The 49490-nt window shown below is 46.6% G+C and carries 49 protein-coding genes; 16 read left to right on the forward strand and 33 right to left on the reverse strand.

Annotation, left to right across the window (positions count from 1 at the left end):
• Positions 1 to 204: 204 nt before the first annotated feature.
• The 4 genes from QUA02_RS23240 to QUA02_RS23255 all read right to left on the reverse strand — a co-directional run bounded on the left by QUA02_RS23240 (position 205) and on the right by QUA02_RS23255 (position 3557).
• Complete coding sequence (locus QUA02_RS23240; protein WP_333031106.1) at positions 205 to 909, reverse strand: helix-hairpin-helix domain-containing protein; 705 nt, start codon at positions 907 to 909, stop codon at positions 205 to 207.
• Between the two features lie 143 nt (positions 910 to 1052).
• A complete protein-coding gene (locus QUA02_RS23245; protein WP_333031108.1) occupies positions 1053 to 1400 on the reverse strand; it encodes an NINE protein in 348 nt (115 codons plus the stop codon).
• Positions 1401 to 1495: 95 nt separating this feature from the next.
• Positions 1496 to 1708, reverse strand: coding sequence for a hypothetical protein (locus QUA02_RS23250; RefSeq protein WP_333031110.1), 213 nt, complete (start codon positions 1706 to 1708; stop codon positions 1496 to 1498).
• Between the two features lie 259 nt (positions 1709 to 1967).
• Complete coding sequence (locus tag QUA02_RS23255) at positions 1968 to 3557, reverse strand: CPBP family intramembrane glutamic endopeptidase (protein WP_333031112.1); 1590 nt, start codon at positions 3555 to 3557, stop codon at positions 1968 to 1970.
• A gap of 242 nt (positions 3558 to 3799) precedes the next feature.
• Here QUA02_RS23255 and QUA02_RS23260 point away from each other — a divergent pair, with 242 nt between their 5' ends.
• The 3 genes from QUA02_RS23260 (at position 3800) to QUA02_RS23270 (ending at position 7796) form a co-directional block, all read left to right on the forward strand.
• Positions 3800 to 5161, forward strand: a complete 1362-nt coding sequence (locus tag QUA02_RS23260) for a histidine phosphatase family protein (protein ID WP_333031114.1) — start codon at positions 3800 to 3802, stop codon at positions 5159 to 5161.
• A 365-nt stretch (positions 5162 to 5526) separates the two neighbouring features.
• Positions 5527 to 6840, forward strand: a complete 1314-nt coding sequence (locus QUA02_RS23265) for a dihydroorotase (protein ID WP_333031215.1) — start codon at positions 5527 to 5529, stop codon at positions 6838 to 6840.
• Positions 6841 to 7040: 200 nt separating this feature from the next.
• The gene (locus QUA02_RS23270; RefSeq protein ID WP_333031116.1) at positions 7041 to 7796 is read left to right on the forward strand and encodes a 4'-phosphopantetheinyl transferase family protein; all 756 of its coding nucleotides are present in this window, start codon (positions 7041 to 7043) and stop codon (positions 7794 to 7796) included.
• A 476-nt stretch (positions 7797 to 8272) separates the two neighbouring features.
• Here the strand turns inward: QUA02_RS23270 and QUA02_RS23275 are convergent, their stop codons facing one another.
• The 5 genes from QUA02_RS23275 to QUA02_RS23295 form a co-directional block, all read right to left on the reverse strand.
• The gene (locus QUA02_RS23275; protein ID WP_333031117.1) at positions 8273 to 8401 is read right to left on the reverse strand and encodes a hypothetical protein; all 129 of its coding nucleotides are present in this window, start codon (positions 8399 to 8401) and stop codon (positions 8273 to 8275) included.
• 41 nt (positions 8402 to 8442) lie between these two features.
• A complete protein-coding gene (locus QUA02_RS23280; protein ID WP_333031119.1) occupies positions 8443 to 8835 on the reverse strand; it encodes a response regulator in 393 nt (130 codons plus the stop codon).
• Positions 8836 to 8857: 22 nt separating this feature from the next.
• Positions 8858 to 11611 (reverse strand): ATP-binding protein, encoded by a 2754-nt coding sequence (locus QUA02_RS23285; RefSeq protein WP_333031122.1) that lies wholly within the window; start codon positions 11609 to 11611, stop codon positions 8858 to 8860.
• Between the two features lie 566 nt (positions 11612 to 12177).
• Positions 12178 to 12918, reverse strand: coding sequence for a winged helix-turn-helix domain-containing protein (locus QUA02_RS23290; RefSeq protein ID WP_333031125.1), 741 nt, complete (start codon positions 12916 to 12918; stop codon positions 12178 to 12180).
• Positions 12919 to 13054: 136 nt separating this feature from the next.
• Complete coding sequence (locus QUA02_RS23295; protein WP_333031127.1) at positions 13055 to 13213, reverse strand: hypothetical protein; 159 nt, start codon at positions 13211 to 13213, stop codon at positions 13055 to 13057.
• A 264-nt stretch (positions 13214 to 13477) separates the two neighbouring features.
• On the opposite strand from QUA02_RS23295, the gene QUA02_RS23300 reads away from it, so the two are divergent.
• The gene (locus QUA02_RS23300) at positions 13478 to 14224 is read left to right on the forward strand and encodes a creatininase family protein (RefSeq protein WP_333031130.1); all 747 of its coding nucleotides are present in this window, start codon (positions 13478 to 13480) and stop codon (positions 14222 to 14224) included.
• Positions 14225 to 14481: 257 nt separating this feature from the next.
• On the opposite strand, the gene rpsF is transcribed toward QUA02_RS23300, so the two are convergent.
• Entirely contained in the window at positions 14482 to 14820 is a 339-nt protein-coding gene (rpsF, locus tag QUA02_RS23305) for a 30S ribosomal protein S6 (RefSeq protein ID WP_333031133.1), read from the reverse strand.
• 66 nt (positions 14821 to 14886) lie between these two features.
• On the opposite strand from rpsF, the gene QUA02_RS23310 reads away from it, so the two are divergent.
• Both QUA02_RS23310 and QUA02_RS23315 read left to right on the forward strand, forming a co-directional pair.
• Positions 14887 to 15753, forward strand: a complete 867-nt coding sequence (locus QUA02_RS23310) for a carbohydrate ABC transporter permease (RefSeq protein ID WP_333031137.1) — start codon at positions 14887 to 14889, stop codon at positions 15751 to 15753.
• A 237-nt stretch (positions 15754 to 15990) separates the two neighbouring features.
• Positions 15991 to 16341 (forward strand): nuclear transport factor 2 family protein, encoded by a 351-nt coding sequence (locus QUA02_RS23315; RefSeq protein ID WP_333031216.1) that lies wholly within the window; start codon positions 15991 to 15993, stop codon positions 16339 to 16341.
• 248 nt (positions 16342 to 16589) lie between these two features.
• Here the strand turns inward: QUA02_RS23315 and QUA02_RS23320 are convergent, their stop codons facing one another.
• The 5 genes from QUA02_RS23320 to QUA02_RS23340 form a co-directional block, all read right to left on the reverse strand.
• Positions 16590 to 19142 (reverse strand): HD family phosphohydrolase, encoded by a 2553-nt coding sequence (locus tag QUA02_RS23320; RefSeq protein WP_333031139.1) that lies wholly within the window; start codon positions 19140 to 19142, stop codon positions 16590 to 16592.
• Between the two features lie 402 nt (positions 19143 to 19544).
• The gene (locus QUA02_RS23325; protein ID WP_333031142.1) at positions 19545 to 20690 is read right to left on the reverse strand and encodes an ADP-ribosylglycohydrolase family protein; all 1146 of its coding nucleotides are present in this window, start codon (positions 20688 to 20690) and stop codon (positions 19545 to 19547) included.
• Between the two features lie 160 nt (positions 20691 to 20850).
• A complete protein-coding gene (gene aroQ, locus QUA02_RS23330) occupies positions 20851 to 21291 on the reverse strand; it encodes a type II 3-dehydroquinate dehydratase (RefSeq protein WP_333031143.1) in 441 nt (146 codons plus the stop codon).
• Positions 21292 to 21396: 105 nt separating this feature from the next.
• The gene (locus tag QUA02_RS23335; RefSeq protein ID WP_333031144.1) at positions 21397 to 21534 is read right to left on the reverse strand and encodes a hypothetical protein; all 138 of its coding nucleotides are present in this window, start codon (positions 21532 to 21534) and stop codon (positions 21397 to 21399) included.
• A 312-nt stretch (positions 21535 to 21846) separates the two neighbouring features.
• The gene (locus QUA02_RS23340) at positions 21847 to 23103 is read right to left on the reverse strand and encodes a competence/damage-inducible protein A (protein ID WP_333031147.1); all 1257 of its coding nucleotides are present in this window, start codon (positions 23101 to 23103) and stop codon (positions 21847 to 21849) included.
• 45 nt (positions 23104 to 23148) lie between these two features.
• Here QUA02_RS23340 and QUA02_RS23345 point away from each other — a divergent pair, with 45 nt between their 5' ends.
• The gene (locus QUA02_RS23345; protein ID WP_333031149.1) at positions 23149 to 23274 is read left to right on the forward strand and encodes a hypothetical protein; all 126 of its coding nucleotides are present in this window, start codon (positions 23149 to 23151) and stop codon (positions 23272 to 23274) included.
• Between the two features lie 49 nt (positions 23275 to 23323).
• Here the strand turns inward: QUA02_RS23345 and QUA02_RS23350 are convergent, their stop codons facing one another.
• Entirely contained in the window at positions 23324 to 24379 is a 1056-nt protein-coding gene (locus QUA02_RS23350) for a glycosyltransferase family 4 protein (protein WP_333031151.1), read from the reverse strand.
• 443 nt (positions 24380 to 24822) lie between these two features.
• A complete protein-coding gene (gene glyA, locus QUA02_RS23355) occupies positions 24823 to 26106 on the reverse strand; it encodes a serine hydroxymethyltransferase (protein ID WP_333031153.1) in 1284 nt (427 codons plus the stop codon).
• 168 nt (positions 26107 to 26274) lie between these two features.
• Between glyA and QUA02_RS23360 the strand changes: the two genes are divergently transcribed.
• Both QUA02_RS23360 and QUA02_RS23365 read left to right on the forward strand, forming a co-directional pair.
• Entirely contained in the window at positions 26275 to 26472 is a 198-nt protein-coding gene (locus QUA02_RS23360) for a hypothetical protein (protein WP_333031155.1), read from the forward strand.
• A 140-nt stretch (positions 26473 to 26612) separates the two neighbouring features.
• A complete protein-coding gene (locus QUA02_RS23365; RefSeq protein ID WP_333031159.1) occupies positions 26613 to 27086 on the forward strand; it encodes a Tic20 family protein in 474 nt (157 codons plus the stop codon).
• 108 nt (positions 27087 to 27194) lie between these two features.
• Here QUA02_RS23365 and QUA02_RS23370 read toward each other — a convergent pair whose 3' ends face one another.
• The 3 genes from QUA02_RS23370 to QUA02_RS23380 all read right to left on the reverse strand — a co-directional run bounded on the left by QUA02_RS23370 (position 27195) and on the right by QUA02_RS23380 (position 30164).
• Positions 27195 to 27974, reverse strand: a complete 780-nt coding sequence (locus QUA02_RS23370) for a fumarylacetoacetate hydrolase family protein (protein WP_333031162.1) — start codon at positions 27972 to 27974, stop codon at positions 27195 to 27197.
• Between the two features lie 99 nt (positions 27975 to 28073).
• Positions 28074 to 28673: a 5-formyltetrahydrofolate cyclo-ligase gene (locus QUA02_RS23375; protein ID WP_333031164.1), complete on the reverse strand. Its 600-nt coding sequence runs from the start codon at positions 28671 to 28673 to the stop codon at positions 28074 to 28076.
• Positions 28674 to 28769: 96 nt separating this feature from the next.
• A complete protein-coding gene (locus QUA02_RS23380; RefSeq protein ID WP_333031166.1) occupies positions 28770 to 30164 on the reverse strand; it encodes a helix-turn-helix domain-containing protein in 1395 nt (464 codons plus the stop codon).
• Between the two features lie 263 nt (positions 30165 to 30427).
• Between QUA02_RS23380 and QUA02_RS23385 the strand changes: the two genes are divergently transcribed.
• Positions 30428 to 31039 (forward strand): hypothetical protein, encoded by a 612-nt coding sequence (locus tag QUA02_RS23385; RefSeq protein ID WP_333031168.1) that lies wholly within the window; start codon positions 30428 to 30430, stop codon positions 31037 to 31039.
• A gap of 134 nt (positions 31040 to 31173) precedes the next feature.
• Complete coding sequence (locus tag QUA02_RS23390) at positions 31174 to 31491, forward strand: hypothetical protein (protein WP_333031170.1); 318 nt, start codon at positions 31174 to 31176, stop codon at positions 31489 to 31491.
• 53 nt (positions 31492 to 31544) lie between these two features.
• On the opposite strand, the gene QUA02_RS23395 is transcribed toward QUA02_RS23390, so the two are convergent.
• From QUA02_RS23395 to QUA02_RS23430, 8 genes are all read right to left on the reverse strand, one after another.
• A complete protein-coding gene (locus tag QUA02_RS23395) occupies positions 31545 to 32156 on the reverse strand; it encodes a Uma2 family endonuclease (RefSeq protein ID WP_333031171.1) in 612 nt (203 codons plus the stop codon).
• Between the two features lie 217 nt (positions 32157 to 32373).
• Positions 32374 to 33198 carry a peptidoglycan-binding protein gene (locus QUA02_RS23400; RefSeq protein ID WP_333031174.1) on the reverse strand — a complete coding sequence of 275 codons (825 nt, stop codon included), beginning with the start codon at positions 33196 to 33198 and terminating at the stop codon, positions 32374 to 32376.
• Between the two features lie 73 nt (positions 33199 to 33271).
• A complete protein-coding gene (locus QUA02_RS23405) occupies positions 33272 to 33817 on the reverse strand; it encodes a hypothetical protein (RefSeq protein WP_333031176.1) in 546 nt (181 codons plus the stop codon).
• Positions 33814 to 34395: a DUF4365 domain-containing protein gene (locus tag QUA02_RS23410; RefSeq protein WP_333031177.1), complete on the reverse strand. Its 582-nt coding sequence runs from the start codon at positions 34393 to 34395 to the stop codon at positions 33814 to 33816. The genes QUA02_RS23405 and QUA02_RS23410 overlap by 4 nt, the downstream gene beginning before the upstream one ends.
• Before the next feature lie 106 nt (positions 34396 to 34501).
• Entirely contained in the window at positions 34502 to 35446 is a 945-nt protein-coding gene (locus QUA02_RS23415; protein ID WP_333031180.1) for a GDP-L-fucose synthase family protein, read from the reverse strand.
• Positions 35447 to 35853: 407 nt separating this feature from the next.
• Positions 35854 to 36885 carry a GDP-mannose 4,6-dehydratase gene (gene gmd / locus QUA02_RS23420; RefSeq protein WP_333031183.1) on the reverse strand — a complete coding sequence of 344 codons (1032 nt, stop codon included), beginning with the start codon at positions 36883 to 36885 and terminating at the stop codon, positions 35854 to 35856.
• A 225-nt stretch (positions 36886 to 37110) separates the two neighbouring features.
• Complete coding sequence (locus QUA02_RS23425) at positions 37111 to 37842, reverse strand: undecaprenyl-phosphate galactose phosphotransferase family protein (protein ID WP_332983048.1); 732 nt, start codon at positions 37840 to 37842, stop codon at positions 37111 to 37113.
• A gap of 300 nt (positions 37843 to 38142) precedes the next feature.
• Positions 38143 to 39306 (reverse strand): glycosyltransferase, encoded by a 1164-nt coding sequence (locus QUA02_RS23430; RefSeq protein WP_333031218.1) that lies wholly within the window; start codon positions 39304 to 39306, stop codon positions 38143 to 38145.
• Positions 39307 to 39469: 163 nt separating this feature from the next.
• Here QUA02_RS23430 and QUA02_RS23435 point away from each other — a divergent pair, with 163 nt between their 5' ends.
• Positions 39470 to 39637 (forward strand): hypothetical protein, encoded by a 168-nt coding sequence (locus QUA02_RS23435; protein ID WP_333031188.1) that lies wholly within the window; start codon positions 39470 to 39472, stop codon positions 39635 to 39637.
• Between the two features lie 92 nt (positions 39638 to 39729).
• The gene (locus QUA02_RS23440) at positions 39730 to 41823 is read left to right on the forward strand and encodes an iron uptake porin (RefSeq protein ID WP_333031219.1); all 2094 of its coding nucleotides are present in this window, start codon (positions 39730 to 39732) and stop codon (positions 41821 to 41823) included.
• 467 nt (positions 41824 to 42290) lie between these two features.
• Here the strand turns inward: QUA02_RS23440 and QUA02_RS23445 are convergent, their stop codons facing one another.
• Complete coding sequence (locus tag QUA02_RS23445) at positions 42291 to 44057, reverse strand: Rqc2 family fibronectin-binding protein (RefSeq protein WP_333031191.1); 1767 nt, start codon at positions 44055 to 44057, stop codon at positions 42291 to 42293.
• A gap of 336 nt (positions 44058 to 44393) precedes the next feature.
• On the opposite strand from QUA02_RS23445, the gene QUA02_RS23450 reads away from it, so the two are divergent.
• Both QUA02_RS23450 and QUA02_RS23455 read left to right on the forward strand, forming a co-directional pair.
• Positions 44394 to 44981: a hypothetical protein gene (locus QUA02_RS23450; RefSeq protein WP_333031194.1), complete on the forward strand. Its 588-nt coding sequence runs from the start codon at positions 44394 to 44396 to the stop codon at positions 44979 to 44981.
• Positions 44982 to 45015: 34 nt separating this feature from the next.
• On the forward strand, positions 45016 to 45162 hold the full coding sequence (locus QUA02_RS23455) for a hypothetical protein (RefSeq protein ID WP_333031197.1): 147 nt from the start codon (positions 45016 to 45018) through the stop codon (positions 45160 to 45162).
• A gap of 157 nt (positions 45163 to 45319) precedes the next feature.
• Here the strand turns inward: QUA02_RS23455 and QUA02_RS23460 are convergent, their stop codons facing one another.
• The 4 genes from QUA02_RS23460 to QUA02_RS23475 form a co-directional block, all read right to left on the reverse strand.
• On the reverse strand, positions 45320 to 47449 hold the full coding sequence (locus tag QUA02_RS23460; protein ID WP_333031201.1) for a CHAT domain-containing protein: 2130 nt from the start codon (positions 47447 to 47449) through the stop codon (positions 45320 to 45322).
• A 40-nt stretch (positions 47450 to 47489) separates the two neighbouring features.
• The gene (locus QUA02_RS23465) at positions 47490 to 47882 is read right to left on the reverse strand and encodes a type II toxin-antitoxin system VapC family toxin (protein ID WP_333031205.1); all 393 of its coding nucleotides are present in this window, start codon (positions 47880 to 47882) and stop codon (positions 47490 to 47492) included.
• A 13-nt stretch (positions 47883 to 47895) separates the two neighbouring features.
• Entirely contained in the window at positions 47896 to 48144 is a 249-nt protein-coding gene (locus QUA02_RS23470; RefSeq protein WP_333031207.1) for a hypothetical protein, read from the reverse strand.
• Between the two features lie 271 nt (positions 48145 to 48415).
• Positions 48416 to 48901 (reverse strand): hypothetical protein, encoded by a 486-nt coding sequence (locus QUA02_RS23475; protein WP_333031210.1) that lies wholly within the window; start codon positions 48899 to 48901, stop codon positions 48416 to 48418.
• Between the two features lie 83 nt (positions 48902 to 48984).
• Between QUA02_RS23475 and QUA02_RS23480 the strand changes: the two genes are divergently transcribed.
• On the forward strand, positions 48985 to 49458 hold the full coding sequence (locus QUA02_RS23480) for a hypothetical protein (RefSeq protein ID WP_333031212.1): 474 nt from the start codon (positions 48985 to 48987) through the stop codon (positions 49456 to 49458).
• Positions 49459 to 49490: the final 32 nt, after the last annotated feature.

Genomic DNA, 49490 nt, shown 5'->3' on the forward strand with positions numbered 1-49490 from the left:
ATCTACTGAGTATGCTTTCATTGGTATATTATTTTTAGTCAATTCTATTGTACCTCATAACATCCGGAAGTGCTGTAGTTGGGCGGGGGCGGGTTTACGAGACTATTAGTTTTAGGCAATTATTGTTTGTAAAACCCGCCCCTACAAAGCCCTCCTCGCATATTATTGTTTTTTTTGCTCTCTTTCTTACTTAATAACTCCCAATTAACAAATATGGCGGTATGAATCAAAAGGCAGTCCCGTCCGCCGCTTGACATCAACGACTGATTTGTATGCGCCTTTTCTCTGCCTTTCTATAACTATTTTTTCGGCAACAACCCGATCTAAACCGCTTTCGATCAACTCTTCCGGCGAAAGAATGTTTAACCGTTTCCAAGTAAACTGCGATTCTTTTTGATAATTGTAGCTGAAGCAAATCATCGGGGCGATGCGTCTGACGTGACTTTCGGGAACTCCGGCTATTTCTGACAACTCTTCGGCGTGGGTAAAAATGTAGCCTTCGTTTTGCAAAGATTCAATATCGTTAGCATAGACTATCGGCAAACCCAAGATTCTGACGATATCGTCTTTGGTACACTCGTTAATATCTATTTTGCCGCGCAGGGAAGCCAGTTCTTCGGCATTTGTCGCAGTTGCAGGAACCAGTAAACCTCTGGGTGCGGTTTTGATGAGATAGCGCTTTTTCAAACTAAAAGCAGTGACAATTTGAGCTATCCAAACAAGCGTGCCAAAATTAGCAGAAGAAGATAGTGCTAGTGCTGCTAAAGTAAGGCCAACACCCCATCCCATCCAACTGCGAATATTTGACTTTTGGCCTGCATAGGCGATCGCCAATCCGCCGAAGTAGGGAATAAAAGAATACCACACCCAGTTTGGAGTTTGACGCAGCCAGTATAAATCTTGAGACACTTTAGTTCTATCCTCGCTCGACTTTTATTTTACTCTTGTTTAAATCCCACCCTTTTCATAGTGGCTTTTCTTCTTCCTTCTTCCTTGCACCCGTTACATCCGTTAAATCCGTTACAAAATCAGTGGCCGAACTTCCTTCGCAATTACAATTCTCGCAGGAGTTTTTGGCGTTTTTCTTCATATTCTTCGGCCGTAATTGCGCCCATATCGTAAAGTCCTTTCAATTCTGCGATCGCCCCAGTTACATCTTTTGCCGCTCTGAGGACATAGCCAGACGGCAACATTCCGCCATTGTACTGTACCTGAAAAGCTTGTTCCGACATCAGCAGCAGACCGATAAAATCGAAAAATGCGATCAGTGACGGAATTAATGTCCAAGAAAATAGCAAGTATAATACCCCTGCTAAGTTGTTGCCCAAATAAAATTTGTGAACTCCGAAACCTCCTACAAAGAAAGCTAACACAACTGCTACGGTTTTATCTTTTACCATTTTTACTTTCCCCAGTTTTTTTATTTGAACTTCCGCGATCGACCTTTAACGATCGACCTTTAACGATCGAGCTAAGTAATCTTACTAATTTTTACTCATTTATTGGGGTTTTTGCGAAACTTAGACATCGCAAAATACAGCAGAACTATACCGACTTGAGCCTGTAGAATGACCAAGTAGCCTCTCAAGAAATAATTGAGTTCGCTGCCTGAATTGAGAGAAAATATTAAAAGGCCTAAGGCTGCGTAGGGTGCGAAACGCATCCAACTCGACGTTCCCTCTAACTTGCGGCTGTTCAAATTGCTCATTGGGGCGACCATCCACAAAAACCGGACAAGGTATTACTTCTATGTTAAAACAAGTTTTTCCGTTTAACTTCAAGATTTGCGAGTGAATTTCATATCAGGTGCGGCGGAATGATATAAAGGACACGGCAGTGCCGTTTCCCTACCGCGATCTATTGTAGGGAAACGGCACTGCCGTGTCCTGATTTCGGGTAAGAACTCGCCACTGCTCAAACTTGTGAAAAAAGCAAGATTAATTCACAATTATTAACAACCGCCCGAATTAACTCGCGCCGCCCAAAAGAAACAGACTCAGGAGAGTACCGCTGTTCCAAAGACTGTGGAGAAGCATGGGAGCGAGGAGATTGCGCGATCGCGTGTACACAAACCCCAAAACCGAACCCAAAGTCGCCAAAGGCAGAATCTCAGAAACACTCAAGTGAGCCACCGCAAACAAAAAAGCCGAAGCTGCGATCGCCCCGGAAACAGGCAAATAGCGAGTCAGAGAAGGCAGCAGAAAGCCCCGAAACACGATTTCCTCAAAAACCGGAGCGGCGATCGCAGCAGTGCCGAAAAACACCGCCAAAGCCACGTTGTCCCTACCTTCGAGAACGATCGGCAAAATCGGATTGCTGCCACCTTGTCCCTGCCACAATTGCTGATTGATCAGCGACACCAAAACTACCAAAGGCAAAGCAACAAAATAGCCGCCAAACCCCCACAAAAACCAATTTCCCCGCCAATTAATCCGAAACCAACCTTCAGGCAAAGGCAAAAACGACTTGACCGAAAAATACAGTACCGAAAGCCCCCCAGCCGACAGCAACAAATAAGTAGCAAAGATATAAAAAGCCTTGTCGCGCGGGTCAAAAGTAGCAGGATTGAGTTTTAAAACAGCCAGAGAAACTGGCAGCAACAAATAGGGAATCAAGATTTGCCCGACAAAGAAAAAGCCGACCACAAGCACCTGCCAAACAATCTCACCGTCCCAAGGCACATCCCAAGTCAAGCTCGCATTTCGCGCCAACAGCGGCCCGGAACCTGCTGTATCTAACTGCTTCCGCTGCAACAGCCACTGCACAGTCAAACCAACCAGCAAAACCGTGCCAATACACAGTGATATCGCCGGAACGCCAACAATAAGTGCCAACTTTTCTACAGCTTGCTCAGCCGTTGCTTGCTCTGCTGCTTGAAGCGCCGCCAGTTCTTTAGAACGTTCTTGCAGCTTGTAAAGTTGAGCGAGAGCGCGATAGCGAAACCAGCCATCCAAAGACTTTTGAATGCGCGGCTCGGCATCCGGCAGCAATTGAGCCGGATTGCTCCAAATTCCAGTTAAAACTTGAGCAGTTACCGCCGAAGCATCGTCATCAATTTTAGTTTTGTAACGCTCAACTAAATTTTTCCAAGTTTGGAGCGCCGCCTCAGTTTTACCGCTGCTTGCCTGCAAAATTCCTAAGCGCAAGTCAAGTTCGTTTAGCAGCACTGACTGTTGATTTGCCGACTCTGACAAAGCCTTTTCTTGAGCAAGTTTCAGATTATCATCTTCAGACTTGGAGGCGACGGCCGACTGAATTGCTTTAAATTGTGATTGAGTTGTTTCGAGAGTTTTGCGAGTCGAGTCTCGCGCTGCTTGATACTGCGTCAAAGCCGTATTTAAAGGATCTGCACCGACAATATTGTTGCGTGCCGAACTTAAATTAGCACTTTGATTATTTTCTCCTTGCCACTCCGAGGCGTGCAGCAGCAAGTTTGTCTGGTAGAGTTCCAGCCGGCTTTGAATTTGTGGCTGGTTCCAACTAGCAAGTAAAGATAAACCGACCAGGGCGATCGCGATCGCCGTTAAAATACCTAAAATCACCCGCTTCAATGTCATTCCTGCTTTTCCGTCCCGCGCGAATCTGTGGCTAAATCTTTTCCGTCTTTAATCATAGGTCGTTGCAGACGAGAGTATCCCGACAACTGGTAAAATTTCACTGGCTCATCTTTTTGACTCGCCTCAACAAGACTTACGCCACAAATCCTTGACCCGCCATGTATGGGTAAGGTGCGCACTGCGCACCCGCAGCGGGGTAGCAGGCTAAATCTAAAATCTAAAATCTAAAAATCTAAAATCGAATGACTCGCATTATCTTAGTCCGTCACGGCAAAAGCACCTACAATCAAGAGCGCCGCATCCAAGGCCGCCTCGATAAATCAATTTTGACAGAAGCAGGCCGCAGCGCCGCCCTGCAAGTAGGCGACACACTCAGCAGTATCGCCTTTGATGCCGCCTATACCAGTCCCCTGCAACGAGCCAAAGAAACAGCGGAAATCATCCTGTCGCGCTTGACAAATCCGCCACAACTCCAGCCAACTGATAATTTGATGGAAATCGATTTGCCTCTGTGGGAAGGAATGCTGCGCCAAGATGCGATCGACAAATTCCCCGAAGCATATCAGCAGTGGCAAAGACAGCCAGACAAATTTTCCATGAAACTGCCATCTGCTGACGGAGACATCGAACACTTCCCTGTATTGGCAATTTTTGCTAACGCCCGTCATTTTTGGCAAGAACTTTTATCGCGCCACCGGGACGGTACAATTCTAGTAGTAGGTCACAACGGAATCAACCGCGCTCTCATCGCCACCGCGTCGGAAATTACCCCGGATTACTATCAATCAATTCAACAGTCAAATTGCGGAATTAGCGTCATTAACTTTGGCACTTCCCCGATTACCACCGACGAGCAAACAGAGCCGAAACAGAAAATTGCAGTTCAATTAGAATCGCTAAATTTAACAGCCCATACCGGAGAAATTTTCCCAAAACCGAGGGACGGACACCGGGGGCCGCGCTTGTTGCTGGTGCGTCACGGCGAAACCGACTGGAATAAAGCAGGTAAATTTCAAGGGCAAATAGACGTGCCTCTCAACGATAACGGCCGCGAACAATCCCGGCGGGCGGCAGAATTTCTCAAGGACGTAAAATTAGATTTTGCAATCAGCAGTTCGATGCTGCGCCCGAAAGAAACTGCGGAAATAATTCTCAAATATCACGGCGGTTTGCAACTGGAACTGCGCGATGAGTTGAGGGAAATCAGCCACGGACTTTGGGAAGGAAAGTTTGAATCAGAAATAGAACAATCCTATCCGGGTTTGCTGGAAGAATGGAAAACATCTCCTGAAACGGTGCAAATGCCCGAAGGAGAGAATTTGCAGCACGTTTGGACTCGGGCGATCGCATCTTGGCGAGAAATAGTACAATCAGTTTCCGGTACTGGGATTGTCGTTGCTCACGATGCCATCAACAAAGCTATTCTCTGCCACCTGTTCAATTTAGAACCCGAACATTTCTGGAAGTTCAAACAAGGAAACGGAGCCGTTAGCGTCATAGATTATCCCCACGGCCCCGATGGTTTGCCGGTATTGCAGGCGATGAATGTGACAACTCATTTGAGCGGCGGCGTTTTTGACCAAACAGCCGCCGGAGCACTGTAATTAGTAAATTGCTCGGCGCGAACCCGTAGACGTATTACCGGTCTGCTGTTTGACGATTAGGCCTTCGAGCCCCGCTAGCCCCCCTTAAGAAGGGGGGAAAAGAACCCTTCTCAAAGTCCCCCTTTTTAAGGGGGATTTAGGGGGATCGAGACTCGTGTCAAAGCGAAATTTATCAAAGCTTTTAGGTTTAAGTTAACACCACTGCCAACCGCTACGAGTACCCGCCTGAAAAATGTTTGAATTTTTATAGCAACCGCGCCCGACGCTTAGGAAGTTCTTAACTCCTGAAACTAATGCGGTGGATTGCTTCTTCATTCTTCATTCTTCATTCTTCATTCTTCATTCTTCCTTCTTCCTTCTGTTATATGAGCCGCGAACTGCTACAAAATGTACGAGTGCTAGATCCAGTTTCAGGGAGCGATCGCATCGCTGATATTCTGATTGCTGAAGGTGATATCAAAGCAGTTGAAGAAAAAATTGCTGAGTTTCCCGCTGACACGGAAGTGCGGGATTGCCGGGGACTGATTTTGGGGCCGGGGTTAACTGATATCTACAGTCACAGCGGAGAACCGGGTTTTGAGGATCGAGAAACCCTGGAATCCTTGATGCAGGCTGCGGCGGCTGGGGGTTTTACGCGGGTGGCGATTTTGCCGGATACGTCGCCGCCTGTTGACAATTTGGCCGGTCTAGCTTTGTTGCAGCAACATATCCGCAATTTGTCGCCCGGGCTGCCCCGCTTGTATTTTTGGGGCGCCCTGACAGCGGGCCTTAAAGGGCAGCAGATGGCGGAGTTGGGCGAGCTGGCCTCCTCTGCGGTGGTGGGTTTTGCGGACGGTTTGCCGCTGTCTAATCCGGCTCTGGTGAGGCGTTTGCTGGAGTATATCAAGCCTTTGGGCAAGTCTGTGGCTTTGTGGCCGTGCGATCGAACTTTGGCAGGAAATGGCGCGGCGAGGGAGGGTGCGGTGTCGGTGCGCTTGGGTTTACCGGGAATTCCGGCGAGTGCGGAAACTTCGGCTTTGGCGGCAATTCTGGAGTTGGTGGCATCTGCGGGCACTCCGGTGCACATTATGCGCGTTTCTTGTGCCCGCAGCGTGGAATTGATTCGAGATGCGAAGGCGCGGGGTTTGCCGGTGACTGCGAGTGTGACTTGGATGCACTTGCTGTTGAATGTTGGGGCAATTTCAGGAAACTCTAAAGATTCCGGCGGGAAAAATGCTCTGACTGCTTTGTTTCCTTACGATCCGAATTTGCGTTTAGAACCGCCCTTGGGCAATCTCAGCGACCAATTAGCGCTGATTCAAGCTGTGAAAGATGGCGTAATTGATGCGATCGCGATCGACCACAACCCGCATACTTATGAGGAGAAAACCGTTGCTTTTGCTGATAGTCCGCCCGGGGCGATCGGCTTGGAATTAGCTTTGCCTTTGCTGTGGCACGGACTTGTAGAAACTGGCGAATTTTCGGCTTTGGAACTGTGGCGAGTTTTGAGTACGCGGCCGGCGGTTTGTCTCGGACAAATCCCCGCCACGGTTGCACCGGGTGTCTCTGCTGAGCTGATTTTGTTCGACCCGCAAATGAGTTGGACTGTTGATGGGCAAAGTCTGAAGTCGCGATCGGCAAATACGCCTTGGTTGGGACAGCAATTAGCGGGCAAGGTTGTGCAGACTTGGATTTATTGACAATCAAGCAATTTGGTCCCGGGCCCGGGGATTTATCAGTTCTAAAATCTAAAATCTAAAATCTAAAATCTAAAATCGATTGACCGTTGGAATTGGGATTTATTTAACGAACCGCGAAGGACGCGAAGGAAGAGAAAGAAGATCGAGAAGAAGATCGGTAATTTGGTACGTGGAAGCTTTGGATAAGGCCGGGTAAATATATGATTGCTGTCGTTCCTCCGTGGAATTCTCCACCGCAAAACCTGACCTTGGATCTGGCCGAAATTCATGTTTGGCGTGTCTCTCTGGCTCAAACAGAATCTTGCTTGCAGAGTTTACAACAGACTCTCTCTGCGGATGAGCGGACAAAAGCCGAGGGTTTTCGGTTTCCCAAAGGTCGATCGCAATTTATTGTGAGTCGCGGCGTCCTGAGAGCGATTCTGAGTCGCTATCTTAACATAAATTCTCACATTTTGCGCTTTGACTACAATCCTTACGGCAAACCCTCTCTCATCGCCGCCCAAGGTGGAAATACCCTGCGTTTCAATTTGTCTCACTCTCGAAACATGGCTCTAATTGCTATTACCAAAAATCGAGAGATTGGTGTCGATCTTGAAGGCATCAATCCAAATTTTCCTTATCTGGAGATTGCTGAAAAGTTTTTTTCACCCTTAGAAAGCTCTGTGCTGCGTTCGCTCCCGGATCATCTCCAACCCACAGCTTTTTTCACCTGCTGGACTCGCAAAGAAGCCTATATCAAGGCAGTTGGCAAAGGACTTTCTATTCCTTTAAATGGGTTTAATGTCACCCTCGCACCAGGAGAACCAGCAGCGCTGTTAAATGTTGAAGAAAACCCCGAAGAAGCATCGAGATGGTCTTTAATTGAATTAATTCCCAGTTCAGATATGGTGGCGGCTGTTGCGGTTGCAGGAGATTGCTGGAAACTTAATTGTTGGGAGTGGACAGGGGAGTTTTGAGTTATGGTTCGTATCATTTGCCAAGACAACCTCGGCTTCAACTCAACAGAAATGACTAAAAAAAATGCAACTCTAGGCAAGCTCCCAACCCATACAAAATCTAAAATATAAAATTTAAAATCTAAAATCCTATGAGACTGTTCTATTCTTTCGGATGCCGGACAATCGACGCTCATAAACCCGGTGAATCTGTGTATTTATTGTTACTAAAACCAAGATTGTTCCGATAAAGCGCGTTTCTCACATAGAGACTAAAGAAACCGGATTTTGAGTGAATATTAGGGACTAAATAAAATAATTATTGTTCTTATTCCAGATTGTGATTCATCGCTTCTTTGTCCCGCAATGTATTAAATAAAGTCCGAGCGACTTTTGGGCAATATTACCTGGAGTTCCTGACAGCGTTGCAGATAATTTTGTGCCACCCGATCCAGGGGATTCTTTCGCACGCAATCAGCAAACAGTATCCGAGATAATTAAAGGGATTTCATACCGTTTTTGAGCAATTCAGCAATTAACTCTATGGCATCTTTACCTCCTTCGGCAATTTCAATCCGATAAGTATTGCCTAAAACCTCTTTTAATTCACTTTTAAGACTTTTCAAAATAGTTTTTTCATCGTCAACGCAAATAATGACTTATTTGGTCATAGCGATAAGGCCGTTTTAATGGTTTCGATCAGCTCTGATTCCGACCAAGGTTTCTGCAAACACCGATGGAGGTTGGCTTGGTCAAAAGCCCTGTTCACGGCCTCTTCATCGGCTTGACCTGTCAGCATAATCTTTACTATGTTCGGGAATTTTTGATGAACGCGAATCAGAAATTCATCTCCTTTCATTCCTGGCATTAACCAATCCGATACAATCAAGATAATAGAAACTTCGCCGTAATTTAATTCATCAATTAACTCTAAAGCCTCGGCGGGGTTTTCTGCTAGCTCATAAGCATAAGCATTCCCAAAGGCTGATTTTAGTTGGGTTTTGAGGCTTTTCAAAACTACTTTTTCGTCGTCAACACACAGGATGATTGGTTTAGACATTTTTGCTGGATTAACTAATTGTTTAGGGGAGATTGACAGGCAGAACAACCGTAAAGGTAGTTTGGCCGGGAACCGATTCAACTTCTATTTTGCCGTGATGTTTGTCAACTATCTTTCTGACTATATCGAGGCCCAGACCGCTGCCTTCTCCGGGGGGTTTAGTTGTGAAGAAGGGAGCGAATATTTTGGGCATGACTTCTGGAGGAATTCCTTTGCCGCTATCCGTAACGCCGACTTTGATATAGTTGCCTTCCTGAACGATATCTAGAGTTAATGTGCCTTTATTGTCCATCGCTTGCAGGGCGTTGTGAATTAGATTTGTCCATACCTGATTCAGTTGGTCTACATAGCACATCACGGGGGGTATTTTTTGGAAATTGCGGATCACTTCTACGCCGTGTCTGAGGTTATTTTGATACAGGGTGAGTACGGTTTCTATGCCTTCAGTTATATTAGATTGAACCATCGTTTCTGATGAGTCGTAACGGGCATAAGTTTTCAGGGCAAAGACGACTTTAGAAGCGCGATCTGCTGCGGTATTAATTGTTTGGGTTCCTCGCTGGATTTCTGAGAGTTTGTAAGCCATTTCTAAGATGCGATCGCGATCGACGTTTTGCAGCATAGATAGAAAGTCGTCGGCCTCGTAAATCCCCATATCCACCAAGGTGTCGGCGATATCATCCGCTTCGTCAATGTCTTCGCCTTCGAGTTGACTAATTAAAGCCCGCTTTAACTTCCTTTCTTCTTTCGCTGTTAAAGTCATATCTTTTTGTAGCGAGCGATACAGCAATTCGCCGAATTTTTCCGATTCTGCCGGGGAAAGCGACTGAAAAAGTGAGGGTAAGTTGGTGAGAGTTTGGCCCAAAAATTTAGTCATATTTCCAGCACTCGATCGGATCGCACCCAGCGGAGTATTCAATTCGTGAGCAACTCCGGCTACTAATTGACCTAAAGCTGCCATTTTTTCCGATTGAATCAGCTCTTCCTGAGTGGTTTGCAGGTTTTCTAATGCTGTTTTGAGTTCTTGGGTTCTTTCGGCGACTTGGAATTCGAGAGTGCGGTTGTATTCCGCTACCAATTTTTCGGCTTGTTTGCGTTGAGTGATGTCCGCAAAAGCTGCGATCGCATAACTCACATTTCCTTTGTCATCATAGATAGGCGTTCCCCAAACCTCGATCGGAATAATCCTGTCAGGCTGGCGAATTTCCATATCGTCAACGTTAACGCTAGCCCCTTTAAAAGCATTGATAATTGGATCTTTTTCGGCGGGATAAATTTCGTTGCTACCTGCCAGATAAATTCGATAAGTCTCGCGAATTTCCTCAGAAGTATTAGCGACTATACCTTTACCTAATAAATCCTGGGCGCGAGAATTAACATAGTAAGGTTTGCCGCTAGAATCGGCGACAAATATCCCGACCGGAACCGCTTCTAAAATTTGGTTTAGCCGGCTTTCACTCTCAGACAATTCGGCATTTAAAGCTTGCATTTCTGTGAAGGATACTTGCAGTTGCGCCGCCATACTATTAAATGAATTCGCAAGTTCCCCGACTTCATCATCGCGGTTAACCGTTACACTTTTCCCCCATTCACCTTTAGCAATATTTTTCGCAGCATCATTCAAAAATAAAATCGGTTTTGTCACCCACCTCGCCGTGACAACACCGACAATTATTGCCGCGATCGAAGCAGCAGCGCACAGCAAAATTGTCGCCCGATTGTTGGCATTAATTTGTGCCATGAAATCTGCTTCGGGAACAACCACTACAATCAACCAATCCAATCCTTTATCATCTTGCCAAGGCAGAACTTGTAAAAATTGTTTTTTACCCTCAACATCAAATTCTAGTGACTGCGAAGTTTTCAGAGATTGGAAGTCCTTAAAATTGGCGGCTAAATATTGAGCCGTGGTTTTGGTGAAAGTATTTTTACTGTCAATTGCTTTAACTCGTTCGGCTCCGTAGTCTTTTTTTACGGCGTGAAACGGTCTTTCTCCTGTCGAAGTTGCGACTAACAGTCCCGAACGCTCGATAATAAAAACTTGTCCAGTTTTGCCGATTTTCAAGCTTTGCAAAAACTTGCCAATGGTGGATAAATTAATATTAGTTAGCAGCACGCCTTGCAATTTTCCTTGTCGGTCGTAGAAAGGCATAGATGCGCCGAGATAAGCAGTAATGCCGGCCGTATTGGGATAAATCTCGCTCCAGGTGGGTTTGCCAGCAGCTACCGCAGCTTTGTACCACGGGCGAGTCCGCGGGTCGAAATTAGTTTTGTTGTTTAATAATGCGCCGATTTCGCCGGATTTATTGGTAGTATAGGTGCGAAAATCATAGTTACTTGCTGCTGTCGATACCCTCAAAGTCAGCGAGCCGTTGTCGAGCCTTTCTGCCCCCAAGTTGTCTCTTTGTTCTAAACCTAAACCCGTAAAAGTGAGCGTGTCAAATATCTGAAGCTGCCGCCAAAAATGACGCTGTAAAACAAGTAAATCTTGCAGGTTCAGGGTACCGAGTTCGATCGCCGCAGCATTGATCTGGTTTACCTGATGGGGTACAGTCAGGTAAGTACCCAGATTTTGTTCGACGCGGCTGCCTACTTCTGCCATCAGTCGATCGGCAATTTCATTGACTGCCTTTTGTCCGTTTTTAAATGAGAGATATCCTACCAGTCCCACCGCCGCGAAAATTTGCAAGACGAAGGGAACTATCAGAACTGTTCGCAGGGTGCAGGAGCGAGAAGTTTTGGCAGCGAAGCTACCAGCAGATTTAGTTCTGTTCATAATGAGAATCCTCGATTGTCATATCTTTGCGCGTTCCATTCACTGCTTGACAGTCATAAATCAACCATGATTTAATGACTCAGTAGCGCCCGATTCATCAAACGGCACGTATCCTAAAGGCACTTATGCTGAAGCCAGGAGGCAGGAGGCACTTATGCTGAAAGCAGGTTTCGATCCAACTCCTTGATACAATCCTTCGCCTGAGCCCTAACCTTTTTTTAACACAAGCCGCTGGAGCTAATCTTCAGGTGGGCGATGCCACCGTACATAGGGCTTGCTGAAAAAGTCTGCTGAGCGAATAAGCTCGCGCCACACAGCTATAAAAATCGTAGGTTCGTCGCTTATTTCTCAAATTTACCCAGCGACTTCCCGCGAAAGTGCAAGGGTTTTGAGCCTCGCTTATGTTATAATTTGCACTTGCTCGGTCAAAAAAAGATTAAAATCTTTATCTGGCCTGCTTTCTGATTTTATTCAGCCAGCCCTACACATACAAATAAGGACACAACATTGTTGTGTCCCTACGTCAATTCGACTGCAACTTGCAACCCTACAACTAATCTAAAAATTTAACCAAATCGATAGCCGAACCCACGTACCGTAATGATATATTCCGGTTGGCCCGGATCGATTTCCAACTTTTCGCGCAGCCAGCGGATGTGAACGTCAACTGTTTTGCTGTCTCCAATAAAATCTTGACCCCAAATTTTTTCCAGCAACTGATCGCGAGACCAAACTCGCCGGGGATTGCTCATAAATAGTTCTAGTAAGCGAAACTGTTTAGGAGAAAATTTCACTTCTATGCCACGAACTAACACGCGGCACTCTTCAGGATACAGAGTTATGCTCTTATATTGCAGCATCACCGGTTGCGGTAACTGACCGAGGCGCTGGCGCCGCATCAGCGCCCGACAGCGAGCGATAAACTCTCGCATTCCAAAAGGCTTGGTCAGATAATCATCCGATCCGGCTTCTAGATAAAAAGCGCAATTGTTGGCACTTCCTCTAGCACCGACAATCAAAATAGGTACGGGATTTCCTTGATGCCGTAACATTCGACACAGATCCAAACCGTTGATTGAATCCATAATTAACAGGTTAAAGGCAAATTCACCGTGGTATGACGAGGAAGCCTGCACAGAAGGCAGAGCGTTGCGCCCGTCGCTAGTAACCACCACCTCATAGCCCTGTTCTTTAAGGGCTAAAGCTAGCATTTCCCGCAACAGGTCTTCACCTTCCAATAACAAGATGCGGCCGGCTTGTACAACAGCCGGCCTTGAAGGACTTTCGCTTAATTCAGCAGAAGACATAAATATCAGTGGGAGTTATGTTTGTATGTGGCTAGCGCGGGAGTGTCTTCTTCAGTAGCTGAGGCACTCTCGCGCTGCGAGCGTTTTTACGACGATCGCCAGAAAGTTCGTTAGCGAAGCCTTCGAAGAGGATCGCTTATAATCCTTCGCCAGTCCATCCAACAGATACGCGCTCGACTGTTTCTACTTGCTCGTGCAAAAAATACAGCCGTAGAGCAGTTGCCGGAGCAGCGCTGTCTGCCCGAGTCCAGGCGTCAGAAGCCCGGTCATTTTTAGGGGTTGGTGTTAATTTCATAAAACATTGCCCGCTCTTAATTGACCAGGTAACACCCAATCTCTAGGGAGATGTTTGTTATGTTACTCTTAAAAGGTTATCAGAAGGTAAAGTTTTGGTAATCAAGTGGTTAAATTATTAACGTTAAGTAATATAACTGTAAAGTTGCGATCGCACTGTAGAGCTTTGTTTAACAATACAATAATAAGTTTGCCCAAACTCCTTTTTCTTCGCCTGCCGGCTACGATCGACGATAGCAAGTAAAAATTCTGTAAACTGCCTATAATGTTGCTGCATTTGAGTACCTGGCCGGAGGTAGAAGCTTATCTAGAGAGCTCCCGAGGCATAATTATCCCGATCGGCTCCACCGAACAGCACGGGCCCACCGGCTTGATCGGGACTGACGCTATTGCTGCTGAGGCGATCGCCCGCAGTGTCGGCGAAGCAGCTAATGCCTTAGTCGGCCCGACAATTAATGTAGGCATGGCCTTGCACCATACCAGCTTTCCCGGCAGCATCAGCCTCCGACCGCCGACGCTAATACTCGTAATCAGAGATTATATCACATCTTTAGCAAAAGCAGGATTTGTGAAATATTTCTTCATCAACGGTCACGGCGGCAACATTGCCACGATGAAAGCAGCATTTTCCGAGACTTACGCGCATTTGTCGGACTTAAATCTACCGAATTGCGATCGAATCCAGTGTCAAATCGGCAACTGGTTCATGTGCGGTTCAGTCTACAAACTCGCCAAAGAATTGTACGGAAACCAAGAAGGTTCCCACGCCACCCCCAGCGAAATCGCCTTAACCCAGTACCTTTATCCAGAAGCCATCAAGCAAGCACCGCTTTCGGAGGAAGTTGCTTCCGGGTACAAAATTTACAGTGCTGCTGACTTCCGGCGCCGATTTCCCGATGGGAGAATGGGTTCAAATCCAGCTTTAGCAACTCCCGAACACGGCCAGCAATTTCACGAATTAGCAGTCAAAGAATTGACTAATAATTATTTGGAATTTTTGAACTCAGATTAAGGTTTTTTCGGCTCGTAATATCAATTCCGGTAGCATCGGAATTGATATTACCCGAGATCGGGACACGGCAGTGCCGTTTCCCTACAATTAATCTGGCGCGCAAGAAACGGCACTGCCGTTTCCTCGCTTGTCATTCCGGCCCAGCCGGAATTGAGATAACCCGAAATCAGGACACGGCAGTAAATCAGGACACGGCAGTGCCGTTTCCCTACAATTAATCTGGCGCGCAAGAAACGGCACTGCCGTTTCCTCTCGTTTTAGGCCGCTTCGGCTTCCGCTTCTGCTTCCGCTTCCGGTGCATCTGGCACATCTTGCTTGATCGTCAAATAGCGAATCACTTCTTCGCTCAGACGCATCGCGCGCTCCATCGGAAAAATTGCAGCGCCGGGAGCTGTATAGTTCATTTGAACGTATACTCCGTCGCGGTGCTTGCCGATTTCGTAAGCCAAACGGCGCTTGCCGCGGTGCTGAGTTTCGATATTTTCAGCACCTTGCTCGCGCAAAATTGTTTGATATTTGGCGATCGCCTGGTCTGTCATTTCCTCACCCAAATCAGGGCGCAGAATGTACATTGTTTCGTAAATAAACGGTTTCATGGCAATAATCCCCTTATGGACAACAAGGCTTCTCGCGAAGCAAGGACTTATCATCATATCCCAATAATGAACAATCTCAAAACTAAAAAACCAAATTCCTCAAACCGCAGTCCTTCGCGGTGGAGCACGCTGTGGATATATGGGATGATGAGTGCGATCGGACTTTTAATGCTGTTTCCCCTGCTGTGGCTGCTCAGCACCTCCCTCAAATCCCCCAGCGAAAACATCTTTCAATTTCCCCCGCAACTGTGGCCGCAACAGCCAACCCTCGAAAACTTCATCAAAGTTTGGCAAACCAACCCATTCGGCCGCTACCTGTTCAACAGCACCTTGATTGCGGGCCTCACAGTTAGCATCAACGTCCTGTTTTGCGCCCTCGCCGCTTACCCCTTAGCCAGACTCAACTTTCGCGGCCGAGAAGCTATTTTAATTGCGATCGTTTCCACAATCATGATTCCCTTCCAAATCGTGATGATTCCGCTGTACATATTGACAGTACAGCTCGGATTAAAAAATAGTTATTTAGGCGTAATCTTTCCCGGATTAGCATCAGCTTTCGGCATATTTTTATTGCGGCAAGCATTCCTCGCAGTTCCCAAAGAACTAGAAGAAGCCGCCCGCATCGACGGCTGCACAGAATTAGGCATTTGGTGGCACGTGATGATTCCGGCAATTAAGCCGGCTTTAGTCACTTTAGGAATTTTTGTATTTATCGGTTCTTGGAGCGATTTTCTGTGGCCGCTGCTAGTTTTAGACAGGCCGGAATATTACACGTTACCTTTAGGTGTCGCCAATTTAGCCGGGACATTTTCTTTAGATTGGCGTTTAGTTGCGGCGGGTTCGATTATTTCTATTGTTCCAGTTTTAGGACTGTTTTTACTGTTGCAAAAATACATTGTGCCGACCGAAACAGCCGCCGGAGTCAAGGGATAATATCGACCTCAAAAATCTGCGTTAATCCGCGTCGATCTGCGGTTAAAAATTTCCATCTTTTCGACCCAAAACTCACAAAATTTATTTGCCGTGTACGAACTGCCAGACATCCGCTGGATTGTTGACCGCGCTGCGGTCATAGATACTATCATCGGTTTTGCAAATGCGTTCGATGCCAAAGACTGGCAAAAAGTGCGTTAGCGAAGCCCTCGAAGAGGATCGTACCTAGCCGACGAAATAGATATCGACTATTCGGAATTCAGGGGTGAAACTCCCCGACGAGTAACCGCAGAAGAATACATAAAACAGCGCGTCGAAGGCCTTGCGGGTTTGCGAACGCTGCACGTCAGCACGAATCACGAAGTAACTATTAATAATAATACTGCCGAATGCAAGTCTGTCTATCAAATTTATCGACTTGACCCGACTCGCGAATCGGGACAGAATCGGTTGGATACAGCAGGAAACTATTTTCACTCCTTGATTCAAACAGACGGACTGTGGCTAATCGCAGGAATCAAGCAAACTGTGGTGATTGTCAGCGGCAATCCTCAAGTGCATGGCGCATTGCGCGGTACATCGCAATAAAATCAGGACTGAGCTCATATCAATTCCGGTTGCATCGGAATTAATATTACCCGAAATCAGGACACGGCAGTGCCGTGTCCCTACAATCTATCTGGCGCGCAAGAAACGGCACTGCCGTGTCCTCTATATCATTCCGGCGCAGCCGGAATTGATATCATGTCCGGTTAATCAGTTATCATTTGAGTGCGAGCGAGACGCTCGCACTCGCAAATAAATATAAGCAATCGCTTTTAAAATCTAAAACCCCTCTACCTGGGAGTGAAAACAGCACTAGGATAAGCAATCCGCTTGTGATTGAACTGTTCCCAAACCCGCACAAAAATCTCGGCAATTAGAGACATATCCTCTCTAGTCAAACCCGAATCGAGCAATTGATTGTCCTGCCAGCGAGCCCTCAAAATCCGATTAACCATATTCAAAGCCTCTTCATGAGTAGCATCCTTGAGCGATCGCAAAGCAGCCTCGCAAGAATCCGCCAACATCAGAATTCCCGTTTCCCGCGACTGCGGAATCGGCCCGTCGTAGCGAAAATCCTCCTCCCTCACTGCCCGACTTTCGATTGTTAACTTTGAATTATCCGCATCTGCCAAAGCAATCTTTAAATCTTCTGGTTCTTTTGCAGCAATTTGCTGCGCTTGGTGGTAGAAATAAGCAATTAACATTGTACCTTGGTGCTCGGGAATAAATGCCTGAATCGCCTTCGGCAATCGATGCTTCCGCGCCATCACCAACCCCTCGGTAACGTGCTTTTTAATCAAATCGGCGCTCGCCCAAGGGTCATTAATTACATCGTGTTTGTTGCCTCCGCCCATTTGATTTTCACAAAATCCGAGCGGGTCGTGCATTTTTCCAATATCGTGGTACAATGTGCCAGCTCTGACCAGCTCAACATTGCAGCCGAGCTCCCGGGCCGCAGCCTCCGCCAAACTAGCCACAAACAGGGTGTGCTGAAAAGTTCCCGGAACCTCGGCAGCCAACTTCTTCAACAGCGGGCGATTGGGATTGGCAAGTTCCGCCAGCCGGATTGGGGTGATCAAGTCAAAAACGTGTTCCAAATAAGGGCTGATGCCGATCGCCACAACGCTCCAAGCCAAACCGGCCAAACTTTGCGCGCCCACCGTACCGAGAACCACATACCAAATCGCACCGGCAGCCGCGCTGGCGATCAGAGTCCCCACCAGATACACCATGCCCTGAGTCAAGCCGACACCGACGCCCAAAAGAGCCAACTCCTCGCGCGATCGCAGCCGCCCGGCCATAAAAGCACCCAGCAATCCCCCCGCCGCGCTAGCCACCAAATGAATCAACTCCACATCCAAGCCAACGGGCAGCAGCGCCGACAGCAGCCCCACCACAGTCACTCCCACCGCCGAACCGTAGAAGCCGCCGGCCAAAATCCCGATCGCGGGCAAAGTCGTCCAAGGCAGCCCCAAACTCACCAGCACCGGCGCGCTCAAAGTCAGCAGCAGCAACAGCAAATGATCTCTCCGGCGCAAGCGGTAGTGCCTTTCCACCAGCAGTACGATCGCAATTGCCCCGCCCACTAAACAAACAAAACCCGTCAGCCCCAGCCAATTCACCCCCCGCCGGCTCAAACCAAAATAGTCCAGCAACACGAAATCTTGCGGCGCGATTTCTTTTCCTTCTGCAACAATTATGTCGCCCTGCTCTACTGCGATCGTCACCGGTTTCACCTTTTGCGCCGCCAATTCAGCTAGCTGTTTGGTTTCCTCGGGATCTCTCACCAGATTTGGCTGCAAAATCGCACTTAAACCCTCAACCGCCAAAGCTTGGGACTCTAACGGCACTACAGACGCCACTTGCAGTTTCACAGCTTCTTTCAAAACCTCTTTCGGCAACCCCTGGGGGATACCTTGAGCCAGCATCATTTTTGCCGCCCGGCTCATACCCGTTTGGGTTTTCTGCCAAGCTGCATCCTCTAAGTCAAACAGCGAAGTATCGTAAATCACTCCGACTCCAGAAACCGAAGGTTTAAGGAGCGCCTCCACAGCATTGAGATAGCGCCGGCGAGCCTCGTCTATACTGTCTGTGAGGCTTTGGAACTCTGATGAAGAAACCGATCGGCTGTAAGCTTGCAGTTGAGCGATAGCATCCTGCTGAGACTTGTTATCCGTCGGTGCAGCACTTGCGGGGGAATCCAAGCTCAACTGCTCGGAAGTTGCACTGTTGTCCCGCGCTTGCGCCAAAATCGATCGCCACTCCCACTCAGGACAGCCCCGCAAGTAAACCTGAGCCGCATTTGAGAGCGCCGAGGGACTCGCAAACGGAAACGGGCCTACCGCCCCCCGCAGCTCGCTTCCCTGCTGCAAAAATTCTTGCAATTCTCGATCGATTTGTCGATCGACCGTACGATCGAGCATTAATATCGCTACAGCGCCGCTCCGCGCTGCTTTCCGCTGTTCTTCAGTAGTTTTGTAATCGGGGATGCTAGCACTAGCAGGAGCCTTTATCGTCTGAGGAGCTTTCGTCCCCACATCCAGTTTCGGCTGGTTGTAGAAGCGGTGGCCCAGAGTGCTGCTGAGGGAAATTACGGCGACGATGGCCAATACAGGGGAACGAGCTTGATTTTTGAGGCTTGATTTGGAGGTTTTAGTTCTAAATCTAATAAAAGTCTCGGGTAGAACCCATTTCTTGGCCGACAAACGGCTCAGGAGAGGTTCACAAGGGCGATCGGGATCTGAAGAGCTGCCGCCATTTTGCACTTTAGCAATATGTTGGCGCAGCGAGCGCGCAGCCCCTAGCTGCTCAATCTGTCGCATCAATGAGGAGAGCGTATTCATTTGTGTCGAAGGTATATCACTGTTATCCAGCAGCTTTGTCAGAATTTCTGACTGTGCATCTTGATTGAGTTTATCCGAACTACCGTGGCTGAATATTCAACCCCCCAGGCTACTTTGTCTGACTATCGCCTGCATTTGGGTTTGCTGACTTCCGCTGTCCATTTTTAACAGAACTCGCGCGCTGCGGCTAAAAACCCCGTTTCTCCGTAGATTCCTCGTTTTCCAACCCAATATTCTCGTAGAAACAGGGTTTTTTGAGGGAAGCACGTCAGAGTGAATTTTTTAGTTTTTAATATTTAATTGTCGCTCTCCTTCCGCTTTCGCTTTTGACTTGTTAATTGCTAATTGCTAATTTCTCATTGCTAATTTATGGTTTCCCCTCCCTGTTCAAAGCTCAAAAATTTATATTTTACGAGGTCTAATAACATAAGGTGCAGCCACCGCTCGGGCCAGCGCTGCCGAATCCAGGCCGGCATCGGGGTTGTAAACTCCTGCCCAAACAGCAAACAGGTTATTTGCTAACTCCACAATTTTTGCATCGCTGCCCGTTCGCCAGACCGAGGGTTCTGGGCCCTCGGCTAGCGGTCGCGATTCAACCGCCGAAGATAGCTGTCGCCATTCTACAGGAATCGCAGCAGCGCCGTTGTAGGCTCCAGACAAAGCTCCCGTCAAAGCGCAGGTGAGTTGTCCGGCTATGCCGCAGCGAGCGGCCCGCACCACTGACAAGCGCAAGTCTTCTGGGGTGTTCAAGAAGCAGTAGAAAGCTAGGGCAATGGGAATAAAACTTTCAGGGTTGACAATTGACTTTGTTTGTGATTTTTTATTGCCCTCGCCCTGTTTTTCTCGCAAAGCTGTGGCGCTTTTGCACAGGTGAGTTGTGGCTGTTTCTAAATCGGCTCCCTGTTCTAGTAATATTTGTACTTGCAGCAGCAATTCTGTTAAGGCATTATCTGTTTTCACGTAAGAAATTGTTTGTTCGATCGCTGTCGCGGGGTCAAGTCTTTGTTTGAGCGATCGGGCGATCGCATATCCTACTGCTAAAATTGCTGTCTCCCATTCTGGCTTGTTTGCGTTGGGCCAAACCTCTATCGCCAGCATGATTTTTTCTCGCAGCTTGGCTTTATTTTCGTGAAAAAACATCGCAGCAGGCAGCGCAGCAATGGCAGCTTCACAAGGGTTAAGCAGGATTTGAAACTCCCTGCTGCGCGGATGATAGATTTCGGAAGTGGCAAATGCTTCCCAAGTATCGCGCCAATCTTTTAAATCTAAACCGCTACACCGAATTAAACTTTGAGCGCACGCCACCGCAAGTATCCCGCATTCGGATGAGTGTTTGCCAGTTGGGATTTTGCTGTTGGGAGAATTCAACGCCAAGGTTGCCCCGCTCCGGGTTAATAGTTGGTGTTTCGTCAGTTGTAAAATCGGCTGAAAGTCTTCTGTTTGGGGGGAAATACCCACGAGTTGCCTCTGGTATTGCAGGCCGAGCGAGTCTCCTAAAACTGCCCCCAGTATGGTTCCTTGAAACTTGCTCAACAGGGAATGCCGCATTTGAATTTAATTCAAGTTGTTAGTAATTGGTAATTTATAATTCTTCCTGGTTTTCTTCTTTGCCTAACTCTTGTGATTAATTTGAGTTCAACCCAAACATATAAGGGCTGGTTTTCCATCTAAAACCCGCCCTCATCCGATCGCAAAAATCGGTGAATTTTTAATTTTTAATCAGATAACTAACTAGAGCTTGCAGCCCCAGCCGGTAACTTTCCGAGCCAAAACCGCTGATTTGTCCGATCGCCACCGCTGCTATAAACGAGTGGTGCCGAAAAGCTTCCCGGCGGTAAATATTGCTCAGATGAACTTCCACCGCAGGGATATTCACTGCGGCGATCGCGTCTCTAATTGCCACACTCGTATGAGTATAAGCTCCAGCATTAATCAACAAGCCTTGGTGCTGCCCTAACATCGAGTGAATTGCATCCACCAAAACCCCTTCGTGATTCGACTGCTGAATTGAGACTTTCACCTGGAGGGCTTGCGCTTCTCGTTCTAGCAACTCGTTAATATCATTTAAAGTCGCAGAACCATAAACTCCAGGTTCTCGCTGACCCAATAGATTCAGATTAGGGCCGTGAAGTACCAGGATATTTAACAATTTTTAAAATTCCATCGCAACAAAATTTTTGAGAGTTTTGACTTGGGATTTATAACCAATCTCAAACCTCAAACCTCAAATTTCAAGCCTCAAATCCACTCCCGACTACCGGCGATTCCTTGGTTGGTTGACTGGAATAGGAATCGGTTCTAGTTCCGGTTGAGCTTCTGGATTCAGCAGTCCTTCTATCAGCTTGCGAACCCATTCTTTAATTTCTTCCAGCACCTTTTCAATGTCTTCCATTGAACGGATAGCTCCTTTTTTTATAGTCTAGATTGCTAAACCGACGGCTAAATATCTGAAAATAAGCAAGCGCGACTTTGAAACCAAAGGTCAAACTTACTTTCTCGCTTGCTGGTTGTTTGGAGCAACGGTTTTGAGCAATGGAGAGAGTCAGTATATTTGCCAATCAGTCCTATTTTATTATCATAACGAATCTTTACAGATAATCAAGAGGTAATTGGAAAATTGCGAAACTATCTCGAAACACAGAATGTTAAATAAAGCTTAAGCTTACGGCTGACTGTTGACAATTGACAAACCGCTGGATGTTTTCTACGCTTTTGCCAACAATAATTTACGGCGGAGCCGATCGAGCGCCGTACAGCTACTCAGATGCCGAATCCAATCGCGGCCTCGCCCATCGCCAAACCGATATTCAAAACTTTCTGCATCGCCGTGGGGACCCGCTAAACCGAGATAAACCAGTCCGACAGGTTTAGCATCCGTGCCGCCTCCGGGTCCGGCGATGCCTGTAATGCTCAATCCCCAATTGGTATTGAGGCTAGCCCGCACTCCCGCAGCCATTTGTTTTGCCACTTGGTGGCTGACGGCCCCAAATTCTGCTAAATCTTGGGGATTAACAGCTAATAATTCTTCCTTAACCCGATTGTCGTAAGAAATAATCCCGCCTAAAAAGTAGCTCGAACTGCCGGAAACACCAGTAAGCATTGCCCCCAATCCGCCTCCAGTACAGGATTCAGCCACGCTAAGAGTTTCAGAGCGATCGAGTAACAAGTGGCCGACAGTGGAAGCGAGGGTATCGGTATCAGCACCGTAACAGTCTAAACCAGCGATTTGTCGCAACTGTTGTTCGATCGGCTCAATCAAGTTTTTCGCCACCACTTCCGACTCCGCGCGAGCCGAAATCCGCAGTTTGACTTCGCCGTGATTGGCGTATGGAGCCACAGTAGGATTAGTTAAATTCAGAAAACTATCTACTTTTTCGGCCAGTGCCGACTCAGCAATGCCCCAAAATTTCAAAGTGCGGCTGCAAATAGTTTCGCTGCACCAGCCGCCATTTTTCAGGTAAGGAACGGCGGTTTCTCGCCACATCAAGTGCATTTCCGCCGGTACTCCGGGAAAAGTCATCACTGTCGCGTTGGGAACCGGCTGCCAAATAATGCCCGGTGCAGAACCGCTGCGGTTTGGCAGAATGTCCGCACCTTCTGGAATCAAAGCTTGTTTGCGGTTGCTGGGACTCATGGTGCGTCCCCGCTGGGCAAATTTGTATTCGATATCTGCGATAATTTCCGGCTTTTCTATTAAGGGAACCCCAAAAAAATCGGCGATGGTTTCGACTGTGAGGTCGTCCGGTGTGGGGCCGAGGCCTCCGGTGAAAAGCAAAAGCTGCGATCGGCTGAGTGCAATTTCTAACACTTGTTTGATACGTTCTGGATTGTCCCCCACCACTGTTTGATAGTAGTGAGGGATTCCCAGACTCGCTAATTCTTTCGCTAAAAACTGGGCATTGCTATTAAGAATATCGCCTAACAGCAATTCAGTGCCAACACAAATAATTTCAGCAACCATTCTATTCGATTTTAGATTTTAGATTTTAGATTTTAGATTTTAGATTTGGGAATTGGGGATTGGGAATTGGGAATTGGGAATTGGGAATTGGGCATCGGGCATCGGGCATTGGGAATTGGGAATTGGGCATCGGGCATCGGGCATTGGGCATTGGTAGTAAATGACTACTGACTACTGACTACTGACTACTGACTACTGACTACTGACTACTGACTAATGACTATCGAGCGTGTCTCCAAACTTTCCAGCTAGCGTATCCCAGCAAACTTGTCGCACCCATAGCGTAAATTACGCCGCTGGGAACCGAAAAAGCTAGGGCTAAACTTCCCACCCACAGTGTCAGCGAGTAAATAAATAAAACCGCAAATCGATGGGATAATCCGGCTTGTAGAAGTCGGTGGTGGAGGTGGCGCTTGTCAGCAATAAACGGTGACTTGCCGTTGCGGAGTCGATCGAGAATCACCGCCGACATATCTAAAATCGGTACAGCTAAAATTAAATATGGCAGCAACACAGAAGTAACAGCCGTAGTTTTAACTAATCCAATTACTCCCACTCCAGCGAGAGTAAACCCGATAAAATAAGCCCCGCCATCTCCCATAAAGATTTGAGCCGGATTGAAGTTGTAGCGCAGAAATCCCAAGGCCCCGCCAGCTAAAGCCGCTGCAATTAGGGCCGCCGCCGGTTGGTGCATCGACAAACTGACAATCAGCATCACAACTGCTGCAATCCCTGAAACTCCCGCAGCTAAACCGTCCAAACCGTCAATCCAGTTGATGGCGTTGGCCATACCGACGAGCCAAATCACGGTAATTGGCAAGCTCAGCCAGCCAATATCAGTCAGTCCGAGGGAGGGAACTGTGAGAAACTCAATTTGTACGCCCGCCATCCAAGCTATGCTGGATACGCCTATTTGCATGAGCAAACGTTTTAGGGCTGACAGCGAAAATAGGTCGTCTGCTAAACCGATAAGAAAGAATCCAAGGCCGCCGAGGGTGACTCCCCAAATTTCGTATTCCTCTTTGGTATTGAGAACTTGTCCGCTAGCATCAAGGAAGCCTCCTGAGAGCCAGACAAATAACAGGGCAGTGAGAGTGCCGAGAAAGATGGACACTCCTCCCAAGCGCACCATCGGGCGCTGGTGGACTTTTCGCTCGCCTGGCCGATCGACTCGCCCGCTTTTGAGACCAATTTTTTTGACTATTGGCGTACTCCAGAGGACGACGATCGCAGAAACCAGAAAAGCTAGTACGTGGTACAGATACTGGTGGGGCATCTGAAATCAATTTTAAATAGTGCGGGTCAATCAGGCTGTCAGGCAGAGTCTACTACATTTCAGATGGCTTGTAACAAGGAAACATCTTTAAGAGCGACTGGGGGTTTGGGAGACGGAGATTTGCTGGAGTGGAAGTTGCCAGGGCGCCAATTGTGAGGTTTTTAATTCATAACTCTCCAATTAAGGGCTAGTCGATCCATATTTGGCGCTCATCAGGCAATCTTTCGATCGAAGCATAGATCGGGGTGGATGTATCCCTCGAAGGGGGGGTTTATCGATATCTTTCGCTACCGATAAATATCTGGTAAAACCCGCCCCTTCGATAAATATATGCACGTTAAAACAGGGTCGATCGCGAATGGCAACTCTCAATCTTTCCCGGCTCTTTTACCCTTTTACCCGTACACTTCCAACTACCAATTCCCCATTGCCGATCAGGAAAATTAAGCTAACGCCGGCACTTTCAAGTACAAGTGGGGATATAAGGGGAAGCGATCGCAAAGTGCCCCTACTCGCCGCAGACAATTGGCGGCAACGCTTTCATCATCTGGATTTAACAGTCGATCGGCAATAATATTGCCAATCTCGGTAAATTCTGCTGTTCCCATTCCCCTAGTCGTCATCGCGGGCGAACCGAGTCTCAAACCGCTGGTGACAAAAGGCGATGCCGGATCGAAAGGCACAGTATTTTTATTAGCAGTAATATTCACACCGCTAACTAATTGGTCGGCTCGCTTGCCTGTCATGTTTGCCGATCGCAAATCAACTAGCATTAAGTGATTGTCCGTGCCGCCGGAAACGAGTTTTAAACCCCGCTGCTGCAACTGTGCAGCTAAAGCCCGCGCATTTTCAATTACTTGACCGGAATAAGTTTTAAATTCGGGTTTTAATGCTTCGCCGAAAGCTACTGCTTTGCCCGCAATCACGTGTTCTAAGGGACCGCCCTGAGAGCCGGGAAACACTGCTTTGTCGAACTTTTTGCCTAGTTCCGGGTCATTGGTCAAAATCAAGCCGCCGCGGGGGCCGCGCAGGGTTTTGTGAGTGGTGGTGGTGACTGCATGACAGTGTTGAAGCGGGCTGGGGTGGTGGCCTGTGGCGACTAAGCCGGCGATGTGGGCGATGTCGGCGAGCAGGTAAGCTCCGATTTCGTCGGCGATGGATCTAAACTTCTCAAAGTCGATAATTCGCGAATATGCTGAATAGCCGCAAATTAGCAATTTCGGTCGGTTTTGTTTGGCCAGTGCCAAAATTTCGTCGTAGTCGAGCTGTTCTGTTTCTTGGCTGACGCCGTAGTGAAAAGCTTTGAACCATTTGCCGGATACGTTGACCGGCGAACCGTGGGTCAAGTGTCCGCCGTGGGACAAATCCATGCCCATAATTCCGTCTCCGGGTTCCAGCAGGCTCAAAAACACTGCAAAGTTGGCTTGAGCGCCGGAGTGGGGCTGGACGTTGGCGTGAACTGCTCCAAATAGCTGTTTGGCGCGGTCGATCGCGATTTGCTCGATTCCGTCAATAAATTCGCAGCCGCCGTAGTACCGTTTCGCTGGCAGTCCTTCGGCGTATTTATTGGTCAGCACTGAGCCTTGAGCTGCCATTACCGCTGCGGAGGTAAAGTTTTCGCTGGCGATGAGTTCTAGGTGGTCTCGCTGCCGCTGCAGCTCTTGCCCGATTAAATCGGCAATTAGCGGATCGGTTTTGGAAAGGAATTCTAAGTTAGTGTCCGTCACAATAATCAACCTCTTGACAGTTTTGGGATTGGGAATTGGGGATCTTATACCGTACTACGGATTTCGCACCATTGACATAAATATTACGTTGTGTTCAGGTTAAGCCGTTTGTCCCCAACTGCTGACATACAATGAAATTACTGGTGTGAAACCTGCCGGAGGTATCAAATGTTAGTCATTCTAATGGAAAATCAGATGCTTGCCCCTCAGTGTGTTTGCCAAGGTTGTTTGCTCGCCGATCGCACCGGCCAACCGCGCTGGAGCGGTGGAGAGCTTCGCTGCGGCCATCCAGTTGCTAAACCTACGGAAAATTTGCCCGATCGGTACGAGTGTCAAATGGGTTTCGTCATTGCCAATATTAAATAAGAAAGCCTGCATTTGGTAGTTGAGGCTGCTCCCCGCTGAGTGAAAAGCAAATTCCGGGCGAGTCGGAACAGAGCCTGCTGCTGCGTTATCCTGAGTTTATGTGAATTGATAGTTAATCGATCGACTCAGGAGACTTCATTATGACTTGGCGCGGATCTACAACTGTTCGAGACCGGATTTTTGCTTCTTTGCCTTATTTGCTCCCGCTGATTGACGGGCTGTCGTTTGGCAGGTTTCTGTTTACACAGTTTCCTGTCCTGCAACTGTTGTTGATACCGCTAGCTCCATTGATGCAAATTTATAGTTTGCCCTTTGCTAGCTTGGTTATCTTCTTTGCCCTGTACTTAGGAGTAGTTAGAAACGAAAACATCAGTCACTTCATTCGTTTTAATGCGATGCAGGCGATTCTTTTAGACATTGTTTTGATGCTGTGCAATCTGGTTTTGCCGATTTTTGCTAAAGGTTTCCAAGTCGCATTTATTGCGGAAACTCTGTATAACATGGTGTTTTTGGGCGCTTTTGCTGCATTTGTCTATGCAGTCGTTCAGTCGCTTTTGGGACGCTATGCAGAGATTCCTCCGCTTTCGGATGCTGTTTATATGCAGGTTCGTTAGTCAATTGGCAGTTAGCAGTTGGCAGTTGGCAGTTGGCAGTTGACAGTTGACAGTTGGCAGTTGGCAGTTGTTAGTTGTTGGTGATAATTACCAATTACCCATTACCAATTACCGATTACTAATAACTACTGTATTTTCAAGACTGCCGATGCCTTCAATTTCAATGCGGACTCGATCGCCTATTTGCAGCGGCCCTACTCCTTGCGGCGTTCCAGTCAGTATGACATCGCCGGGAATTAGGGTCATGATTTGACTGATGTAGGAGACGAGAAAATCTGGGGAAAATACCATTCGATCGATCGGGGATGACTGTACGGGTCGATCGCTCTCATTGACAAAAGTCTGCAATTGTGCAGCGGGACTCAATTCGCGGACAATCCAAGGCCCCAAGGGACAAAATGTATCGAACCCTTTGGCCCTCGCCCACTGGTTGTCCCGCTTTTGCAAATCTCTGGCTGTTACGTCGTTGGCGATGGTATAGCCCCAAATTTTGCTGTGTGCTTGTTCGGGAGTGCAGTTGGTACAGTGTTCGCCAATCACCAGGGCCAATTCTCCCTCGTAGTCTACCCTTTCCGACTGCTGCGGATAGCGAATCGCTCCACCTGCGGGGATGACAGCACTCGGAGGCTTGAAAAACAGCAGGGGTTCTTCAGGTACTGGGGTTCCCATTTCGGCGGCGTGATCGACATAATTTTTGCCGACGGCTACAATTTTTGAGGGAGAGCACGGGGCGAGAATTTGGTAAGTATCTGGTGAAAGCTCCAAATCAGTTGGTTGTCCTTGTAACCAGGGAGGTGCATCAAATACTTGAACGCTGCGGCTCAGTTGCAGTAAACCGTAATGGATGTGTCCTTGTGTTGTTTTAACTCGAACGTAGCGTGCGGCCATAGGTTATACCATTTGAGATTTTGGATTTTAGATTTTAGATTAAATAGGACTTTCAGTAGGATACATATAAATACGGATCTAAGCATAATTACTGAAAATTTATTGCTCGATCGACCTTCTTGATTTTTGCTGTACGATTGTCAAATCGCTCTCTGTGCAAATTCCGTGCAGCGGTTTGTCCCAGGAGTCTACTGGTAGCTGGGCGAGCAAGGCAAATTCAAAGATTGTGCCGATCGCAATTTTTGATTCCCACTCAGCTAAACTGAACATTCGATCGTAATAGCCGCCGCCGTAGCCCAAGCGATAGCCGCGAACATCGCAGCCTACGGCCGGTACAAGTATTAAATCTACTTCTGAGCGGTCTATTTTAGGAGCATCAGGCAGCGGTTCGAGTATGCCGTAAGCTCCAGTATGTAAAGCATCTCCAGGCTGCCAGATGTGCCAGGATAGCTCTTTGCCGACACAGCGGGGAAATCCCCATTTGCGGGGACTTACAAATAGGGGACTTAAATCTGGTTCTTGGCGACAACTGAAGTAGGCGAGGATTGTTTTTGCTTGGGTGAATAAGGGCGAGTTTTGGAGATGATTGCAGATGCGATCGCTCTTTTGTCTCCACTCTTGTGCTGATAGGGATTTGCGGGTGTTGAGGAGCGATCGTCTTAATTCAGTTTTAGTTAATGAAGGTTCACGAGTATTCATATTTCATATTAAATCATCGCTACGGGTAGGGAAACGGCAATGCCGTGTCCTCAAAATCGGGGACACGGCATTGCCGTGTCCCTACAGATATCGTGGCTAATTAACTGGATTTGAGAGCACATATTGTCTCACCACAGGACAAATGCTGAATAGCGTTTCATTCTCCTGTTCCTCTGTTTCAACTAACGATCGCCTCCCCAAAGATTGCAGCCCGTTGAACAACTCCGAAGGCGATAACTCGGCATCTTTTAGCAATTGCTCTATTGAAACTGGATTCGCTTCGCGGCTGAGCTGGGAGATTAGCTTTTTCTCTAATTCTGACAAACGATTTATCTGCGGGTGCAATGTTGCTGCCAATTCTTCCCCTAGAAATAGCCTATCATATTTCAAAAAATCTGCAACCCGGCCTCGGAATATTTCTTGAATGGTGGTGGCGACTATTTTTAACCACAATGGATTGCCTTGATAGGTGTTAATTAGGTTTTCCCATGTTTCGGAATTGAGTAAACTTTTTTGTCGGAAAATTTCGGTAGCGGCTGCACCTATACCTTTGAGTTTCAAGGTGCGAACTGGTGAATTTTCACCTTTTAAGGCAGTAATTTCTCTGGGAGGTTCCCAACTGTTGAGGATTAAACAACTGTTGTGGGTTGTTTCTCCGATTTGTCTGAAGAGGATGCTGTAGTTTTCGCATTCGGGGCGGTAATTTCCTGCTAGTTGTCCGCTGCTGAGAATGGTTTGCACGTCGTCAAAGATGATGAGACAGCGGTTTTTTCGCAGATATTCCATTAACAGGGAAAGTCGATCGGGGATGCTGCTAGGGAGTTGGATTTCTGGTTTATTTAAGAGAAATTCTAGGATATTTTTTAGGGTAGTTTCTAAGGGTGGGGAGTGGCCCAGACTTCGCCAGATGACGCATTCAAAGTTATGCTGAATTTTTTGGATGAGGTGGAGGGAAAGTGCGGTTTTGCCAATGCCGCTTATTCCTAATATTGCTGCGAGGTTGCACTTTTCTTGGACGATGGATTTTTCGAGGGTGGCGAGTTCGGATGTGCGATCGGACAATGATGAAATATGAGGTGCGTCTGCTAAGTCTAGTCTGGTTTGGGGTTGGGAGGTGTCTGAGGTGGGGGCGGAGGGCGATCGCTTTTGTGGAATTTCGGGAGATTGGTTATCTGCACAAACATTGAGATTACCAATTACAAAATCATTACCAAAATTTTGTGAAACGATAAATAATTGTCGTCTCTCAAATGTAGCTTTAAAATTGGACTTATTGAGGTCTTCACCTAAGACATCAGAGAGGATTTGCCATAATTCAGCGGCGACATTTTTTACGTAAGCCTCAGTACAGTTGTAATTTTTTCCAATATCTGCGTATTTCTGACGTTCCCAAGTGCCGCGCAATATTGCGTATTGTAGATCATCTAAGTGTTTTCCCGTATTCGAAAAAACTATCTCATCGGCAATTTTTAACACTTCTTGAACGTCCATAGGTCGAGCAAATGTTGCTGTTTTCTCTATTATCCCACTTTTTCTTACTATTTCTTACTTTAAATGGCTAAATTATACTTTTTACAAAAATAAAAACTAAAGAAAATATTAAACCTCCTACTTTATCTTACTTTGTCTTACTTGATTATTTTGAAATAGTGATAGATTAGATAAACAGATGATTTACTTTTTTGTCTTCCATAATTTACAATAATTTGCCATGACAAAAAATAAAAAATAAGTAATTATGCGAGCAATTAATCATGAACGAACAAAAAAATCAAAATGAAGTGGCTACTGAAGTCGCAAGCAAAGTTAAATCCACTCTTAATGACGCTATCCAAGGATTAAAAATTTTTCTAATTAATCCTGTTGGCGGTCTTCCAGTTTTTTTTCAAGGGTTAGGTAAGGAACGTGCTTTAGGAGTTGGAATTGCTTTTGGCATAGCATATGTAGTTTGCTTTGTATTCGCGTGCCAAAAATATTTAACACAATTTTCGAGCAATAGCTCATTATTTAATTTGATACTTGCCAGCGCTGCTAATTTTTTGAGTATAGCAGGGGCTAGTTTTTTGACGCGCAAACTATTTCGGGGATATGGCAGCTTTCAAGGGGATATATTTATTGCTGGTGTCGCTTTAGTTCCTGCGTCATTATTGCTCTTAATAAGTAGTCTTTTAGGAATAACGAATGTTGAAATTATTGTTATAGTTATGGTTGTGGCTATAACCTATACAATTTTAATGATTTACACAGGCTGCCACAAGATTTCAGGAATTCCAGAAAATGCTGCTGCTTTTGCAGTTTCAGTCATGTTACTTTTGAGTGGCTGGTTATTTAAAATATTGATTTTATCTAACATATTGCCAAACTGAATAATGTAGGAAGCAAGATGAGAAATGATTTGAGTTGGTTTGAAATAATCAGACTATTTTTTGAACTGCTTTTTCAGCTAGTTGACTGACAGTATTGATTTATCGTAGGCATTTGACCCTAAAAGGAAAGAAGCATGGATACACTGGTAGCAGCAATCGCACAAATTTTAGATTACATTCAAACCCAAGGGCCAGACGCGATCGCGCAGCTAACGGGACTACTCGAAGCTCTCAAGGTGGGCTCTGTTTATGTTGCGGCTCTGTTTGGCTTGATTGCTAACGTACCCGCTGTTATTGAAATTCTTAGCCAGTTGATAGCTTTAATCAGTTCAGGTGCCGGTGTTACGGAAATAGCGACAGCGATCGGCTCGTTGGCGGGTTCACTGGGATTGTCTATTGAGGCTGTCATCCATATCTTACAAATGATCGGGGCTTTCTTGCTGGCATTTTAAATATATCAAAAGCGATCGCCCTTCCTTAACCGAGGCGCGATCGCACTTTCAATCTATTCCCTAGATCCCACATCATCAACTTCGGGTTCTGAATCTTCCTTAGTAAAAATGACATCCTCATAAATAGCATCAATACCTGTGCGAAAATCTACGCTAGCCAAGTGAATTTCGCTGCCTTGAGTATAGGAATACAAAACCCACAACCCTTCAGCATTGCGGCGAAAACACTCTACCCGCTCACGTTTTTGGCTAATTAACACATACTCTTGAAGCGTTTCTAATTCTTGGTAGTCAGCAAACTTATCGCCCCGATCGAATCCTTCCGTACCGTTAGACAACACCTCGACAATTAAACAAGGATATCTTTTAAAAGATTGAGATGATTTGTCCCGTTCGTCGCACGTTACCATCAAGTCGGGATAATAGTAAATATTCTTCGATTCAATCCTGGCTTTCATGTCGGACATATAAACACGACAGCCACCACCCCGCACGTGATTTCTCAAAAGTGCAAATAAGTTGCCAGCAACTGTCACATGAGCATCGCTTGCACCTGCCATTGCATAGATTTCGCCCTGAATATACTCGTGTTTGAGCTGACTGAGTTCTTCTAACTTCAGATACTCTTCCGGTGAGATATAATTGTTGGTGCGATCGGCAATCATGGGCTTTCTGTGTATTTCAGTTTTCGATGATTTCAATCGAGGTATTTTTATTATAGCAGTTTTCAATTTTATGAAATACAGGACACGACTGCAATACAGAAATACAGGAAACGGCAGTGCCGTGTCCCTACCCTATATCTGTACTTCGCTCTACTGAAAAATGCTATATATTATACTTACAAAGCGATCGCTTTTATAATAACAGAATACAGGATATCTAAGCACTTTCCTCGATTAAATCTGCTTCCGCGTCCCGGCGTCTGTTCATCCCTTTTTCAATGCTCGTTCCCAGCCAAATTCGTTTCATTTTGCGGATTTGTTCGGCAATTTTACTCACATTTTTTTTCGTGACCAAATCGCGAACTACACGCATTTCCAGGCGGCGATTTCCCTGCATACTTGTGCCGCGATTGAACACCAAACTTACCAATCCTCCTTGAACATCTGCCGGCAATTGTTCAAAACCGGGAAATGCTTCTTTTGTCAGATTGTAAAATTTCGGCACTGTGACAACATTAAAAACTTCCCAGGCTAATTCCCAGGGAATAATGATGTCTCTAACACTAGCTAAACGTTCTTTTGCTGCATCCTCTGTCAACCCGCAGCACTTACTCAAACGCTGTTGATCCACATCTCGTAATTTGTTCCAATCTTGGTTAAAAACTTCTACACTGTTGTAACCGAGGTCGTAACCGATGCCGATCGTAATTCCCGATTGTCCTTCCGGCCAAGTTGGGCGCTGCAAAAAGCTTTCGTAATATTCCTGTCCGCCGCCCACCTCGAATTCTAAGATTAGCTCGATCGACCTATACGACAAAAGTGACGACCCCAAAAGTTCTCCGGGGAACAAAGCAGCTAGCGTTTTGGGGCCTGCGATTCCGTCTACCAAAAAAATTTTATTACTCTGAAATTGTTTGAGGGCTATTTCAGTTTTCGGCCCAAACTTACCGTCTGCACTCCCTGAATTCAACCCTAACTCCAGCAAGCGTTTTTGAAGTTTAACAACATCAGAACCCGATGCACCTAATTTTAGAGTTTGCACAACCTATTTTCCTTTAATACTATCGGCAAATTAATTTTTGCTTCCAATTATACCACAACCAGGATGTTCCCAATTATTTGATTAATTCAGCCTCAGTCAGCAGAGCAAAATCGCGGGGATTTTTTAACACAAAACCGTCCTTTTCTTTAATTAAATCGCCAAAACAGGTTATGGGCGATCGCTCCTCGTAAGCCTTGAGGGCCAATTGATAATCTGCATCCCTCAATTCCAGATTAATTTTCCTCAATTTACCCACGACAAATCCCATGACTGTGACTTGGCAGGTTCCCGATTCTTCCCCGTGCAGTTTATTAATCCATCCTGGGAGTGCAACATGAGGCAATGAAGTGATTAAATCGCTGAGAATATCTAATTGAGAACGCTTTTCTACTACTTCTAGTGCCTTTAAGTTATCACACATCACCTCGGCAAAATCAGCAAATTCTTTGTGAGGCGAAACCAATACTTCGCCTGCTTGACCCGTATCATTTTTTTTGTACCAAATAAATCCCTCAAAAAATTGACGAGTTTTATGCCAACCATTTATTTGTAAGTATGTCTCTAAAACATTTGGCTCGATCGTTTTCAGAATCTGACTATCTCTTACAGTTACTTTCACGGCAAACCTCCCTCGCTAATGCGCTGTATCATTGACTTAAGAGCTTGTACAGTAAACTGATTGCTGCGGGGTAAAGAAACAGTCACATTTGTTATATTTTGTGTTTCTGGCTGTCCTCGCAATGACATCCAGTAAGCAGAATTTCTCATGCACAGTTCCGCCTCTGACTGCTGCAACCAGTCTTCTATATTTTCCGGTACTAAAACTACAACTAAGATTCGAGGTACTAGGGCATTTCTTCTCAAATCGTTGTAGTTTTTGACTTTGAGCGGATATCGGATGTAGTCGCCGTCTATCACGTCTCTTGAAGTACATTTTAATTGTAACTTCAACTCAGGAAAACAAACGCTTCCCTCACCGCTGCCAGCCGTGATTTGTAGGTCGATGCTGTCGAAGTCTAACTCTAACGGATCGATCGAGAAACCCGCAACTGCCGCCACAGCGCGCACATAAGCTTTACTGAAAAGTTCTTTCTGTTGATTTATATCAATTCCGGTTGCATCGGAATTAATATTACCCGAAATAAGGACACGGCAGTGCCGTGTCCCTACAATTAATCTGGCGTAGGGAAACGGCACTGCCGTGTCCTCTATATCATTCCGGCGCAGCCGGAATTGATATTAGTTCCATGCACCACCTGTTCAAAAAAAAACCAGGTTTCTTCAAGAAACCTGGTTTTCACGCTCAGACTGCGTGTTTTCGATACCAATCGATCGTACTTTTCAACCCTTCCTTAAACTCCACCTCAGCCGCAAAACCAAACTTTTCTTTCGCCCTTTGGGTATCCAAACAGCGGCGCGGCTGACCGTTCGGCTTGTCTGTTTCCCAGACAATTTCTCCCTCAAATCCCATCAATTCGCAAATCGTTTCCACTAAATCGCGAATTTTAACTTCGCTATTCGTTCCCAAATTAACCGGGTCAGATTCGTTGTAAAATTGAGCTGCCATCACAATTCCCCGCGCGGCATCTGTCGAATACAAAAACTCGCGGCTGGGGCTGCCGTCGCCCCAAACTGGCAGTGTTTTGTCTCCCCTTTCTTGCGCTTCGTGGACTTTGCGAATTAATGCGGGGATGACGTGGGAACTTTTCGGGTCAAAGTTATCTTCCGGGCCGTACAGATTTACTGGTAGCAAGTAGATACCGTTGAATCCGTACTGCTGGCGGTAGGATTGCAGTTGCACTAATAAGGCTTTTTTGGCGATTCCGTAAGGTGCGTTAGTTACTTCGGGATAGCCGTTCCAGAGGTCGTCTTCTTTGAAGGGAACTGGAGTCAAGTTGGGATAAGCGCAAATAGTGCCGACGCAGACAAATTTTTCGACTCCTGCTTCGTAGGCTGCGTGAATTAGTTGCGCGCCCATCATCAAATTGTCGTAAAATAATTCGGCGGGTTTGAGTTGGTTTAAACCGATGCCGCCGACGTGGGCGGCTAGGTGTATGATGATGTCTTGTTGGTCGGCGGCGCGCTTGCAGTTTTCCATGACGCGGAGGTCGCAGTCGATCGATCGAGTCACCGAAATTTTATCAGCATCGGCCCCTGCTTTCACTAACTGGTCGATTACCTGACGGCCCAAGAAACCGGCGCCGCCCGTGACTAGAATGCGTTTGCTGCTTAAATCCAAGCTTGTCATAATTTTAGCCTCGGGATTTTGAATAAGGGTCGATCGACATTTCAATTCTAAAATAGTTGGCTTTAGCCAAAAAAAGCTTTCAGCTACAGCAGGCGCTTGGCAACAAATCAGTTTTAGCTGCCTCAGATAGGGACAATGTGTTCCATGCACACCCGAAAGTTAGATTTATGGGCTGCGATTTCTCAACTATCATTTTAATGTTTTTGTTTGCCCGCACAGCCGAAAATTTTGCGAGCAATTAAGCTGGTTCTTTGAATGGCGATCGCACTACTACCTGTAACAATCTTCTCATCAGTTGTGAACTGCGTGGAGGGGCAATAAAAGAGCGCGATCGCGCATTTCGCGAATCGGGGCAGACACGGGGCACTACCCCTACAAATTGTTCGCTGACGGCTTAGTTTTGTGGCTTAATCAAATCCGTTGCCAGAACCTCGCTCTTGCTTTTCGAGAGCTTTCATGTCAGCATCTACCATTAAATGTACTAACTCCTCAAAAGTTACAGAAGGTTCCCAATTTAATTGCTGGCGCGCCTTAGTCGAATCGCCTATCAACAGTTCGACTTCTGCCGGACGCAAGTAGCGTTCGTCAAACTCCACATATTTTTGCCAATCTAAATTGACGTAAGTGAAGGCTAAATCGAGAAATTCTTTAATGGAATGGGTTTCGTTGGTAGCAATGACATAATCGTCAGGCTTGTCTTTTTGCAGCATCAGCCACATTGCCTGCACGTAGTCTTTAGCATAGCCCCAGTCCCGCTTGGAATCGAGATTGCCCAAGTAAATCTTTTTCTGCTTGCCGGCGACTATTCTGGCAACGGCGCGAGTAATTTTGCGGGTGACAAAAGTTTCGCCCCGGCGCGGAGATTCGTGGTTGAACAAGATGCCGTTGCAGGCAAAAAGTCCGTAAGATTCGCGATAATTGATTGTCTGCCAGTGACCGTAAACTTTCGCGCAAGCGTAAGGACTTCTGGGATAAAAAGGCGTGGTTTCTTTTTGCGGAACTTCTTGCACCAAACCAAACATTTCAGAAGAACCTGCTTGATAAAAGCGCACCTCAATGCCGGTGCGCTGTTGATAGTCCCGAATTGCTTCTAGCAAACGGAGCACGCCCATTCCCACTGTGTCAACCGTATATTCCGGCGAGTCAAAACTGACTCGAACGTGAGATTGAGCGCCTAAGTTATATATTTCTACCGGCTGAACTTCTTCCAATATCCGGCGCAGAGTAGTGCCGTCGGTTAAGTCGCCGTAGTGCAGAAACAACCGCGCGCCCTCGCTGTGAGGATCGACATATATGTGGTCAATGCGATCGGTATTGAAACTAGAACTCCGCCGGATAATGCCGTGAACTTCATATCCTTTATCTAACAGTAATTCGCTCAAGTAGGAGCCGTCTTGACCTGTAATACCTGTTATTAGCGCTCGCTTGCGTTGCGTCATCTGATTTTCCTTTGACAGGCTGTGTTAATTCACTTCGGACTTTCCGGGCAGAGGCTGTTGTTGCCTGTCGGTCCTCTTCTCAAACTCTACGTTAACTCACAATTCTTCGATCGGCATCAAGGAACTGTATAGTTTTGGCAAAGAGTTTGCCGCTTGCTGTCAGTAGTCAGCATCAGTGGCCAGTAACAAAGAAAACTAACTACCGATGCTGACTGCGGACAAAAATTAATATGCGCCGTTATTTTTGGGAAAAATCACAACTCCAATTGTTTTGAAAACAATCCACATATCCATCCAAAGGTTTTTGTCATTGGCGTAATAGAGGTCTATTTGGACTCGGCGGGGATAGGGAATGTCGTTGCGACCGGACACTTGCCACAAGCCTGTAATTCCAGGTCTTATGGTGAGAATTTTGTTGATGTGACGGCCGTATCTCGGCAGTTCTTCTTCAACTAAAGGTCTCGGTCCGACGACGCTCATGTCTCCTTTTAAAACATTCCAAAACTGGGGAAATTCGTCTAAACTGGTCATTCGTAAAAATCTTCCAATCCAGGTAATTCGAGGGTCTTGTTTAAGCTTGAAATTGTCCTCAAACTCTTGACGCAAATGCGGAGATTTTTCCATGATTTCCAGCAATATGTCGTCCGCATTTTCCACCATCGTTCTGAATTTAAGGCAATAAAACATTTTACGGTTTTTGCCTACTCGTTCCTGTACGTAAAAAATAGGGCCGGACGAGCTTAAGGCGATAGAGAGAGCCAAAAGCAGGTAAACCGGAGCAAACAGGAGCAGAACCGATAAGGAAAACAGGATGTCAAATAACCGCTTGAAAAATTCTCCGTCGAGGCTCTGTAGAGGACGACTTATGGGTCTATCTCCTTGCAGGACAGACCCAAAACCGCGTCTCGCGATCGCTCGAATTACCTTGCCGGAGATTAGTTGGCTGTCGGCAGTCATCTTACTCCTTCACTTCACACCACACACAGTCCTGATCATAAAGCCTCAAGACGCTTTGTTCTGTGAATTATGTTTCAAATACTCAATTTTCTGCCTTCAGAAGGCTTCTGAAGGCAGAAGGCAGCAGTAGTTGAGGGCTTCTGAAGGCAGAAGGAAGAGGGCTTCTGAAGGCAGAAGGAAGAAGGAAGAAGGCTCTCTTCGGCGAAGCTGAGCGGGTAAAAACAAGGAAGAAGGAAGAAGGAACAGGGCACAAGGCATAAGGCAGAAGGAAGATTTTCCCGCTATCGGGCTATCGGGATCTCAAGTCCCAGACTTCGTAAAATCGCGGGATTGAAATTCCTGATAGCAGCGTTCCACAAAAGCTAGATAGCGCTGCTCAAAGACTTCGGGGGCAAACTGTCCGGCGCGCAGCCGTGCTATTTCTGGCTGAAATTTGCCTTGCAACTGTTCAAACTCCTCGACAGCTTCGACTAATGCTGCTGGGGTTTGGGAGGGAAAAAATAAACCAGTCCCTGTCTCCTCGTGTTGGCGAATGTCGAGCACTGTCTCCAAAGCGCCCCCTGCTGCATAGGAAATTACCGGTGTTCCGCAAGCTTGAGCTTCTACTAAAGCTATGCCAAAATCTTCGCAAGCTGCATAGACAAAGGCTTTCGCCTCTGCCATGTACTTTTCGACTACAACGGCTGGCTGCCAGCCGAGCAATTGTACGTTGGGTTTGGCGATTTGCCGAATCATGTCTAATTCTGGCCCGGTGCCGATGACAATTAGAGTACGCCCGAGTTGATTGAATGCTTGGACGATCGCGCTAACGTTTTTGTAGCTTACCAATCGGCAAACAGTCACGTAAAAATCTTGTTTTTGCCGAATCAAGGAAAATCGATCGATGTTTACCGGCGGATAAATCACCTCAGCCCGCCGCCGGTAGCACCGCCAAATTCGGCGCGCCGTGTGTTGGGAGTTGGCGATGAAATAATCGACGCGGTTGGCAGAAATTACGTCCCACTGCCGCAGTCGGTGCAGCAAATATCGCGTCAGCAGGCCCGGAATGCCCCGTCCGGCTTTGCTGCTGCGCAAATAGTCAAAAGTTAAGTCCCAAGCGTAGCGCATGGGCGTGTGGCAGTAGCAGACGTGCAGTTGCCCTGGACTGCTGAGGATGCCTTTGGCGACGGCGTGGGAAGATGAGAGGATGATGTCGTATTCTCGCAGATCGAGTTGTTCGATCGCGATCGGCAGAAATGGCAGATATTTTTGGACACCGCTGCGGGCTCCGGGAAAATGCTGCAAGAATGTTGTGCCAATCTGTCTTTGGAAAAGATAGCTTTCGGGATTGGCCGATTCAAAGTCGATGAGGGCATAGAGATCAGCGTCGATGTATTTGAGAATTTCGGAGACTACCAGTTCTGAACCGCCCGTAGCTAAGGGTGTCAACCATTCGTGCACGAGGGCGTATTTGAGTTTTTTCACTTGTATGTAGCCGATCGAACGATTTGTTAGCGCCTGTTCTGTCAATATTAATCTTACCGAGGGATCGCTTACGCAACCTCAAGCCATCAACCGGGTTTCTAGGTAGGTATCTTCAAACTGAGATGTTGCACCATTCTCAATTACTTGTTTAGGAACAGGCAAGATGCCTGTTCCACAAAGAGTGAATTTTCTTGTGGAACAGGCATCTTGCCTGTTCTTGAGAATGGTGCAAGATGTGAGTCAAACCAAGGATTTTGGGAATAAACAGAGTTTTTGTCAAATCAGCCACAGCAAAACTGTACTCTTCGGCAGCGATTTCCCAGATTGTTGACAAAAAATGCTATCAGACGGAATACTGAAGGTGATTTACGATCGCCTAGATATTCGGAACGGGCGATCGGCTCAATGTGGTGTGAGGAAAAAATGTCCAAATTTTTGTGGAAGGGACTTTTAGTTAGTCCCGCTGTATTGGCAGCAACTTTAGTCGTATCTTCGACGGCGCTAGCAGCAGAGCAACCTGTAGAAATTGCCGCGACTGCTCAACCTCATCAATTGCAATTACCAGGTGCTGCAACCGAGGCGGCAAAGCCTGAGACGGCAAAGCCTGAGACGGCCGAACCTGTGTCAGTAGCTAGCAACTGGACTGTTGATACTATTGAGAAAGAAAGTGCGAACCTCTACGAGGGCTTTGCTAACGAGCCGATCGCCCCAGTTGCCGAACAAGCAAAAGCACCCGAAAACGCAGTTGCAGCAAATTTAAGCGAAACCCAACCCGCAGTCGCGCCCGCAAACTTAAGTGCCGAACAACCTGTCGCGGAGCAAATCCCCGCAGTCGCGCCCGCAAACTTAACCGAAACGCAACCCGCCGCTGCACCGGCTAATTTAAACGCAGAAAAATCCGCCGCGCAACCCGAGCAGATTTCCCAATCCACAGATCCAAGTGCCCAACCTCAATCACAGTCAAATCTTTTAGAACAAATCAACCAATACAGCGCAGAAGACAGCAGCAGCGAAGATGCGGCCGGCCAAGTAACCTCAGTTTCCCAACTTTCCGACGTTCGACCGACCGATTGGGCCTTCCAAGCTTTGCAATCCCTAGTAGAGCGCTACGGTTGTATAGCGGGCTATCCTGACGGCACTTTCCGCGGCAACCGGGCGATGACTCGCTACGAGTTTGCGGCGGGTTTAAATGCGTGTTTGGATAAAGTTACCGAGCTGATTAGAGGCGGTACGGGAAATCTGGCAACAAAAGAAGATTTGGCTTCTGTGCAAAGGTTGCAAGAAGAATTTGCGGCGGAATTGGCAACTTTGCGCGGCCGCGTCGATGTTTTGGAAGCGCGCACCTCTGAATTAGAAGCAAATCAGTTTTCAACTACAACTAAACTCAACGGCGAAGTGGTATTTGCTTTGACTGGAATCGCCGGAGGAGATGATGCCGAGGGCCGCGAAGCTGATAAAACGACGGCTTTTGGCAGCAGGGTTCGTCTCAATTTTGACACGAGTTTTTCTGGCCAAGATTTGCTGAGAACTCGACTGCAAGTTTTGAATCTGGGTTCGTTTTCTACTAATAATACGAAAACCGCTGAAGGGGAATTGCGGTTTAATGCCGGGCCTTTCGGTACTGCTAGCAATACTGTAGGTTTAGATGCGCTGCTTTACCAATTTCCTCTAGGCAAAAGCACTACTGTAATTCTCGAAGCCAACGCCGGCGCGGCTGACGATTTTACCAACACAGTCAACCCTTACTTTGACGGAGACGGTGGCAGCGGTGCTCTTTCTAACTTCGGTACTCGCAACCCGATTTACTATTTGACTGGCGGTTCTGGCATCGCTCTGCGGCATCAGTTTGGGGAAAAACTAGAGCTGAGTTTGGGATATTTGGCCGGCAACGCTGCGAACCCGACGCGGGGAAATGGTTTGTTCAACGGTTCTTACGGCGGTTTGGCTCAGTTGACTTTCAAACCGAGCGACAGCATGGCTTTAGGTTTAACTTACGTTAATTCCTACAACTTTGTTACCGGTACCGGCAGCAATGCTTCTAATTTCCCGGTGCGTCTCGGTTCCTTCGGGCTCGACAGCGATAGCAATCTGCCAGTTTCTAGCAATTCCTACGGCGCGCAAGCTTCGTGGCGGCTGAACCGGAGATTTGCCATTGGCGGTTGGGCGGGTTACACCAACCAGCGCATTTTATCCAACTTGGCTACTCCTACGGGTTCCGTGCAGCGGGGAGATCAAAAAATCTGGAACTGGGCAGTTACTTTGGCTTTTCCCGATTTGTTGAAAGAAGGAAATGTGGCGGGGATTCTGGTAGGTATGGAGCCGCGGGTGACGAGTTCTACTAATCGGACTTTGCCGGAGGATAAGGATACTTCGCTGCACGTTGAAGGTTTCTATCAGTTTAAGTTGAGCGACAATATTTCTATCACTCCTGGTGTGATTTGGCTGACTGCTCCCGACCACAATAAGGATAATTCTGATTTGGTGATTGGGGTTGTCAGAACGACGTTTACTTTCTAGGAGCAGCCCTTGGGGATTTTAGATTTTAGATTTTAGATTTTAGATTGGCGGTTTTAATCTAAAATCTAAAATCGCCAATCTAAAATCGGTGGGGGCTTGGGTTTAATGTTTCAACAGAAACGACCAGCTTTAGCAAAAGCTGGTCTGCACAAATAGTTAAATCCGTTGTGTTCCCACAGTGTTTGTCTCACAGTGAGGAAACCCAAGTTGCACGTTTCTTTGCAGCGGGTTCTCAAAGAAATATCATCTCTCTTAAGCGGTATTATAACAACAAAATTTAATTTTGTGTAATAAAACTTTACATTACAGACGCATTTTAATCTTTAGGGCGATCGCACTCCCGGTCACTTTGTATAATCCAACGATCTTCAAAAATCCGGTTTCTGCGTAGGTTTATCGGTTGCAAAGCAGTTATTTTGGGTAAAAACGAGATTTCGACGGCCGCCCTTTTACTCACTTTATATAAATCAAGCCGGAGCTTGCTGCGGTCTGCCCCAGACAATTCGCTCCTGCTTGTATACAACCATACCAGGTTTAGCACCTTTCGGCTTGTATACATATTTAGGTTCTGTATAAACCACGGGGACTTGTTCGCTGTGGCGGGCGCGACTGTAGTAAGCAGTCATGTCGGCGGCAAATTGCAAATCAGTTTCTTCAGCTACAGTACCGGGTTTCAGACGCAACAAAGCGTGGCTTCCGGGAATCTCTAGGGTGTGGAACCACAAGTCGTAGTCGTTGGCGGTACGAAAAGTGAGTTGGTCGTTTTGGCGGTTGTTGCGCCCGATTAATAATTCAAAGCCGCTGGGGGTTTGGTAGCGGTGAAATTCGATCGCAGCATTTTTGTCCGTACTGCGGTAATCTGGTACATCTAGATATTTTTGCTGGATCAGTTCTTCGCGGATTTCGGCGAGGGTTTGCAAATCTTGGGTGTTGCGGTAGGTTTCCAATACCGAAAGTGCGACTTCAACTTGTTCTAAATAGTCGATTTCTTCCTGTACGGCGGCTAACAAAGGTTCTACTGCAATGCGAGCTCTTTTAAGTTTTTGGTGTTTTTTGTAGATTGCTTGAGCATTTTGAACGGCGTTTTTTTCCAGATTTAAGGGAATGATCACGGGTTTTTCGGTTTCAAAGTCGGGGAGGGAAATTGATTTCATTCCTGGTTCCCAATGCTGCAAATTTGCCATCAGCAAGTCGGCTTGGGATTTGTGGGTGTCGGCGTCTGCTGATTGCTGCAAGCGTTCTTTAAATGTGTTGGCTTTGAGGCGCAGTTTTGCCAGGACGTTGTTGAGTTTTTGGGTAAGCTGGTGCCGCAGTTGGGCGAATACTTGTTGATTGATTTCGCCTGTGTAGTAGCTGTTAAGTATTTCTTGAACGGAAGAGAAGGAAGAAGGAACAGATGAGTTAGATTCGTTTCGAGATTCTGCCTCTTTTATATCCGGTGTGGGCCAGTCGATGACGGTGTAGCCTTCGGGGGTAAAACTCGGGTGAAATTTGGAGTTTTCTAGGCATTGCAGCCAGTATAGCCAGCGCTGGAATAGTTGCTGCCAGTCGTCGGGATTGAGGCTGTCGGTGGATTGTTCGGGGTCTAAATTTGCCGATCGAATCATTGACAAAACCAAGGCTTTACTCATCCCTCGGTAATTCTTCAGCAGATTGCCCTTTAATTGACCGGGAACCAGGCTAATCCGTTCTTGCCAGCGGTTTTGAGATTCACTCAGACTCGGCACTGCATCGGTCAAAGACGGGGGCATTTCGTAGGGCTGCCCGGTTTGGATGGGTCGGACGGTGGACTGTTTGGCGCTGACTTGGTGGGCGCAGGTGACAACGAGGTTGTCTTGGGCGGTGAGGATGACGTTGCTGTACTTGCCCATGATTTCGGCGTAGAGGTGCCAGAGGGCGGGTTCTCCGGGGCGTTTGGCGAACTGCAAGTCGATGACTCTTTCCCAGGATGCAACGGGGGCGATGGAAACTAAGGCTAAACCGCTGAGTTGGTGGCGCAGTTGTTCGCTGAAGGTGAAGGTATCGGGAATGCGGGGCGGGGGGTCGCCGACGCAGATGCGGGCGGCCACAGGATGCCAGGAAAGGTCAATCCAGCCGCGCCCTTTCATGGTACGGAGGGCCAGGGACACGGTAAATCGATCGCGCTGGTAGACTTGTTCTAAGCGCGCTGGCAGCCATTGGGCTCGCAGTTCGCTGCAAGCTGCGGTTAAAGTTGTAAAGTCTACGGGTTGCACGGTGGCCTCTTTGCGATCGAACTATCTATGTCTATGCTGACAGATATCGGTCGTATTTGACGGATTGTATCAAAGTTTTGAAACCGAATTGGAAAATCGCTTGAAAATCCGCTGATGGGAAATCCGGGGTGCTAATGTGCGATCGTACCTTGCAAACATAGGACACAACTTTCAAATACAGGACACAACAATGTTGTGTCCCTACCTAATATTACGATCGAACCCCTCTCTTTCCATCTCCCTCTGCGCCCTCTACGCCCTCTGCGGTTCATTTCATCAAAAAAATCCAGTAAAAAGCGAGTCTGCAACACCTATTCGTATGTTATTGTTAGTTAAATGGAAAACATATCTGTTCTAGAACAAGCCGCTAAATCGAATACTAAACCATCTCCTGCCGCCGTAGTTGCAGCCCTCCTAGAAGCCGAGAAAAACGCAAAACAAAATAAAATTCGCTATTCTTTCGAGCAATTAACCGGCAATTGGCGTTTGTGCTTTATCACCGGCACAAAAAAGACTCGGCAAAAAGCGGGGATTGTGTTGGGTGCGGGACGTTACATCCCTCAGTGGATTGCGAAAATTCAAATTGCTTATGCGGCCGAACCTGTTGCTGAAGGGGAAGAGAATAGCGAAATCGGCAGGGTGGAGAATTCGGTGCAAGTTGGGGCGATCGAACTAACTCTTTCCGGGCCGACTAAGTTTTTGGTTAATAAAAATATTTTAGCTTTTGATTTTACCAGAATTACGGTGAAGTTGTTAGGAGCAAATGTATATAAAGGATACATTCGCGGTGGAGAAGCGCGGGAGGCGGAATTTTTTAGTTTGAGTGTGGGGAAGCAGGCATTTTTCGCATATTTTCTGGTAGAAGATGGGATAATTGCCGCTAGGGGAAGAGGCGGCGGCTTGGCTTTGTGGGGGAGAGTTTAGAGGAATTGAGGACACGGCAATTGAGGACACGGCAATGCCGTGTCCCTACCTCAAAATAATCTATCGCCCCGGCTTTGATATAACAATAGCCCGATTAATTGTAGGGACACGGCACTGCCGTCTCCTGACTGTGGGTAACGGGCAAAATCAACCGGATTGGATGATGAAATTGCCCGATTAATTGTAGGGACACGGCAATGCCGTGTCCTGACTGTGGGTAATATCTCTGGAACTAAATACGTCAAATACACGGTTTACTCTTCGGTATTAACTACCGCGCATCGCCAATTAAAATAAACGGCGACCAATAAAACGGATGCCGACCAATCTGACTCAACTTAAGCTTGCCGCAAAGCTTCATTTTTACTCATCCCTTTATTAATATTTTGATAAAATTCAACCATCAAATCTTTAGTAGCTGAATCATCAACACTCCACAAACTCGCCATCACCGCTTGTGCGCCCGCACGCTCAAATACATAGGCAACTCCCGATATTTCTTCACCGTTGGAATTCGCTTGCATAGCAGTTTGACACGCGCTTAAGGTGAGGAGTCTGGTGTTTTGCAACCCTAATAACGCGGCATCGCGAATTTTGAATTGACGGTCAGCAAATAGCAGTGTATTTTCCTCCATGCCCAATTTTTGACAGCCTCCCTGTTGGAAACAGCCGTGAGTTGCTAGGTGCAAAAAGGGAAAACGGGATGCTTGAAGTTTGAATTGGTCGAGGGTGGCGGCATTGCCGATATAGGCGGAACTTCCCGGCAATAATTGAGCGATATTTCTAACTTCTTCTTCTGTACCGGGTAGATTTTGGGGCAGACGAGGGATGGGATTTCCTAATGCTAAGACTCCGCCTTGTAACGTCGAATCGGGAATTGTCCTTGTGGAAATGCGGGTGAGATAGTTGACGGGATATTTCTGGATGAGGAATTCATCAGTTTGTTCATCATACAGGGTTTCAAAGGGGATGTAGCGCAGTTTTCCTGTGGCGATGATGCTCAATTGTTTGGCGGAAGTAGCTTTAATTTGGTCTTCGATCGGACGAATCAGGATGTCGTAGAGTTTGCTGCCAGTTACGGTGAAGTTAGTGTCGCCAGTATTTTGCAGTTGTTCGCGGTATTGAGTGAGGAGTTTGTCGAATTCTGCAGGGGCGAGCGGGATTTTTTTAACACTTAAACTGTCTTTTGTCAAGACAAACAGGGCGACGGTATTGGGGACATTTTTGACATTTGTCAGCAAGACGGGTTGAATGACAACGGTATCTGGTGCGATACTTGCTTTCAGTTGGGCGATGTCTTTGGGTGTAGTATCAAAGAGTTCGGCGACTTCGGGGAATTGGCGGGAGATTTCTTCTGCTTCGCTGTTGACTTCTGCTTCTAATTCCCGCATTTGTCGGGCTAGATTTTCTGAGAAGTTGTCTTCGAGTTGGCGGCGGAGGAATTGGAGTTGTTGATTTTTTTGATTCCACTCGTCAATGGCTTTTTGTGCTTGGGGGTTGGCAACTTTGGCGTTAATTAAGCGGGTGTAATCGGCGAGATCGGCTGTGGTGGCGATGTTGACCCATTGAAAAGCGCGATCGGCTTGGTTTTGGTCGATGAGGATGTCGATGAGGGCTTTTGCTGTTCCATCGTTAGCTTGTAAAAACTTTTGTCGATTTTCTTGCTGTAAACCTGCTCGAATTTCTAAGGTAATTATGACTGATTGCTGCAAATTTTCGATAGCTTGAGTCGGTTGCTTGGTATCTCGGTACACTCCACCAATATTACTCAAAGTACCAGCTTCCCCCGCGCGATCTTTTACTTCCCGCCTAATTAGTAAAGCTTGGTTATAGTATTTTAATGCTTCTTGGGGTTGGGAAATGTTGTAGGCAAAACCAATATTATTCAAAGTAGCAGCTTCCCCCGCGCGATAACCCACTTCTCGGATAATTGGTAAAGCTTGGTTAAAGTATTTCAATGCTTCTTGTGGCTGGGAAATGTTGTAGGCAAAACCAATATTATTCAAAGTAGCAGCTTCCCCCGCGCGATCTTTTACTTCCCGCCTAATTGGTAAAGATTGGTTATAGTATTCCAATGCTTCTTGTAGTTGGGAAATGTTGTTGTATGCAAAACCAATATTGTTCAAAGCGATAGCTTCCTTAGAGCGATCTTTGATTTGTTGTGCTATCGAAAGAGCCTGGTTATAGCAATCCAAAGCTTGCTGAGACTGATCAAGGTCAAGATAACTACTACCAATTTCAAAAAGTATAATTATTGCCTTAGTTCCATTTCTAAGTTCTCTTGCAATAGTAAAAGCCTGTTGAAATATCTCTATCGCTTGTCGGTGTTGTCCTCGGTGTTGCTGTCGCCTTGCTTGCTGTATAAGTCTCTCTATTTCTTCAACCCGTAAATTTTGACTTTGCCCCCAACTCGGTTGAACCATCAGCGGCACAGTCAGAGGAGTCAAACACACCCAAAGCCAAAACACTGATAATAATTGGTTTCATAACCTTACCTACTTCTCCTCATCAAATTAACCAATCCTCTAATTGCAACCCTGGAATATTGATAAAATCACGAGTATTGTGAGTTACCAAAATATCTCCACGCACTCTAGCAACCGCCGCAATTAAAGCATCTAATTCCCCAGTTGGTCTACCCATGCGTCTTAACTCACATTGAATTATCCCAAACTCTGCCGCCGCATCTCCGTCAAATGGGAAAATTTCCATTTCCCTAACAAATAGATTTACCTCGCTCAAATTTCTTTCAACTTGTCGCGAACAGTAAACTCCCTTATAGAGTTCAGGCAATACGATTGTCGGTAGGTAACACTCCAGAGATTTAGCATCAAATTCAGCAACAGCAGCGGGATTGCCTTGCATCAGTGCTACACAAATATTAGTATCCAACAAATACACAATTTATTTCCTCTTAATCGTTAAAAAAGTCTATACTCCTGCCAAAATAACTATGCCGCTCTCTGTCAATTTCGGCAAAAATTTCCCCCAGTTCAGTCTCGTATTTCCAAACTCCAAATACTTGATGTAGACGTTTCAGCCTTTCCTCATTGTTGATTTGCGGAGCCTCCGACACCTCAATCAGAACTTCTGAACCATCAGGAATGTTCAGGTTTTCTGAAATTTCGATAATATTACCCCGTTTTATGCCTTTGATTTGCATAGTTATATGTCCCTCTTAACGAACTTTTATAAATTTTAGCACTAGGATCTTCATTGAAATAGACAGTCCTGGACACACTCCGACCAAATAAACCGGGTTTTTTACCGAATCTGGGGGCTGCACGAAATATTTTCGTAAAAAACCCGGTTTCTGACCCCCGACGGACTCAATACGGAGTCGCTGCAATTGTCATCGTCTTTTTCTGCACATCAAACTGCATTTCATCCACGAAAAATTGCCGATCTTTCGATACTCCCAAAATCCCCCGCAATTACGCCCGATTCACGACAGGCGGCCCCAATTTCACCACAGCTTGACCTTTAACAGCATCTTTCAGCTCAAAAGCACTTATGGGAATGCCATTCCATTTGGTTTGAGTGCTAGTAGCTGGCGGGAGTTCGCCCCGAATAAATCGCTCCCCATTACTACGATAAACCACCGCAGTTTTGGAAAACACGATTTTATCAATTTGACCCAAGGGGATCGATAGCTTTTCTTGTCCTAGCTGTATCCATAATTGTTGCACTTTCTCGTCAATCTGCACAACTCGACCGTCTCTTTTTCCGCCCCCTTTCATCACAATTTCCGCTTGCGTCGGCAACGCTACGGGTATCGGCTGACTAGCGTTAGCCTGTGCTTGTACCGATCGCAAATTCTGTTTCTGGACTTCCTGACTGGCCGCATTAACTTGTGCAGCCATACCCGCTGTTACCGTAAAAAGTGCTACAAATAGAAATGAAAGTGTTCTGCGTTTCATCGTCCCCTAAACCCCCTTCAAGGATAAGCGTTACCCGTGCTAATGTCCTAAAATTGTACTCCACATCCCTTGAAGGTAATTCCGTGACTGCTTCTCCCCAACCTACTCCCGAATCGAATATTTTAGGCAACTTTGCCAGTGTTGTTGGCTTGCTCGGTGCCGCTTTGTTTTTCACCGGCTGGATTTATCGCTGGTCTTATTTTTCCAGCTTTCAGCTAAATGTAATTACCCTCGATTTACCAGTCGAATCCTTTTTCCTAGTACCGCTTCAGGTGTTTTTAGGTGATGGCTGGACAATACTCAGAAGTGCGATCGCCCTTCTGCTGACAGCCCTGGCGATTTACCTCAGTTTGTGGCTGGTTAATAGTATAAACAAGACAGTTGCTGCTAAAATTAATCGCAGAGCTAGACGTTGGCGTTTCTCTGCTCGCAGAAGAAGACTAGGGTTGCTTCATCGCTTCCTGAAATCTTGGCAGCGATTTAATATCAATAGATATAACTCGATAAAATTAGGCTCTTCAGAACTTATGGTGATAAGTTTATCTAATCAAAGATAGACTCGTGCATAAGACTAGAAGCTGAAACTCAT

The organism is Microcoleus pseudofavosus SVA1_A4 (assembly GCF_036700565.1).
GTDB lineage: Bacteria > Cyanobacteriota > Cyanobacteriia > Cyanobacteriales > Microcoleaceae > Microcoleus.

What these genes read in the sequence shown, in the direction of transcription:
- QUA02_RS23365 (WP_333031159.1), top strand. Translation starts at nt 26,613, where the DNA reads ATGACTTGGCGCGGATCTACAACTGTTCGAGACCGGATTTTTGCTTCT.
- QUA02_RS23295 (WP_333031127.1), bottom strand. Translation starts at nt 13,213, where the DNA reads ATGAAATTAACACCAACCCCTAAAAATGACCGGGCTTCTGACGCCTGG.
- QUA02_RS23285 (WP_333031122.1), bottom strand. Translation starts at nt 11,611, where the DNA reads ATGAACAGAACTAAATCTGCTGGTAGCTTCGCTGCCAAAACTTCTCGC.
- QUA02_RS23390 (WP_333031170.1), top strand. Translation starts at nt 31,174, where the DNA reads ATGGATACACTGGTAGCAGCAATCGCACAAATTTTAGATTACATTCAA.
- QUA02_RS23475 (WP_333031210.1), bottom strand. Translation starts at nt 48,901, where the DNA reads ATGAAACGCAGAACACTTTCATTTCTATTTGTAGCACTTTTTACGGTA.
- QUA02_RS23435 (WP_333031188.1), top strand. Translation starts at nt 39,470, where the DNA reads ATGCCTGTTCCACAAAGAGTGAATTTTCTTGTGGAACAGGCATCTTGC.
- QUA02_RS23415 (WP_333031180.1), bottom strand. Translation starts at nt 35,446, where the DNA reads ATGACAAGCTTGGATTTAAGCAGCAAACGCATTCTAGTCACGGGCGGC.
- QUA02_RS23375 (WP_333031164.1), bottom strand. Translation starts at nt 28,673, where the DNA reads ATGAATACTCGTGAACCTTCATTAACTAAAACTGAATTAAGACGATCG.
- QUA02_RS23335 (WP_333031144.1), bottom strand. Translation starts at nt 21,534, where the DNA reads ATGGAAGACATTGAAAAGGTGCTGGAAGAAATTAAAGAATGGGTTCGC.
- QUA02_RS23325 (WP_333031142.1), bottom strand. Translation starts at nt 20,690, where the DNA reads ATGCGGCATTCCCTGTTGAGCAAGTTTCAAGGAACCATACTGGGGGCA.
- QUA02_RS23340 (WP_333031147.1), bottom strand. Translation starts at nt 23,103, where the DNA reads ATGGTTGCTGAAATTATTTGTGTTGGCACTGAATTGCTGTTAGGCGAT.
- QUA02_RS23300 (WP_333031130.1), top strand. Translation starts at nt 13,478, where the DNA reads ATGTTGCTGCATTTGAGTACCTGGCCGGAGGTAGAAGCTTATCTAGAG.
- gmd (WP_333031183.1), bottom strand. Translation starts at nt 36,885, where the DNA reads ATGACGCAACGCAAGCGAGCGCTAATAACAGGTATTACAGGTCAAGAC.
- QUA02_RS23350 (WP_333031151.1), bottom strand. Translation starts at nt 24,379, where the DNA reads ATGCCCCACCAGTATCTGTACCACGTACTAGCTTTTCTGGTTTCTGCG.
- QUA02_RS23455 (WP_333031197.1), top strand. Translation starts at nt 45,016, where the DNA reads ATGCCGTGTCCCTACCTCAAAATAATCTATCGCCCCGGCTTTGATATA.
- QUA02_RS23250 (WP_333031110.1), bottom strand. Translation starts at nt 1,708, where the DNA reads ATGAGCAATTTGAACAGCCGCAAGTTAGAGGGAACGTCGAGTTGGATG.
- QUA02_RS23380 (WP_333031166.1), bottom strand. Translation starts at nt 30,164, where the DNA reads ATGGACGTTCAAGAAGTGTTAAAAATTGCCGATGAGATAGTTTTTTCG.
- QUA02_RS23255 (WP_333031112.1), bottom strand. Translation starts at nt 3,557, where the DNA reads ATGACATTGAAGCGGGTGATTTTAGGTATTTTAACGGCGATCGCGATC.
- QUA02_RS23395 (WP_333031171.1), bottom strand. Translation starts at nt 32,156, where the DNA reads ATGATTGCCGATCGCACCAACAATTATATCTCACCGGAAGAGTATCTG.
- QUA02_RS23260 (WP_333031114.1), top strand. Translation starts at nt 3,800, where the DNA reads ATGACTCGCATTATCTTAGTCCGTCACGGCAAAAGCACCTACAATCAA.
- rpsF (WP_333031133.1), bottom strand. Translation starts at nt 14,820, where the DNA reads ATGAAACCGTTTATTTACGAAACAATGTACATTCTGCGCCCTGATTTG.
- QUA02_RS23245 (WP_333031108.1), bottom strand. Translation starts at nt 1,400, where the DNA reads ATGGTAAAAGATAAAACCGTAGCAGTTGTGTTAGCTTTCTTTGTAGGA.
- QUA02_RS23440 (WP_333031219.1), top strand. Translation starts at nt 39,730, where the DNA reads ATGTCCAAATTTTTGTGGAAGGGACTTTTAGTTAGTCCCGCTGTATTG.
- QUA02_RS23265 (WP_333031215.1), top strand. Translation starts at nt 5,527, where the DNA reads ATGAGCCGCGAACTGCTACAAAATGTACGAGTGCTAGATCCAGTTTCA.
- QUA02_RS23370 (WP_333031162.1), bottom strand. Translation starts at nt 27,974, where the DNA reads ATGGCCGCACGCTACGTTCGAGTTAAAACAACACAAGGACACATCCAT.
- QUA02_RS23310 (WP_333031137.1), top strand. Translation starts at nt 14,887, where the DNA reads ATGAACAATCTCAAAACTAAAAAACCAAATTCCTCAAACCGCAGTCCT.
- QUA02_RS23450 (WP_333031194.1), top strand. Translation starts at nt 44,394, where the DNA reads ATGGAAAACATATCTGTTCTAGAACAAGCCGCTAAATCGAATACTAAA.
- QUA02_RS23290 (WP_333031125.1), bottom strand. Translation starts at nt 12,918, where the DNA reads ATGTCTTCTGCTGAATTAAGCGAAAGTCCTTCAAGGCCGGCTGTTGTA.
- QUA02_RS23320 (WP_333031139.1), bottom strand. Translation starts at nt 19,142, where the DNA reads ATGAATACGCTCTCCTCATTGATGCGACAGATTGAGCAGCTAGGGGCT.
- QUA02_RS23470 (WP_333031207.1), bottom strand. Translation starts at nt 48,144, where the DNA reads ATGCAAATCAAAGGCATAAAACGGGGTAATATTATCGAAATTTCAGAA.
- QUA02_RS23425 (WP_332983048.1), bottom strand. Translation starts at nt 37,842, where the DNA reads ATGACTGCCGACAGCCAACTAATCTCCGGCAAGGTAATTCGAGCGATC.
- QUA02_RS23270 (WP_333031116.1), top strand. Translation starts at nt 7,041, where the DNA reads ATGATTGCTGTCGTTCCTCCGTGGAATTCTCCACCGCAAAACCTGACC.
- QUA02_RS23280 (WP_333031119.1), bottom strand. Translation starts at nt 8,835, where the DNA reads ATGTCTAAACCAATCATCCTGTGTGTTGACGACGAAAAAGTAGTTTTG.
- QUA02_RS23385 (WP_333031168.1), top strand. Translation starts at nt 30,428, where the DNA reads ATGAACGAACAAAAAAATCAAAATGAAGTGGCTACTGAAGTCGCAAGC.
- QUA02_RS23360 (WP_333031155.1), top strand. Translation starts at nt 26,275, where the DNA reads ATGTTAGTCATTCTAATGGAAAATCAGATGCTTGCCCCTCAGTGTGTT.